The organism is Collinsella aerofaciens (assembly GCF_028209885.1).
GTDB classification, from domain to species: domain Bacteria; phylum Actinomycetota; class Coriobacteriia; order Coriobacteriales; family Coriobacteriaceae; genus Collinsella; species Collinsella aerofaciens_BA.
The window spans coordinates 57,672-106,499 of the sequence record NZ_JAQLEM010000004.1 but is presented as its reverse complement, the minus strand read 5'-3'; the positions used below and the strand labels follow the sequence as shown (position 1 = coordinate 106,499).

Here is a 48,828-nt window from a genome sequence, read left to right as displayed (position 1 = left end):
AGTTCGAGGACAACATCAAGAAGAACCCGAACGCCGATACCGATGCCGTCGAGAAGGAGACCGAGAAGGCTCAGGAGACCGCCAAGGAAGAGAAGTCCGACGCGAAGACCCCGGAAACTTCCGACAGCAAGAAGAGCGATTCCGGCTCATCCAACGGCTCCAAGAAGGATAATGGGAAGACCACAGGCAGCTCCGGTAATTCTGGAAACAAGAGTAATTCATCCTCCAAGAAAGACGAAGGAAAATCCGATAGCAAGCCGAGTGGCGGCAACAGCAGCAACTCCAGCTCAAACACCAATTCAGGCAGTTCATCGAAAAAGGATGACACCCCGGCGCATGTTCATAAGTATGATATCTACCATCCCGCAGTGACCCATACGGAGAAGGTGTACCATCCCGCAGTGACCCATACGGAGAAGGTGTACCATCCAGCAGTGACCCATACGGAAGAGCGCTCAATTTGCAACGGCTGCGGAGCAGATATCACGGGCAATGAACAAGCTCATGCGTATAATGCACTTATGGCAGGCAATAAAGCATGTGGCGCATATCATACGGTATACAATACCGTAACAGATTCTGCGGCATGGGAGGAAACGGTTACGATTACAGATTCTGCGGCATGGGAGGAAACGGTTACGATTACAGATTCTGCGGCATACTACACTTGTTCCTGCGGTGCCACGAAGTAGCGGAAGCCGCCGAATTCTAGGCCGTAGCGGTCAAGCATCAGGTTGAGTTCTGTTGATGCCGCCGGACGCACGCGCTCCGGTATCCTCCATGTCCCCCGAGCCACCTTAGCCAAGGTTCCAAGGGGCACCGCCCCTTGGCGCGCAGGGGCTCGGGGATGGCGCGAGGCATCCCCGGAATAGCTGGCGCGGGCACGCCGATGGCATGCCCGCGCTCTCTGTGTACGCTTCACCCCTCTTCGGCAACGTGCACGGTCCGGCCGCTCTCGCAGTCGATGCTCTCCACGTCGCCGAATCCGATTCGGACGGCAGCCCATCCGCCCCCGTCCCCCACCAAGGCGTCGGCCTCGTCGCATGCGTCCGAGACGAGTCGCCCGAGTTCGGGCGACCCCTCCAGAGCTGTGCCCATATCGAACGCCCCGCCCTCGCCACCCGACTCAAACTCGACGACGACAGTCAGCCCGACGGCTCCGCCCGGGGACTTGCCGAATCTGCCCACGGCGTCAAACTCGTCCATCTCCATGGAGCTACCTCCCCCTGACGGCGCTGAGCGACTTCGGTTCAAAGTGCTCGTCGCGTTCGATGGCGGCGAACCCCATCTGGCGGTTCAGCTCGGCCATCTCCTTGATGCTGAAGTAGCCGAGCTCGTCGTCATAGCCCTCGACGAGGCCGAACGCCTCGTCCGTGCCGTCGAACTCGAGCAGCCACCAGTCCCATCCGTTCACGCACGAGAAGTAGTGGACGTATACCGTGGGGTCTTCCGTGCCGTCTTGCTCATAGAGCCTCGGCAGCCCCTCCGCAATCTCCCCCGTCATCAGCTCCTGCATGTCTTCCTCCGTTTCCGGGCACGCTGCCCTGAACATCTCGCCCTTGCGGGCAAAGCCGAATGGCGACGCCGCGCGTCGTCGTCGGCTTTGCTCCCTGCAAAGCCGCACCGGAGCGAAGACGGGTCAAGGGAGTCCATGACGACCTCCACCAACCGGAGCGGAGCGGAGGTTTGTGCGGGGTCTCATGGGCCCCTTGACGCAGCGTAGCGGAGGTGCCACCCGCGTAACGGATACGAGGTCATGACCGGCGAATGCCACCGAAACGTTGGAAAACATGGGTCAAGACTGAAGAGAGGCGGCCATCCCTAACGGATGGCCGCCTTAGCGTGCCTTACTATTTCTCTTCTGGTATATGGCCGAGACGTCTGCCGGGCAAATCCCGACGATCCTAGTGATAATCGTTTGCGAAGGAACCGTAGAAGAGCGCCTTACAGTCGACATCGCTGTAGGCCATAACGGCATCCTGGACCTCGGGGCGCAGGAGGTTGAGCACCTTGTACACGCCCTCGCCCATATCACCGACGAAGAGTACCTGCTTGAACACGTCGGGATAATCGCGCAAGTAGGTTACATAGCCTCTGAGCTTTGCCAGCGTGTCACCGAGGAACTCGCCATGCGGGTCGACGATGGACGGTCTGATGACACCCTCAGCATCCTTCACGAAGAAGAGGAAGTCTGGATGCAGGGCCTTGCGTCCCACCGAAGACATGTACGGGATCGAAAACGCCTTGGCAGACATGCTGCCCGACGGATTGCGATAGAAGGCAACTGTGCGATTCTTTGCCAATTCGTTCCTAACGATATAGTCTTCCGCCGGGTTCAGGTCGAGCGGGCAGAGGCCGTCCTCTTTCTGCACGATATGGCACGGATACTTAGCGAAGTCGTCCGACGTGCTGGTAGACGTGGGCCACTCTATCTTTGTGAGACGCTTGCCCTCGGTTTCACGGGCCAGCTCGTCGTAGCGTTGCTTTGCCACGTCGTTAAGGTAGTCATAATCGCCAGATCCATCGACCTTATCGAAGTATCCCTTTCGGCATTGAGCCGCCCAGCCCTCGAGCGCATCAACGATGGCCTGCGTGCGAACCGCTGCGGCAAGGCGCAGGTCGCACTCGGGCCGCCCAAGCTCCTTGAAGTTGGCGCGACGATACTCATTCGCAAACTCCTTAGTGAAATGCATGTCGGCGTCGCGAGCGGCCTTTCTGAGACCCTCGGCGTCCGTGCGGGCCTCCTCCTGCTCCTGGTCCTCGGTCTCGTTGAGCTTGTCGAGCGTGATCTTGACGGTCTCGGCAACCTCTACGTCGTGTTTGGTTTCGCGGTACTCGTCCTCGTTAGCAACGATGTATCCCTTGAGCTTCTGGACGAACTGTTTTTTCACGTCGGCTGCGGCATTGACATCGAGGCCAGTCTCGACAAGCAGAGTCGCCGTCTTAACCAGGCTCTGGAATTCGTTTCTAGCCTTCTTCGGAATGCGCTGGACGGGGATGGAGTCGAAGGCTGTGCGGATGCCCTGCCACTCCTGGTGCGTGAAAGACTGCTCGCGCTTGGTGGGCGGCTTGGGCTTTGCCATGGGCACGGGTTTTACGGCCGAGACGGGCTGGGTCGGCTCGGTCTGCGTGGAACTTGGCTCAGGGGTCGCAGGTTGCTCCGGGGCAGGCGCTACAACGTAGTTGCCCGTTGCGGGCTGAGGCGTCAGCTCCGCTTCTGGCGCCGGTACGTCGACGGGCCTGACCGCCGAGGCAAGCGAGGGCTGCGTTCCCTGCATGTCCAACGGCTCCTGAATCGCGATGCCGGCAAGCGGCGCCTGGTAGCCGGGTTGTGCCTGCCGCGTCGCCTCGATGGCCTTCTCGTTCTCCTTGTACGCCTTGAGCTCCTGTTGGTAGTCGGCTTCGGACTTGGGCACAGCCGCCGTGATAGTCACGGGGTTGAGAACGATGTTCTGCTTGCCGATGGAGCTCTCGCCCATGTCGTCCTTGCGGCCCATGAGGTAGTCGACCACGTCCTGAGTGCTCTCGGGATTGAACTGGGGTAGGTAGCAGGCGACGGAGTTCAAAAGATCATCGGATTCGATGCGCCGCGCAAGTGGAGTGCGTACCATACGTCCCACGAGTTGTGCGATATAGGTCGAGTCCGAACGCCTGCGCTGCGAGAAGATGACCTCCGCTCGCGGGCAGTCCCATCCGTTGGAGACAGCCTCCTTGGCGAAGAGCACGCGAATGCGCGAGGTGTCCTGAACGAACTCGGGCTCGACATAGGGAATGAGGTATTTTCCCGCCGCGATGTCCTTATGCTCGCCGAAGACGTTGGCAAACGACATCGCCTCGGAAAGACCGGGGACCAGGCCCGTAATCTGGTCGCACATCTCAGCCAGGGCCGAGTTGCTCACGTTGTCCGCCGCTTGGATGAGCAGCAGCGGGTTGACGGGACTCTCGCCCTCACGGGCACAGTACTCGCCCCACTCGCGGCAGGCCAGGGCATAGCGCTCGCACGCCATAGTGAGGTACTGGTGCTCGACTGGGTCGTCCTTCTCTGGCACGCGCAACTCGATGATGTCCTTGAGCAGACCTGACTCCTGGACCTCGCGAGGGGTCACAGCGACCTTTGGCATACGCACGCGATCGGCGCGCTGGTCCATAGCTGCCTCGAACCTCTGCGGCGTGGCGGAGACACCAACGACAACGGGCATCGCTGCACGACCATCCAGGCCATCAATTAGGTTGGCGTAAATCGTCGCGGTGCCGCGCTCACTTGACGCATTGGCCCCCAGGCCGCGGTGGGCCTCGTCTATGAACAGATAGAGGTTACGCTCCGGGTCCCTGATGGTGCGGTCAAGGATATCCCAGAACACGCGGCCGGAGTTGGCCTCACCACCCTTGGTGAGCAGGCCGTTCTTGCTAAGTAGGTCCTTGCTGAGGAAATAGACGTGGCGCGGTTCGAGAATGTCGTGCGCGGCTCCGAAGTCGTTGGTAATCGTGACCAGATGGCGCCTGTCGAGGATGCTGTCTGCCAGCTTGTCCGCCACGTTGGAGAAACGCACGCTCGTCTGCTCGTTCAGACTCGGGGAATCCGAGAGCCAAAGAACAACGGCATTCTCGTCGGGCATGAGGCCCAGATCATCGTCTCCGAAGAAGAGTGCTTCGATCGTCGCCGCGCACATGACCGTCTTGCCCGAGCCCGTGGGAGATGCGAGGCACACCGAAGACAGTTCGCCGTCCTGCTCATAGCGTCGACACATCGACTGCAACTTGTTTGCCAGGGTCGCGACTGCCCCGGCTTGGAAATCCTTAAGTTCGACTCTCATGCTTACCTCACCGCATCCTCGGCGGCAATCTTGAACGATTGCAGGTAGTTCTCGTACAGACGGACAACGTCGAGCCCGGGGAGCTGAGTCTTGACGGAGGCATATCGAGCCGTGTCGTCCGTGATCACATAGGCGCACCTTATGCTGGCATTCTGCTTGACGGCGTCTATGAAAGAGCCAACCGAAGCAAAGTCGAAAAGGACGGCATAGGCGTCGGCCATGGCAAGGCCCGGCTGCTCGTGCTTGATGATGCTGCCACGCGAACCAGCGCGCAGCCAGAGCAGAGGCGCGATCTCCTCGAAGGCCACGCCCAGCTCGACGGCGTCTGGATCTTCGTAGGTGAGGTCAAAGAAGACGGCGTTTTCCTCGAAGCCGTCGGCCATGGGGAACTCGTCGGTGAACTTGTAGTCACCCTTGATGGGGTCGCCCTCGGGCGTCTTGCCCGTGATGGCCGCCGTGACGCGAGGTTTGGTAACGTACTGGCAGATGCCCAGCGCCTCCCATTCGGGGTCGCCCTGGCGAAGACCGCGCTTGGTGAGCTTTTTGGATTCGTCCTCTGAGACCTCGTTGTTCGTGATGCTGATGGAGCGCCTGCGCCCGCCGTCCTGATGGTTCAGGCGCATGACGGCGTGCGCCGTGGTGCCCGATCCTGAGAAGAAATCGACTACAAGGGCGTCGGGCTTGTCGGCAACAACGGAAGCGATTGAGAGCTCGGTCGCATAAAGGGACTTTGGAAATGTGAAGCGCCTATCGCCGATGAACTTTTTGATATATCGGCTCCCGTATTCACCGGCAGAGAACTGCGCGCCACTCCAAACGGTTGTTGGAATGGCAGAGCGCTCTCCCTGCTCTTCGAGAAGCAAGGACCCATCCTCAGCCTTGCCAATGAGTTTAATTTCTCCATTCTTGAGACGCTCCTCTTGGGAATCTCCTAGGTAAAGGAGGGAGTACCGATCACTCTTTTTGTTGTACTCACCTACTTTTGCGCACCCGCGATCAAGCTTGGCCTGTAGAGCATTCTGGGAGATCCTCCAAGTCGCCTCTCGGCCATCGGTCCTAATAGGCCAAACTGCCCTGAGACCCGTTTTTGTCGGTATCTTTGTCCAGTCTTGTTCAAGGGGGAGAGAAGCGCCGAGCTCCTTAATGGTCGCGGTCTCCTCATCGATATAGATGGGATAAAAGAGGTTCGGCCTTGCGGTGCGGGCGGCATTGGGACCGCCCCTCAGCAGCCACTCCCAACGTACCTTACGTTGGGAGCGGCTGCTCGACGCGTCATCAGCCACTTTTTCCTCAAGTTCTCCGAACTCGACGGAATAGAGTCTGCGGTCCACTTGGCACGGCGCGGCGGTACCAAAAAAGCAAAAGACAGCGTACTCGTCAGCCCTCTTGAACTGGTTGCCACGGGCAACCCCGTTCTTGTTTATGGTGATTGAAACCGTCTGGATACCGGTCGCGTTGGGAAAAACGCTCTCTAAAAGAAGCTCAAGCCTTGCGTACTCCTTCTCATCGATCGTCACGATGAGTACTGAATCGTTGGGATTGAGCAGCTGCTTGGCGAGCTTGAGGCGGCGCTCCATGAAGGCAAGCCACTTGGAGTGGCGATAGGCGTCGGAGCCGTCGACGTAATCATTGTTGTATTTCCAGTCGCGGGCGCCAGTGTTATAGGGTGGGTCAATATATATACAGTCCACTTTGCCTGCATAGGCAAAGGCTAAGGTTTCAAGAGCATGGTAGTTTTCGCCGTTAATGACAACCTGATAGGGCTTATCGCCACCGCGCTCAACACGCCCAGTCTCTTTGAGGCCGGCATAAATCGGCTGGTCATATTCAGCGACAGGCACGACATCGTCGACAGCAACGGGGCGGGGCTCGCATTCGTTTTCGTCATATGAGGGCGATTGATATGGCTTTAGATCAGCAACCCCCCCCGAACGGTATTTACCAACCATAACAGTTGGGAGTTAGAGTCCTCTTTTCTACCACGCTCGGGAAGTACCTGTACGACATCGCCCTTCATGATAGGTTTGCCATAAAGGCGAAGTCGTTCTGGACGGTTGTGTTCAAATACAAGCCCAAACTGGCGCTGCGCAGCAAAGGCGCGGATGTCGGCAGCGAGCTGACGATCGCCCAGTTTGACAGCGCGATCAACAAGGTTCTGAACGACTGCTTGCGCCGTCTGGGACATCACTTCTCCCCCTTGCACTTCTCGTCAATCCATTCGCGCAGGACTTTAGCCACTGTCTTATCCTGGCGCGCGGCATAGGACTTAAGAGCCCGCTTATCCTCGCGGGTTATCGAAAGCGTGAACTTATCCAGCTCCCTTTCGGCATGAACAGCCTGATCTTCCTCCATGGTCGCCCCTCCGAATTGACCTGTTCTACGTTCCTTAATTGGCCGAAACCATTTTACTTCAAAATACGTAATTACGTAATTACGTAATTACGTAGATAATTTGAGCCATGCAGCACTCAATCACTAGTCAATATTCGTTGAGGAATCGTTGGGGATAACGAATATATCGAGGTAGACACCCGTTTTTGCCGTCTGTGAGTACCTGCAAATCGATACCCAAAACGTCGTGAGTACATTTTGAGTACCAGTCCGAGCGGCCTCTTGCGGGCGGACGCAATCTGCCGGTCAGCATTAATTAGAAATAAATTGATGACGTTGCTTCGGTAATTGAAAGCACTTTAAAACATACCAGCAAACAATAATCCCAGCTAAACAGCTTGAGAGATTGCGTGGCTGGTTTGCATGTACCACATACACCACAATGCATAAGCACCCATGGCACGCAAATAAAAAACGAGGGAGGCCGTTTCCGACCTCCCTCGCAAAGGGTCTCTGATTATTCCCACTCGATGGTCGCGGGCGGCTTGGACGTGATGTCGTAGCACACGCGGTTGGCGCCGGGGACCTCGGCAACGATGCGGCCGGAGATGCGGGCCAGTACATCGTAGGGCAGCTTGGCCCAGTCGGCGGTCATAGCATCGCTGGACTCGACGGCACGCAGAATGATCGGGCGCTGATAAGTGCGCTCGTCGCCCATAACGCCAACGGACTTGATGTCAGGCAGGACCGCGAAATACTGCCAGCAGCTGTGCTCGGAGTTGCGCTCGCCGGTCTGCTCAAACAGACGCTGGTTGTAGGCGTCGAGCTCCTCGCGCACGATGGCGTCGGCGTTCTTGAGGATCTCGAGCTTCTCCTTATCGACCGCACCGATGATGCGGATGGCCAGACCCGGACCCGGGAAAGGCTGACGGAACACGATGTGACCCGGCAGGCCAAGCGCCAGACCAAGCGCGCGGACCTCGTCCTTAAAGAAGTGGTCGAGCGGCTCAATGAGGTCGAAGTGCACGCCCTCGGGGAACGGGATCAGGTTGTGATGGCTCTTGATGGTGGCCGTCTTACCGCCCGTCTTGCGAGCGCCGGACTCGATGATGTCGGGGTAGATGGTGCCCTGAGCCAGATACTTGACCGGCTTGCCATCGGTCTCGAGCTGCTGCGCCACGGCGAAGAACTCTTTCCAGAACTGCGTACCGATGATGCGGCGCTTCTCCTCGGGCTCGGTGACACCAGCTAGAAGCTCGGCATAACGGTCCTCGGCGTGGACGTGGATAAAGTCGACGTCAAACTGCTTGGTGAAGACCTCCTCCACCTGCTCGGGCTCGCCCTTGCGCAGCAGACCGTGGTTGATGAACACGCAGGTCATCTGCTTGCCCACGGCACGGGCGCCCAGGGCGGCCACGACGGAGGAGTCGACGCCGCCGGACAGGGCCAGAATCACGCGGTCGTCGCCGACCTTCTCGCGGAACTCGGTCGTCATGGTCTCGACCAGGTTGTCCATGCTCCAGTTGGGCTCCAGGCCGCAGATCTCAAACAGGAAGTTGCTCAGCAGCTGCTGACCATACTCGGAGTGCTTGACCTCAGGGTGGAACTGCGTGGTGAAGATCTTGCGCTCGGGGCACTCCATCGCAGCGACCGGGCACACGTCGGTACTGGCGGTAACGGTAAAGCCCTCGGGCACCTCGGAAACGGCGTCACGGTGGCTCATCCACACGGTCTGCTCCATGGGCGTGGAGTTAAAGAGCTTGGCGCCGGCCGTGCGCGTGATGGTGGCGCGGCCGTACTCGCCCACCTCGGAGTGGCCGACCTTGCCGCCGAGCGTCACGGCCGTAATCTGATGGCCGTAGCAAAAGCCCAGGACGGGAAGGCCCAGGTCAAAGATGGCAGGGTCGATGGACGGAGCGTCCTCGGCGTACACGGAGGCCGGGCCGCCAGAAAGGATGAGCGCAGAGGCGTTCATCTCGCGAATCTCGTCGGCCGAAATGTCGCAGGGGACAATCTCGGAATACACGTTGAGGTCGCGGACGCGACGGGCAATGAGCTGACCGTACTGCGCACCAAAGTCGAGTACGAGGACCTTTGCGGAAGCCTTTTGATCCATGGTTTCCCCCTCTTGTTGGCGGGGAGCCGGTGCCCACCCGCGTGAATGAACAAAAATAACTTTCACAGTGTACACGTTATATGGGGTTTCTCGTCCCTCGCAGCCATCAGCGCACGGCAAACGCACGACCTGGCCCCTATTTGACGGCGATTGAAGTGTTACCAAACGTTACGGATGATGTAATACGTTTGAACATTGGACGCCCTGTGCCACAATACTGCCGAACGATTCCGCCTCTGCGGCGGCAAATACGATAGGAATACCAGCATGAAACGCATCCTTCTCATCGCCACGGGCGGCACCATCGCATCGACCGAAGACGGCAACGGTCTCTCCCCCGCCCTGACCGGTGAGGAGCTCGCCCAGAGCGTCCCCGAGATCTCGGGCCTCTGCGAGCTCGACGTCGTGCAGCCCATGAACATCGACAGCACCAACATGCGCCCCAGCGACTGGATGTGTATCCGCGACGTCATCGTCAAGGGCTATGCCGACCACGACGGATTCGTGATTCTACACGGCACCGACACCATGAGCTACACCGCGGCGGCGCTTTCCTATCTGATTCAGGACAGCCCTAAGCCTATCGTGCTCACCGGCTCGCAAAAGCCCATGGGCAATCCCTTTACCGACGCCAAGCTCAACCTGTACCAGAGCCTGCTCTATGCGCTCGACGAGCATTCGCACGACGTTTCGATCGTGTTTGGCGGCGTAGCCATTGCCGGCACGCGCGCCCGCAAGCAGCGCACCATGAGCTTTAACGCGTTCATTAGCGTCAACTATCCGCCCATTGCCTACATCCGCAACGACCGCATCGTGCGCAACGGGCTCCACGGCACGCATCAGGGCGAAAACCCGGTGCGTTTCTACGACAGCATCAACCCACGCGTGTTTGTCCTTAAGCTTACGCCCGGCGTGAACCCGGGCATCCTCGACGCCCTTGCCGACAGCTACGACGCCGTGATTCTGGAGACCTTTGGCATTGGCGGTATTCCCGAGTTTGGCGAGTCCGGCGAGTCGTTCCAAGAGGCAATTTTCCGCTGGGTCGATTCGGGTCGCACCGTCGTTATGACCACGCAGGTCCCCGAAGAGGGCCTCGATCTGGGCGTTTATGAGGTCGGCCGCGCTTACGCCGATCATCCGGGCATTCTGCGCGGCGATGATATGACCACCGAGACGCTCGTGGCCAAGACCATGTGGGCACTCGGCCAGTCACGCGATGCCGCCGAAATCCAGCGCCTGTTCTACAGCCAAGTCAACCACGACCGTATCCCGATGGTGTAATTCGGTTGTCGACGGGTATCCCCTATTCGATACCCTCGAGAAGTTCTGACACCGTCATGCCGAGTGCGGGCGCGATCTTAAATAGAACCCTGAGCGTGAAATTTGCCGTCCCACCTTCGATTCGGTCGAGGTAGGGTCGGCTGATTCCTGTCGCCACACAAAAATCAACCTTGGAGATACCAAGGTCTCTGCGTGTCTCTTCGACCCGCCTACCAAGAATCTGTTTCGCACGTTCGTCCATGCAGCCGAGTTTGAAATGGAGCCGAACATAAACGTAAACTATAGTTTACGTTTTGCCGAATACACAGGAGTTTTCTATGTCGGGTTCTTCGGTCCGCATGTACCGAGCCACGCTTCGCACAAACAGCGCGCCGCCCAAGCTCGTCGTCGTTGAAGCTGAATGCCTTTCGCCCGATGAGCGCACAGCATTTGCATTGCTATCAAGTCGCGTCGCCGCCGTTCTGGTCCCTTGCCCGGCGCGAGGTGAACTTGCCATCCGATGCCAAACGCACGGCTGCTCGCTCAATCAGGCTGCCGTAATCGCAACCAGCCAATGCGGCCTGCCGCTCCTTTTAGAAGCCGGCATAGCACTCGCCCTTCGCGGCGCCGGATACGAAAACGAGGCCGCCGCCGATGCAGTCTTTCAACCACGATCGAGCGGCGGCCTCGCAGCAGCCATCGAATATGCTTGCAGGCTCGTTGCCTAAAAGGACAAGCTAGAAACCAAAGCCAAAGCCCGTTCCGGTAATCGCCGAGTACATAAAGTAAACGTTGATCACGTTGAGGAACACACCCGTAATGCAACCGTTGCGCAGGTAGCGCTCGCACACGATGCGCGCCATGGCGGCGGAGTCGTCATTGTTCTTGGCTTGGCGTCCCGCCGTAAAGTACGTCGCCACGCTCAGCAGCAGATTGAGTACCGGCAGTGCCAGCAACTCGTAGCTCTTGCCCCAGCGCGTCACCTCGCCGGCGGCGTTAAACTTCGTTGCCACCTCGGGACCAATGTTGGGGATAACGCACGCTGCGACCACCAGCGGAATCACCGCAAGTACGAGCAGCGCAATACCCATGTAGCCAGCTTTTTTGCCGTATTTAAACATATGCGTCGCCCTTACACGTTAAAGCGGAAGTGCACGACGTCGCCATCGGCCATGACATAGTCCTTGCCCTCAATGCGCAGCTTGCCGGCAGCCTTAGCGCCCTGCTCGCCGCCGAGCTCGATGTAGTCGTCGTAGCCAATGACCTCGGCCTTAATAAAGCCGCGCTCAAAGTCGGTGTGGATGACACCGGCGGCCTGCGGGGCGGTCGCGCCCTGACGAACCGTCCAGGCCTTGACCTCCATCTCGCCGGCCGTAAAGAACGACTGCAGACCGAGCAGCTTATAGGCCGCCTGCGCGAGCACGTCCAGACCGGGCTGCTCCAGGCCCAAGCTCTCCAGGTAGTCGGCGGCGTCCTCGGGATCGAGCTCGGAAAGCTCGGCCTCAATCTTGGCGCAGATGGGCAACGGCTTGACGCCATCGATGGGCGCCAGGTCCTCGTTGAGCATATCCTCGTCCACGTTGGCCACGTACAGAATGGGCTTCATAGTGAGCAGGAACAGGCCCTTGGCGGCGGCACGCTCCTCGTCGGTCATCTCCATGGACGCGGCTCGCTTGCCCTCGTTGAGCCAAGCGAGCAGGCGCTTGGCCACCTCGAACTTGGGCATGAGCTCTTTGTCGCGCTTGGCCTCCTTCTCGAGCTTGGGCAGCTGCTTCTCGAGCGTGCCCATGTCGGCCAGGATGAGCTCGGTCATGATGGTGTCGGCATCGCCGGCGGGATCGACAAACTCGCCCGTGCGGCCCACCTCACGCATGACGTTGGGGTCCTTAAAGTAGCGCACGACCTCGCAGATGGCGTCGGTCTCGCGGATGTTTGCCAAGAACTGGTTGCCCAGGCCCTCGCCTTCGTTGGCACCCTTCACCAGGCCAGCGATGTCGACGAACTCGACCGTCGCCGGCACAATGCGGCCGGGGTTAACGATGTCGGCGAGCTTTTGCAGGCGGCTATCGGGCACATCGACGATACCCACGTTGGGGTCGATCGTGGCAAACGGGTAGTTGGCGGCAAGGCCGGTCTTTTTGGTAAGCGCGGTGAACAGCGTCGACTTGCCCACGTTGGGCAGGCCCACGATACCGATGGAAAGGGACACGACAGCTCCTTTTGGTACAGTACTTCAAACAGTATAAGTATAGCGCCGCCGCAGCATCCGGGCGAATCCGGACACCACGGCGGCGCAAATGAAGCAGAGATAGAGCTCGCTGACTAGTCCGCGAGCTTCTCCACCTGATCGAGCATCTTGTCAAGCTTGGCCTTTGCCTCGGCCTTGGCCTTCTGGGCCTCTTCGTGGGCCTTGGCCTTCTGAGCGGCCTTTTCCTCGGCCTCGGGGTCGACAACGACCAGATTGGACGCATCGTGCTCGACCAGCTTGAGCGCATGCTCGGGGCACACCTTGACGCAGGCTCCGCAACCTAGGCAATACGTGGACTCCAATGCAAAGCGACCGCTTCCCACCAAATCGCAGGCAAACGTGGGGCACACGTTGACGCACTCGCCGCACGACGTGCACTTGTCAAAATCGCATTCCGGTGTGCTCACCTGCATATTCTGGGCAAGCTCGGGGTGGTTCTGCAGCGTCGAGAGCACCAGCTGCCGCCCGTGCGTGAGCGAACGGCGACGCTTGGTCGTCGTGGTGCCGCACATGGTGTTGAGCGTGCGCTCGAGCTGCGTGATCTGGTGACGGTGAGCCTTCAACTTCTGCGTCACCGAGGCCAGCGCCGCCGTCGCCGGATTGAGCTTGGTCACCGTTAGGCCCGTGGTGCGGGCAATCTTTTCCATGTACTCCTTGCGCTCGTACTCGCGGCGCTTATGGCACTTGAGGCTCTTGGGGTCGACCTCTAGGCCCATACCCGTGCCAGACCACTCTTCGGCCTTCGCAATCGCCTCGCCAAGAATGTCCTCACCGCCGGTGTTGCGGCATTTATCGCACACGCCCAACGGCAGGTACACACTCACGTTGGGATAGTCGGCCAGTACCGAGAACCAGGTCTCCGCCGTAATATCGCCCACGCAGGCAACGACGACTTCGTTTTCGCGCGGCATGCGCTTAAGGGCACGCGTGCAGGTAACGTAGGCGGTCTCGTGGCTCGTAGCCGCCGAGACAATGTCGTCGTAGACGTTTTTGGGTGCAAGGCGCGGAGAGATGATCGCCTCCGTCGGGCAAGTAGCGGCGCACAGGCCGCACTTGCGACAGGAGTCGAGGATCTCGATGGAGTCTTCCTCGACCTCGATAGCGTTGACCGGGCACACGTCCATGCACGCGGTGCAGCCGCTCTTTTCGTTTTTGCAGGTCAAGCACGGAATGGTGTTGCCGCGCGGGCGCTCCTTGTAGTCGGCAGGATTCCACTGCGGCGCCGATGGATCGAGTGCATCGGTCACGCCGCCAAGCGGGTTTTTAAGAAAGTCGAAACCCTTGCTGATCTCGATAATGTCATCAAACAGATCGTGTTCCTGCGCCATGCGCGGCCCCTCCCTGAGCAGTGCAAACAAGCAAGAGATAATGATACGCTATCGGCCCACGCCTCGGGCAAATTACACGCGGAGCATCTTTGCGGCAAATAGCCCATGGCCTATCGCCGCCTCGATTGCACAAGGTCAATCAAGTGCCAAGCTATGCCTCGCACATGAGCTGCACGAGTTTTTGTTTGGTCACCTTGGCCTGCTCGTTGGCCATATTGCGCTCGTTTCTAAAGACCGCATTTGCAACACCCTGCAGATCGGCATCGGAAATCTCGCTGCACGGACCGTCCATCGAAGCCGCCGTGGGGCATACGCACAACGGCAGCTCAGCATAAAACGCAACGGCCTTGGCGATATCGAGCATCTTGCCGCCGCCAATGCCCACCACCATGTCGCAATACTCGGCCCGGGCTTCCTTGGCCATTTCGACAACGGCATCTTCCGTACACGGACCGTTGTAAATCTTAAAGAACGGCTCGCTTAGATCTTCATCCAGAAATCCATCGACGATCTGCCTGCACAGCTGATCCTCGGTGCCCTGGTCAAACAAGACATAGGCAGCGCAGCCCAACCATGACAAATACCTGCCCTGGCGCGAAAGCTCCCCCGGTCCCTGAACATACCGACCGGGGCCGCCATAAACCATAGGAAGCGCCATACGAGAATCCACCCTTCATCAAACAACGATGGGTGCAAAGTACCCTGACCCCTTTGCACCATAGCAAAAAGGGGCAAAGCCATCTGTTGGCTTTGCCCCTTCCTTAGCTTGATTTACTCATCCATGAGATAGTAGTGGCCCAGTGCGTCGGCACCCAGGATGGCGTTTGCGACCATCTCGGGCGTCACCTCAAACGGCATATTGCACATGGTGTCCTCGGGCGCGCACGCGGCCTCGGCAACAATCATGGCCTGCTCGCGCGTAAGCTCGGCAACGCCAAGTTCCTTCATCGTGACCGGCAGGCCCAGCTCAATGCAGAAGCCCAAGACTTCCTCGAGCTTCTCGGTCGGGGCATCCTCGAGTACCAGCTGGACGATAGTGCCGAAGGCGACCTTCTCGCCGTGATACATGCTGTGGCACTCGGGCAGCATCGTCAGGCCATTGTGGATGGCATGAGCGGCAGCAAGGCCCGAGCTCTCAAAGCCAATGCCCGAAAGCAGCGTATTGGCCTCGATGATGTGCTCGACGGCAGGCGTGAGCGCACCCTTCTCCAGCGCAACCTTGGCCTTGACGCCATCGGCCATAAGCGTCTCGTAGCAGAGCTTGGCGAGCGCCAGACCAGCCATGCTGCCCTTGCCGCCAGCGCAGGTGCCGCCGTCGGCATCGTGCGTCGCCTGGGCCTCGAAGTAGGTTGCGAGCGCATCGCCCATACCGGAAACCGTCAGGCGCACCGGGCTCGCCGCGATAACCGTCGTATCCATCAGGACGATATTGGGGTTTGCCTTAAGGAAGAGGTACTTATCGAACTGGCCGTCATCGGTGTAAAGCACCGAAAGTGCCGAGCACGGTGCATCGGTCGAGGCAATGGTGGGGCAAATGATAACCGGGGACTCCAGGTAATAGGCGACGGCCTTCGCGGTGTCGAGGATCTTGCCGCCACCGACGCCGACGATGATGTCGCAACCGTTGTCGCGAGCGAGCGCAACCAGGCGATCGACCTCGCCCTTGGAGCACTCGCCGTTAAAGTCCTCAAACAGCAGCTCGGCCTTGGCCTCGGCAAAGCCGCCCTCGATCTTGGCACCGACGCGCTTCTTGCCCGAAGGCGTCACGATGACGAGGGCCTTAGCGCCGAGCGGCTCAACGTAAGAGCCGAGCTTGGCGAGCTCGTCCGGACCCTGGATGTACTTGCTGGGGCTATTGAAAATTGCAGCCATAACTATCCCATTCTCTAAAAGAAAAAAGAAAGGGGCTCCGTACAGATACGTGCGGAGCCCCTCGTTACGATAACAAGAGTCGATTAGAAATCGATGTCGGTGTCGTAGTAGCAGGCCTTGAGGATCTTCTCGAAGTCGGCAGCCTTGGTCTCACGCGGGTTCTCGGGCGTGCAGGCGTCCTGCTCGGCGTTCGCGGCGATCTCGGGCAGCTTGGCGAGGAACTCCTCCTCGGAAACCATCTGCGGGTTCTCGGCGTCGACCTTCACGCCACCATTCGCGTAATCCTTGATGGACTGCGGAATGTTGAGCTGGTCGTTGAGGTCGCGAATCTTCTGGACGAGTGCAGCGATGAGCTCCTCGTTGGTCTCGCCGGGAAGGTGCAGGATCTCCTTGGCCACGTAAGCGTAACGCTCGGCAGCACGGGGATCCTTGGAGTTCCACTGGATGACCTTGCCCAGGTACATGGCGTTAGCAGCACCGTGGATGATGTGGCCGTTCTCGAAGGCAGCACCGGTCTTGTGAGCCATGGAGTGAACGATGCCGAGCAGGCCCGAGGAGAAGGCGATACCGGCGATGCACTGAGCCTCGTGCATGTGCTGACGGGCCTCATGGTCGCCAGCATAGGACTTGGGCAGCCACTCGACGATCTCGCGGATGCCGTGCAGAGCGTTGGCATCGGTGAACATAGAGGCGCAGGTGGAAACGTAGGCCTCCATGCAGTGGGTCAGAGCGTCCATGCCGGTGTGAGCGCACAGCTTGGCGGGCATGGTGTAGGTGAGCTCGGGGTCGACGATGGCGACATCAGGGGTGATGTTGAAGTCGGCCAGCGGGTACTTGATGCCCTTGGCGTAGTCGGTGATGACGGAGAAGGCAGTGACCTCGGTAGCGGTACCGGAGGTAGAGGAAATGGCGCAGAAGTGAGCCTTCTGACGCAGCTCGGGGAAGCTGAACGGCTGGATAATGTTGTCGAAGGACTCCTCGGGATACTCGTAGAAGACCCACATGGCCTTAGCAGCATCGATGGGCGAACCGCCGCCGATAGCAACGATCCAGTCGGGCTCGAAGTCGCGCATAGCGGCTGCGCCCTTCATGACGGTCTCGATGGAGGGATCGGACTCGACGCCCTCGAACAGCTTGACCTCCATGCCGGCCTCTTTGAGGTCGGCCTCAACGTCCTGCAGGAACCCGCCGCGGCGCATAGAGCTGCCGCCAGAAACGATGATGGCCTTCTTACCCTTGAGGTTCTTCACCTCGTGGCGAGCGCCCTCACCAAAGTACAGATCGCGAGGATTGGTAAAACGTCCCATACTGTGCCTCCTAAACAAGCCCCTCTTAGACTTGCGTATATAACGGAGCACCCGATTGGCTCCGTTAGGACCATTTTGCGCGTTGCCGGCGATGACAATGCGCGATGTCTAAACGTCTCAACGCTCAGACAAACACTATTTTACCGTTCTGGTTGGTCAGTTATTCACCTAAAGCCGCCAATGATGAAACGTTTTTTCTATCCCTGAAGACCCTTGTGCGGCATTCATACTCCCAAGCTGGGCAAACGTTTTATCAAGGTTGACCACATATCCCGGGCGGGACGGTGCCCCTCCAAAATATGCACCGTTCGCCGCCAAAAATCGACCGTTTGCGGCACCGTGATACCACTCGGTCGTCCAAGGTGCCGACATTTGTGCGACATCCGTCTTCGTGGTGCAAAGGTGCAAGTCCAAGTGCGGCACCCCCGGTGTGCCACATGCGGGTAAACTAGAACCTTATATAGAAACATTTGAACCCTAACCGCAGCAAAGGAGGCCCCATGGCATTCGATCCCATTCAAGAGGATTGCCATCGCCTCGTTCTTGAGGCCTTGCGCCGCGACAATATCCCGCTCGCCGACGGTGCTGCCGTAGAGCGTCTGATGGAACAATTCACCCGCAACCCCGCACCGCTCATCGTGCACGACCGCGACCGCGCCGGGCACCTCATTGCCAAGGTGGTCGAGGCTGTCGACTACCGCATTCCCTTTATCCCTGACGATACCCAGGCAGAGCAGGAAGAAGCCGCAGCCGAGAACATGCTCCGCGAGGCAGCCGCGCTCGATCCGGCCAACTGGGATGCCCAGCGCATGCTGACGGCGCTCACCGCCAGCTCCAACGAGGAATACGTACAGTACTTGGCATCCAAGCGCGATGAAGTCGAGCATGACCTGGCGCTTAAAATCGCCTCGGCGCAGGACCCCTACGAGCGTGAGGCCGCAGGCGACCTCATGCGCCGCCCCTACCTGCGCTGGCTTGCCGCCCTTGCGTCACGCGCCCTCATTAGCGGCCGCTATCGCATGTCGCTCGAAGCCGCAAATCGCAGCTTGGACTTTGCGCCCAACGACCCCGCTGGTGTCCGCCACACCGCAATGCTCGCCATGGCAAAGCTCGAATACCCCGCCGAGGAGCTCAAACGGTTTCGCTCTGCACACTCCGTCCCCTATCTCGCCAACACGCCGCTGCGCCGTCGTCCCAAGGACGCGGAGCGCGACTTGGACCCATGGACGCTCATCGCGCTGATGAGCGCTGCCTGGCGCGAGCTGGACTACGAGGGCGCCGAGCACTATTTGCGCATCCTCGCACGCTCGTGCCCGCACGCGGCCGAGGCACTCTACTTCCAAACCGAGTTTCCCGATGGCGTCTATGCCCGCGTCAACGTGGGTGTGGGCTCCACCGACGAGCTCGTCCTTGCGCTGTCCGAGGCGACGCCGGTACTGCAGGAGGGCCTGGGCGCCCCCGACAACGCCAGCTTTGCCGCCTGGGTCGCCACCAACGATATCGTGCGTTCCCAGATCGACGAGCGCATCCTGCGCGCGGCCGAGCAGGGGCTTCCATTTAAGGGAGGGGACCTCTAATGGATCCGAGCGTCTACATCCCCGCCTACCTGGAGCGCACCTATCTGGCGTCGCACCCCGAGCTCACCGATGCAGCACGCGAGCTTGTCCATAACGACATTAGCGCGAATCCTCAAAAGTATGCGCAGTCCGAGCATGCCCAAGCGCTGCTGTCCTATGCCGGTGTTCATCGCCACCTGCTCGACGAGCTCCATCGCATCGAGGACATGGGCAGCGACGAGGAGTTCGAGCAGACGCGCAATCGTCTGTTCGACGATATGCGCGATGAGCTGCTCAAGATCGCCCGCATCGATGCGCATGTCCTCGACGCACAGCTGCTCGCCATCATCCTGGCCGACACGCCCGTTGACGCCTGCCTGGGTGACCTGATGAAGCTCGAGGCGACCACGGCCGATTACCTGCAGCAAAGCGTGCCCGGGTTCGACATGGAAGCCCCGCACTACTGGGCTAATAATGTTTTGGCCGACGGTGTCACTGCAGCAGACCTTACCGTGAGCGAGCCGGCTCTTATCGGGTGGCTTCATACACTCGAGGCCATCTCGCAGCTATGTATGGCGAGCGCTCGCTACCGTGCTGCCGCCAACTACGCCCGCCGCGTCCTTAAAGCAGAAGGCTATCCCACCCGAGCCGCAGGCACCGTGTTGCTCGCCCTCGCTCGCCTGGAAGACCAGGACGGCTTTTTTGCCCTGGCCCACCAACTCGAGGAAGAGATCGGGGCTGACGCGCTCGAGAACTCTCCTTGGTATCTGCTCGCCCGCACGATTCTGCTGTTCAAAACGAACAAGATGCGCCCGGCGACACGCGCGCTGCGCGAGTTTGCCAACCGCTGCGAGGGCGGCGCGTTCTTTTTGCTGAACCCCATGTATCAGACGCCGTACCTTCCCTGCCGGCCCGAACCGCACGACCCCTGGGACCTTTCGCATCAGGCAGTTTGGGAAGCCGACGGCATCATCTCGGATACTCCCGACTTTGCCCCCTGGGCCAACGCTTGCGAAGACGTATCGCAACTTGCCCAGGAATTTGCGCGCCGTTATGGCTTTTAACGACACAATCGCCACGACCATGTCATTCACGTTAGGAACGACTTCATGAACTTCCGCTCATCTCTCGCCTGCACCTCGAGCGATATCGCCCGCTGGGGGCTGCGCTCCGTCCTTAAGCGCCAGGGCGGCGTACTCCCCGGCCGCATCGCCATGAAGATCAACCCCGAGCTGCTACGCGACCTCGCGGGTCTTGTCGACCGCAGCGTGGTAATCACCGGCACCAACGGCAAGACCACCACCTCCAACCTCATCGCCGACGCCGTTGCCGCCAGCGGCGCCACCGTGGTATGCAACCGTGCCGGAAACAACATGGAGCCGGGCGTGGTGGGCGCGTTGCTCGAGGCCCGCAGCGGCCTTAGGCACACTGACAGCGGCAAGCGCGTGGGCGTTTTTGAATGCGATGAGCTCTACACCGTGCGCGTCCTGCCCAAGCTCAAGCCGACGTACTTCGTGCTGCTCAACCTGTTCCGCGACCAGCTGGATCGCTATGGCGAGATCGATCACACCCAGGAGGTCATCGCCCACGCGTTGGAACTATCGCCGGCAACGACGCTCATCTACAACGCAGACGACCCGCTGTGTGCCGCGATCGCCGCACGCGTTCCCAATGCAAGCATCGCCTTTGGCATCGACGGCGCCACCAACACCGAGTCCGACCGTATTAGCGACTCGCGCTTTTGCTCGCAGTGCAACGCCCCGTTGGAGTACGACTATGTGCAGTATGGTCAACTCGGCGCCTACCATTGCCCCTCGTGCGGTTGGGCACGCCCCGCACTGGTCCGCCGTGTGACGGGCGTGGAGCTCGGCTGCGACGGCTACGGCTTCGACCTGGTCTTTGGATCTGCGTCCGACGCGGCTGCCGTACACATCGCCACACGCTACAACGGCCTGTACATGGTCTACAACGTTGCCGCTGCATTCTTTGCCGCACATGAGTTAGGCGTGGATACGGCGCACCTGCAGCCCACGCTCGACGCCTACGTCCCCGCCGGCGGACGCATGGGCCGCTGGGATATCGCCGGCCGCACCATCGAGGCCAACCTGGCTAAGAATCCCGTAGGCTTCGATCGACAAATCCAGTCCATCAAGACGGCAGGCGGCAGACTCTGCGCTTTCTTCCTCAACGACAACGACGCCGACGGCCACGATGTATCGTGGATCTACGACGTCGACTTTGAGCGCATCGCCGACACGCCGGGTCTTGTCGCCTTTGCCGGAGGCACGCGCGCGCACGACATGCAGGTGCGCCTCAAGTACGCCGGCATCGATGCCGCGATTATCTCGGACGTCGCGCAGGCAATTGGCGCCGTGGCAGACGAGGCCGCCAATGACACCTTCTACGCCGTCGCCAATTACACGGCCTTCCCGCCGCTGGTCAAGGAGCTCGACGGGCTGAAAGGCGCCACCGCCGACGCTGTTGCTGCCCGCGCCGTAGCCCGTGCCGACGGCAGCGCTCTTCCTGTCAGCATCGCGCCAGTCGAGCTTTCGCGCCCGCTGCGCATCGTCTACCTGTATCCCGATGCCCTTAACCTCTACGGCGACGGCGGCAATGTTATCGCGCTCGAGCGCCGCTGCGCTTGGCGCGGCATTCCCGTGCGCGTGGACGAGGTCCGTATGGGCGAAACGCTTGATTTGACCGATGCCGATATCGTCATGATGGGCGGTGGCTCCGACCGCGACCAGCTGGCGGTCGCACATGAACTGCTCGCTCAAAAAGACAAGGTCGCATCCTATGTTGAGGATGGCGGTTCGTTGCTCGCCATCTGCGGCAGCTATCAGCTGCTCGGCCGTTCGTACTATATGGGTGAGAATCGCATTGAGGGTCTGGGGGTCATTGCCGCCGAAACCGTACGCGGCTCCGACCGCCTGATCGGCAACGTAGCCGTCAAAACCGATCTGGCACCCGAGCCCTTTGTGGGATTTGAGAACCACGGCGGCCGCACCCTGCTCGATGCAGAGGCCACGCCACTCGGAACGTCCGTCGTCACGGGCACCGGCAACAACGGCGACGATGGCCTTGAGGGTCTGATCTACAAGGGCGTCATCGGCACGTACCTGCATGGCCCGGCGCTGCCCAAGAACCCCGAGCTCGCCGACTGGCTGATCGCCCATGCCCTCGAGCACCGTGGCGATGCACAGGCCGTCGCCCTGCTGCCGCTCAAGCCCCTCGACGACACCTACGAGCACGCCGCCCACGACGCCGCCATGAAGCTCCTCCCCTAGCACCTCACCACCACAAAGGGGACAGGCACCTTTGTGGTGGTTTTTCAGTTTGCCAACGATATGTGAACGGCTAAAAAAGTCTGCTATACTCTTTCCCGCTGTCCCCATCGTCTAGCGGCCAAGGACGCCACCCTTTCAAGGTGGATATCGCGGGTTCGAATCCCGCTGGGGGCACCATTTGAATTGAAGAGCCCGTTACCCTCGCGGTAGCGGGCTTTTTGCTACCGATATGCCGGGATTCGAACCCGACAGGGTGCGGAGCTGAGGAAACGCGCAAGCGTTTTCCAGCGCAGCACGCAAGGAGCGGAGCGACGCAGCGGAAGCGGGCGGCGCCAGCCGCACGCGGACATCCCGCTGGGGGCACCATTTGAAACTAGAAGCCCGTTACCCCCGCGGTGACGGGCTTTTTGCTACCGATATGCCGGGATTCGAACCCGACAGGGTGCGGACCCCGGCATCATCGCAAAGCCAGCGGGCAAAAAATAGCAAATATGAGTACTGTTACCATTTTAGTAACAGCGATTTCATGCCATCAGAAGGCGATTTAGACGCCAGGGGTCCTACGGCGGAAGAATTGCAAGCGTTTATCAGCTAAGTACTTGGACATATGTTGTGTAACACTGCATATTTTGCAAATAAATAATGTTACAGGACTTGTGACAGTACTCATATTTGACGTTTTTTGCCCATAGCCCTTTATACCTAGGCACATCGGCGGCAAAACGGGCTTCAAAGCGTCCTTCGCAAACAAAAAGCCGGGGCCCGCGCGATGCGGACCCCGGCTCAATACCGTGACGATATGTCAGTTACGTTCTACACATAGAACAGAATGTCGTCGTAGGTCGGAACCGGCCAGTAGTCGGCGGCCACGATCTCCTCCATGGCATCCACGGCGGCGCGCAGCGTATCCATAGCGGGAACGACCTCGTGTGCATACACATTGGCCTGCTCCTGGCCATCGAGGGCCTCGGCCTTCTGATGCACGGCGTCGAGCGCCTTAATGGAGTCGTTGATGGCAGTGATACCGTTGCAGAGCTTGTTGAGCGTATTCTGCTCGCACTGCATGGCGGCCTCGGCGCCGGCGGCGCGAATAGTCTCAAGGCCCTTAGCGACCTTGGTGGCATAGGCGGTAATGGCCGGGCGATAGGTACGACGCGCCTCGCGAACCATCGTGGTAGCCTCGATGTTCATGAGCTTGTTGTACTTCTCGAGCTTGCAGTCGTAGCGGCACTGAGCCTCGGCCTTGGTCAGGACACCCGTCTCCTCGAAGAGCGCGATAGCCTTATCGGAAACAAAGGCGGGCAGGGCATCGGCCGTGGTCTTGTTGTTGGCAAGGCCGCGCTTCTCGGCCTCAATGGGCCACTCGTCGGAGTAGCCGTCGCCGGAGAACAGGATGCGCTGGTGATCGGTCAACACCTTCTTGCAGTACTCGAGCGCGGCATCCTGGAACTCATCCTCGGGCGTACCCTCAAGCGCGTCGGCGAAGGACTTGAGCGACTTGGCCACGGCGGCATCGAGCACCAGGTTGGAGTCGGAGACGTTCTGCTCGGAGCCGCAGGCACGGAACTCGAACTTGTTGCCGGTAAAGGCGAACGGGGAGGTGCGGTTGCGGTCGGTGTTGTCCTGCATCAGCTTGGGCAGGGTATCGGCGCCCAGGTCGAGCACGCCGCGCGTGGCATGGACGGAAGCCTTGCCATCGATGATCTTCTCGACGACCTCGGTAAGCTGGTCGCCCAGGAAGATGGACATAATCGCCGGAGGAGCCTCGTTGGCACCCAGACGATGGTCGTTGCCGGCCGAGGCAACGGAGGCACGCAGGAGCTCCTGATAGTTATCGACGGCCTCGATCACCGCGGTGAGGAAGACGATGAACTGCAGGTTGTCGAGCGGGGTGTCGCCCGGATCGAGCAGATTCTCGGACTCGGTGCCAAGCGACCAGTTGTTGTGCTTGCCCGAACCGTTGATGCCCTCGAAGGGCTTCTCGTGCAGCAGGCAGACCAAGTCGTGGCGGGAGGCGATGAGCTTCATCTTCTCCATCATGACCAGATTCTGGTCGATGGCCTCGTTGACCTCGCCATAGACCGGTGCGAGCTCATGCTGGCAGGGAGCAACCTCGTTGTGCTTGGTCTTGGCGGGAATGCCGAGCGCCCACAGCTCATCGTCCAGGTCCTTCATGTAGGCCGAGACGGTGGGGCGGATAGCGCCAAAGTAGTGCTCCTCGAGCTCCTGGCCCTTGCAGGGAGCGGCGCCAAAGAGGGTGCGGCCGGTAATGACCAGGTCCTTGCGCTTGCGGTAGGCGTCCTTCTTGATCAGGAAGTACTCCTGCTCGTCGCCCACGGAAGGAACGACCTTCTTGGGGGTCTTACCGAACAGCGCCAAAACGCGCTTAGACTCACGCGAGAGCGCGGTCATGGAACGCAGCAGCGGGGTCTTCTTGTCCAGGGCCTCGCCCGTGTAGGAGCAGAAAGCCGTGGGGATGCACAGGACATCGTCCTTGATAAAGGCGGGGCTAGTGGGGTCCCAAGCGGTGTAGCCACGGGCCTCGAAGGTGGCGCGCAGGCCGCCGTTGGGGAAGCTCGAAGCGTCCGGCTCGCCCTGGATGAGGTTCTTGCCCGTAAACTTGGTAATGGCGGTGCCGTCGTGGTTGGGCTCCAAGAAGCTGTCGTGCTTCTCGGAAGTAATGCCCGAAAGCGGCTGGAACCAGTGCGCGTAGTGCGTCGCGCCCTTGGAGATGGCCCAGACCTTCATGGCATGGGCAACGGCGTTGGCCACATCCAGGTCGAGCGGCTCACCGCCCTCGAGGGTTGCAGCAAGGCGCTTCCAAATGTCCTTGGGGAGGTAGTCCTTCATGACTTCCTCAGAGAACACCATGGTCCCGAAGCGGTCAGTAAGATCGGCCATACGGAACTCCCTTCGTATCGGCACCGCGTGAGAAGCGGTGTTGATTACTAACGAACGAGTCATAGCTTAGACTCGCCGTGTTTCCGCGACATTACCGTTATGTTGCTGTCGCGAAACCAATCAATGAGGTTACCCTATCGAGGCGGCGTTGCCACCCTCAACAGCCAATCAACTGTATAAATAGCAGACCTCTCCCCATGGTTTAAGGGTAGTCAATTTGGGATGGAGCTCTATTAACTGGTATTTTGCATCAGATACCAGTCTTTATAGTCCGTGCCCAGATTAGCCGCTCTGTTATAGATAAAGCCGATAGCAAGGCATCTTTGATTGGTATCCTCAAATAGCGAGTGAAACTCCACCGTGACACAGTGGTGCTGTAGAATCCTTACAACACATCACACTATTACGTATCTAGAGGAGCACGATATGCGCGTCAACGAGGTTTTTAAGCAGGCAGCATCCCAGGGCACCGCACCCGTTTCGTTTGAGATGTTCCCGCCCAAGGGCGAGCTTACCCTCGACACGGCTCGCGAAGTGGCAGGCAATCTGTGCAAGCTTTCGCCGAGCTTTGTCTCGGTCACCTGCTCGGCTGGCGGCTCGGGCAACGGCGCCACCACCGCCCCCATCGCGCATATGATTACGAGCGAATTCGATACACCCTCGGTGGCACACCTTACCTGCGTGGGCCGCTCGCACGCCGATATCGCCGCCAAGATCGACGAGTATCGCACCGCCGGCGTGGAAAACATCCTGGCCCTGCGTGGCGATCTCCCTGCCGGCGCGACCGAGGACGACAAGCCCGCCTCGGACTACGCCTACGCCCGCGACCTCATCCCCGAGCTCGTCGACGCCGGCTTTTGCGTGGGCGCCGCAGCCTACCCCGAGGGCCACATTGCCTGTGAGGATCTCAACCTCTCGGTCGAACACCTCAAGCAAAAACAGGACGCTGGCGCGAGCTTCTTTGTGACGCAGCTCTTCTTTGATAACGAGTGCTTCTACCGTTTTCGCGAGCTTGCCGACAAGGCCGGCATCACCGTGCCCATTACCGCGGGCATCATGCCGTTTATGGGCAAGTCACAGATCAGCCGCATGGTCTTTATGTGCGGCGCGTCGCTGCCCTCCCCCGTCATCAAGATTCTCGCCAAGTACGAGAATGACCCCGAGAGCCTGCAGGCAGCTGGTGTAGATTATGCAGCCCGCCAGCTTTGCGACCTCAAGGAGCACGGCGCCGACGGCCTGCACCTGTACACTATGAACCGTCCTGTGATCGCCGCGACCATTATGGAGCGCCTGGGGTAATGGAAAAACCGCACATCGATACAACCGCTGTCGAAGTGCCGGCCGACCTTGCGTCGCCGGCGCTTTACCGTATCGATGCCGCGCACCGTCCCCGTGTCGACCGTGCCGAGATGCTGCGGTATCTGGGTTACGGCGGCCAGCAGATTGAGCCCGAACTATCACGACGTATTGAGCTTGTCGTTGAACGTCTGGAACTGGACATTGAGCCCCGTGGCGTGCGACGCGTGTTTGCCGTCGATGCCACGGGCGTTGACGAGCAGGGCGAGCCCAGCATCCGTCTGGTTGGCACCAACGTTGAGCTGCGAGGTCGCGATATCTATCGACATCTCAAAGATGCCCGCTTTGCCGCGCTCATGGCATGCACCCTCGGCATGGACGCCGAGCGTCGCCTGCGCACCACGGGAGCCCAACATCCCCTGGAGGGCGCCGTGCTCGACGCCGCGTGCTCCGCTTACGTGGAAGCCGCCGTTGAGCAAATGGACCAGCAGGTCAAGACGGACGCCGCCGTTCATGGGCTCGCCGGCAACTGGCGCTTTAGTCCCGGCTATGGCGACTGCCCGCTCTCGGCCCAGCGCTCGATCGTCAATGCGCTCAACGCCACGCGGCTCATCGGCCTGACCGTCACCCCCACCAGCCTACTCATGCCCACCAAAAGCGTGACCGCGGTGATCGGTCTGTTTGACGGCGAGGTCCACGACGCCCAGAGCCGCCCCACCTGCAATATCTGCCGCATGCGCGAACACTGCCGCTTCCGCGCCGCCCACACCACCTGCTATTCCAGCCATTAGGAGCCCCCGATGTTTACTCCGCTTATCACTCATGATTCTGACGGCACTGCATTGGCGGCACCCGTTGATGCCGCACGTCGCAACGGTGCCACGTACAAGACGCGCACGATCGACGATCTGCGCATTAAGGACGATCGCCTGCGCGCCGCCATCGAGGGCACGGGGCACCTGCTGTTCGACGGCGGCATGGGCACCATGTTGCAGGCCGCTGGCATGAAGGCGGGCGCCCTGCCCGAGCTGCTCAACTTTGAGGAACCCCAGGTTATCACCGATATCCAACGTCAATATGTCGAGGCCGGCTGCGACGTGATTACCGCCAACACCTTTGGCGCCAACGCCCACAAGCTCGACGGTGCCGCCACCGTGGCAGACGTCTTTGCCGCGGCCGTCGCCTGTGCCCGCGAGACCGGCGCCCGCTACGTCGCCGGTGACATCGGCCCCATCGGCGCGCTGCTTCGCCCCCTGGGCACCCTCAGCTTCGACGAGGCCTATGACCTCTTTACCGAGGAAGTGCGCGCAGGCGTCGCCGCGGGTGTGGACCTCTTTATTATCGAGACTATGACCGACCTGGCCGAGATCAAGGCGGCCGTCCTCGCCTGCCGCGAGAACTCCGACCTGCCCGTCTTTGCCACCATGACCTTCGAGGAAGACGGTCGCACATTCCTGGGTACGAGTCCCGAGGTTGCCGCCATCACGCTCGACGCCATCGGCGCCGACGTTTTGGGCATCAACTGCAGCCAAGGACCGGCCGAGCTCCGAGGACTCGCCGCGCGTATGCTCACCGTTACCGACAAGCCTGTTATGGTGCAGGCCAACGCAGGACTGCCCCACGTGGACGACGACGGCAATACCGTCTTTGATATCCAGGCCCCCGAATACGCCGAAGCCGTCGCCGGCATGATCGCCGACGGCGTGAGCGTCGTGGGCGGCTGCTGCGGCACCACGCCGGCGCACATGGCGGCCTTGCGCACGCTTATCGATAACCACACGCCCAGCCCGCGCCGCCGCAAGCCCAGCATGTCGGTCACGAGCGCTCAAACGGTCGTGGACCTTCCCTGCGACGGCCACAAGATCGCCGTCATCGGCGAGCGCATCAACCCCACCGGCAAAAAGCGCCTGCAGCAGGCCCTGCGCGACGGCGACCTGGACTACGTCGTGAGCCAGGGCATCAGCCAGCAGGAACAGGGCGCCGACATCCTGGACGTCAACGTGGGCCTGCCCGAGATCGACGAGGTCAAGATCATCCAACAGACGACCGAACAGCTCCAGGGCTCCACGCTGCTGCCGCTGCAGATCGACTCCACCGACCCCGCAGCCGTCGAGGCCGCCGTGCGCCGCTACGCCGGCAAGCCCATCATCAACTCGGTCAACGGCAAGCAGCAGATCATGGATGAGATCTTTCCGCTGGTCGCCCACTACGGCACCAACGTTGTCGGCCTTACGCTCGACGAAGGCGGCATCCCCGATACCGCCGAGGCTCGCTTCGCCATCGCCGAGCGCATCGTGGCCGAGGCTACCCGCTACGGCATCGGACCGGACCGCATCCTCATCGACTGCCTGGTCATGACCGCCTCGACCAATCAACGCCAGGCCGAGCAGATCCTACGCGCCATGTCCCTGTGCAAGGAGCGTCTGGGCGTCAAATGCGCGCTCGGCGTGTCAAACATCAGCTTTGGCCTGCCTGCCCGCCCGCTGCTGGGCTCGGTCTTTTTGGCTGCCGCCTTCGGCGCGGGCCTGGACGCCCCCATCATGAACCCGGGTTCCAAGCGCTTTATGGATACTGTCTACAGCTATCGCGTCCTGAGCGTTGAGGACGAGGGCTCGACCGGATACATCGAGCGCTACGCCGGCTGGACCGATCCGTATAAGATCGCCGCAAACCCGGCAGCGGCTCAGGCCGCATCGAGTGATGCCGTGCCCGCTGCTGGCACCGCCGGCACCGACGGCAACGACGGCCCGATTCGTCGCATGGTCGTCTCGGGCCGTAAGGGCGAGATCGCGACCGAGACTGAGCGCCTGCTGGCCGACCACGACGCTATGGATCTTATCAACAACCACTTTATCCCCGCCCTCGACGAGGTGGGCGTCCTCTTTGACCAGGGCAAGTTCTTCCTGCCGCAGCTCATGGCCTCGGCCGAGGCCGCGCGCGTGGGCTTCGACACCATCAAGCGCCTGATGCCCGCCGGCGAGATCGCCGACAAGGGCAAGATCTGCGTGGCCACCGTCAAGGGCGACATCCACGATATTGGCAAGAACATCGTCAAAATGCTGCTCGATAACTACGGCTACACCGTCTTTGACCTGGGCCGCGACGTCGACCCGCAAGAGGTGCTCAAGACCGTGCAGGAGCGTGACATTAAGCTCGTCGGCCTCTCGGCGCTTATGACTACCACGGTCGTCGCCATGGAAGAAACCATCAAGCTGCTTCATGCCGAAGTACCGGGCGTCAAGGTCATCGTAGGCGGCGCCGTGCTCACCCCCGAATACGCCAAGCAGATCGGCGCGGACTACTACGCCAAGGACGCCGCCGAAAGCGCTCGTATCGCCGAAGAGGTCTTTGGGCAGTAACACAACGGAAACAACCGAGCACCAAAACGTGCCGCATGCGCCACTTGGCACGTGCGGCACGTTAAAATAGATAAGACTATGCTCGTTTTGGCAGATAGGAGCGCAAGGATGGCGATCACGCCCGCAGAAATCGCGGAAACCCGCGGCATGGTTGAGGAGCAGAACCTCGACATCAGGACCATCACCATGGGTGTTTCGCTCATGGGTTGCGGCGACGAGAACCTCGACCGCATGTGCACGAAGATCTACGACCACGTGACGCACACGGCTGAGCACCTGGTCGAGACCGCCGAGAACCTCGAGCGCGAGTACGGTATCCCCATCGTCAACAAGCGCGTTTCCGTCACCCCGGTGGCGCAGATCGCCGCGTGCTGCAAGGATGAGGACCTCACCCCTATCGCGCATGCCCTCGACCGCGCGGCAGAGACGCTCGGTATCGATTACCTGGGCGGCTTCTCCGCACTCGTCCAGAAGGGCATCGGCGACGCCGACCGCCGCGTCATCCAGTCCATCCCCCAGGCGCTCGCCACCACGAGCCGCGTCTGCTCCAGCGTCAACGTCGCCAGCCTGCGCGCCGGCATCAACATGGATGCCGTGCTCATGGCGGCTCAGACCATCATCGATGCCGCCAAGCTTACGGCAGATGAGGATTCCGTTGGCGCCTCCAAGTTTGTCTGCTTTGCCAACATGGTCGAGGACTCCCCGTTTATGGCGGGCGCCGTCCACGGCGGTGGCGAGGCCGACGCCGTCATCAACGTAGGCGTCTCGGGCCCCGGCGTTATGGCCGCAGCCCTGGAGACGCTGCCCGATTCCGCATCGATGATGGAAGTCGCCGAGAAGATCAAGCAGACCGCCTTTAAGATCACCCGTGCCGGCGAGCTCATGAGCCGCGAGGCCGCCCATCGCCTGGGTGTCGAGAAGGGCATTGTCGACCTGTCGCTGGCTCCCACGCCCGCCATCGGCGACTCCGTCGCACGCATCCTCGAGATCATCGGTGTTGGCACCTGCGGTGGCCCGGGCACGACCTGCGCGCTCGCCATGCTCAACGATGCCGTCAAGAAGGGCGGCGTCATGGCCAGCTCCAGCGTGGGCGGTCTCTCCGGCGCCTTTATCCCCGTGTCCGAGGATGCCGGCATGATCGCCGCCGTCGAGGCCGGTGCGCTTTCGCTCGAGAAGCTCGAGGCTATGACCTGCGTGTGCTCCGTTGGCCTGGACATGATCGCCATCCCCGGCGACACCCCGGTCGAGACCATCGCCGGCATCATCGCCGACGAGATGGCCATCGGCGTCATCAACAACAAGACCACGGCCGTCCGCGTGATTCCTGCCATCGGCAAGGGCGTGGGCGACTGCGTCGAGTACGGTGGCTTGTTCGGCCGTGCGCCCATCATGCCGGTGAACCCCAACGCCGGCACCGTGCTTGCCCACCGCGGTGGACGCTTCCCGGCGCCGTTGAACTCGCTCAAGAACTAGCTGAGGGGACTGGCGAGGAGCCCCGGGGAGGGCAAATATATAAGGTCGCCTGCTCGGACAGTCCTGACTCGCACGGAGAGCACATTAAGTGCTCTCCGGCTCGTGCGGAACTCGCGATCGACCTTATATATTTGCCCTCCCCGGGGCTCCCGCACAACGGGACCTCAGTTGGGTTCTATCCCGGTTGCAGTCGCTTCGCTCCTGCACCACTTGGCTGGTGCGGCGGTTTGGCGTTGGAACGGTTCTTTTTCTGATATATGCTTGTTGCGGCTCTTCTTTTGGGAGGAGTCGCTTTTTTGTTGCTAGGAGGTTGGCCCGTGGTTGATGGGGAGAATCGTTCTGAGCTGCTTGCTGCGGATTGGAATGGCGAATGGATGCGTCTGCAAGCTGATCGGCGGCGGGCTGATGATTCTTTTGAGTGGGATAAGCGGGCTCGGCATTTTCGGCCGCTTGAGACTGCCCCTTATGCTCGGGATTTTATGAAGCTGTTGGCGCTTGAGCCAGACGAGTCGGTGCTTGATATGGGGTGTGGGGCTGGGTCGATTGCTATTCCGCTTGCTCAGGCTGGGCATTCCGTGATTGCTGCCGACTTCTCTCCTGCCATGTTGGGCACGCTTGATGCCGGCATTGAGTATTACGGGCTCGAAGATCTTATTACGCCGCTTGAGCTTGCTTGGGATGATGATTGGGATTTGGTTGGACCGGTCGCGAAAGCGGTGGATGTTGCCTTTGCCAGTCGCTCTGTCACCACGACCAACCTAAAAGGCGCGCTTGCCAAGCTCGACCGCACGGCTCGCCGGCGTTGTGCTGTCACGATGGTCGCCAACTCCAGCCCGCGCTACGACCTGCACGTGATGAACGCCATCGGCGCCTCGGTTACCTGCAGTAATGGCTTTGTGTACGCCTTCAACATCCTCATTCAGATGGGTGCGTTGCCGCAGGTTACGTACTTTGAATCGCCTCGTCGCGACACCTTCGATAGCCTTGAGGCAGGTGTGGCAGACTTCTCCCGTATGCTTGAGCATGGCAACGAGGATAAGGTCGACCGTCTGCGCGACTACATCGCCCAGCACATGATCGAGAATCCCCATGCCGGTGAGCCGGGCTCCAAGGGCGTGCCGCAGGGGCGCTATATGCTCGATCATGTCCGCAAGGTTCGTTGGGCGTTTATTGCATGGGAGCCGGTCTCTGCGCCCAGCTCATAGCCTGTTCGCAGCCCGCACCGCCCACTCACTCGGCATCCGCATTCTTTTTGAACTGGGCAAACGCGCTCCACACCGCACCGTTCCTGCGCTATCGTGGGACAGCTCACGTAAATTAAGGCCCCGTCGTGGGGCGCCCCATACATAGAAAGCGAGAACCCATGGCACTGACAGGAGCACAGGTCAAGCAGCTTCGCAGCATGGCCCATCACCTCAACCCCGCCATCATCATCGGTAAGTCCGATGTCAACGAGGGCACCGTCGAGCAGACGGTCGCCTACCTGGAGAAGCACGAGCTCGTTAAGTGCTCCGTGCTCGATGGCTCCAGCCTTTCCGCCCGCGAGGCCGCCGAGGAGCTCGCCGAGCGTTGCCACGCCGAGGTCGTCCAGGTCATCGGCCGCAAGTTCTCACTGTATCGCGAGTCCTCGCGCAAGGACATCGAGAAGATCAAGCTCGTCTAAGAGCCAATGATCCGGTGATCCAACACATAGCAAGCTTACGGGTGCCCAAGTACTTCGGGCGCCCGTTTTTTATCGCTCGACCAGCACGCGATTGAGCCGCCCCTCCACCAAGCGCTCGTATAGACGCCGCGTCTCGGGCTCGGGCACGCCATTGACCTGCTCCCTCAGGTGGTGCATATGCCCGCTGTACAGCTCGACGATATCGCGCCGCCGCCCCGCCGCACTGTAGACGCGCATGGCGCAGCGCACCATATCCTCACGCGCCGTTTCCTGTCGAAGCCCCGACTCCGCCAGCCAAATCGCCGACTGCAGATCGTTTTCTTCTAGAGCGGCATTTGCTCCCTTAATCATGCAATCGATGTACTTTGACTGCATAATGCGCCGCATGCGCAAAAAGTAGGTGGGATTACAGCCATTGGGAACATACAGCGGTCCGGCATAAAGCTGCTCAATCTTAAGGCACAGCTCAACTAAATGGGGCCCGCGCGCACCCGTGCGATTTCCCAAAACCTCGCGGCTTATCTGGTCGAACAGCCGTACATCGGTCTTGACGTAGTCGCTGTTGAGTCCGATGCATTCATTTTGGATGAGCACACACGACTTGCCATCCGGCGTCGGCCCCAAAGCCGACCGCAAGCGCGATATCGTCGAGTACAGGTTGTTGCGGGCGCTATTGAACTCGGCATGGGGCCACAGCTCCATGGCCAGCGTCTCACGATCGACGAGCGCATCCATGCCCAGTGCAAGCCGCTCGGCAAGCGTCGCCGCCTTCTTGCGGCGCCACATTTTATCCGTGATGGGAAACCCGTCGCGCTCGGCGCGAAACGCACCAAACATGCGAATCTCGATATGGTCGATGGTATCGACGGCTTCAACCTCGCCGGCCTGGAACAGGCGCTCGCCCTCCCCTTCCAAATCGTCGCGCAGCGAGTACCGCGACAGCTCGCGCACGGGAAGCTTCTTGCGTATCCTGCCCGCCGGCTCGCCCAGACAATGCATGGCAAGGCGCGCAAAGAGCCGATACGATGGCTCTAGAATCCCCGCACGATTCATGGACATCCAGGCCGCAAGATCGCTATCTCGCCCCGCACAGGCCAAATGCAGCGCCACCATCCAGGCTTCTGCTCCACCAACCTGCGTCTGGCTTATATCGAGTAGCTCCGCTTCCTCGCGCACCGAAACCATCGATGTATTTCGCAGATACGCTGCGCGCTCCAGCAGCAATGCGTTATCGCGCATGTACGCAATCGACTCCTCGGCAAGTTTGAGCACTTGGACCGCACGGAACTTTGCATTAACCGGCCGTCCCTCTGCCAGCGACTGCCAGCCTTCTAACAACAGGCCAAACAGCTGAATCTGGTTGTCGCGCATGCGCACGGCAAAACGATCGAGCTCGTTGAACGCCGCATCGTCGGTTACCGGCAAGCCGGAAAGGAGCCGCCGTGCCGCCAACACCATGCGCACCCAGATAGCCATCGCCTTAAGCCCACGTACGTCGAGCGCCTCCCGCACCACCGTCATCTCGTCGTCGCGCTCGTCGGTTCCCGCAAACGACCCGTCAAAGAGCTCCACCAGCATACTATCGGCCCGTATAACAATCCCCGCGATGTCGAGCTCGCAGTCGTAGGCCTTGCTCGTTTTGAGCTGCTGTAGAACGTCGCCGTCATCTCCTCGTTCGGTCAGGCATCGCTTGACCTCGATATGCGCAGACAACATATCGAGTGCGGTATGGGATGTCTCGATTTCTGGCACGGCCAGGTTCGTAGGGAGCCCAAGCCCGTTGTCCCCATAGCAAACAGCCGTCAGTGTCTGGGCCACCCTCCATGAAACAGGGTCTATTTCGCAGGCCGCCCGTTCGCCCCCGCGCTCGATAACCGATGCCATATAGCGAGCGAGCTTTGTATTGGACACGCTGACCGCTGCCAGATATACGCCGAGCGCCTCGGCAGGCGTTGGCTCTGGAGCCGGATCGTCGGCATCGATCGTGCCCAGCGCTGCTCGGCAGATATCGGCCCCGTGCCCCGTCAGAGCCAGATCGACCCCATACTGCCCAGCGAGTTCAAGGACCGCTTCACGGTCCAAAAAGGCGTCCGCCAGGCCCATCGCCGCATCGCATCGGCCCGCCTTAAGCAAAATCCGGGCCGCCCTCGGAACAAGTTCGGGGCGAACCTCGGCCACCAACTTACGCAAACGCAAGCGTCCGTTATCCTCCGTGCCCAGACACGTAAAACTCCGCTCGGCGGGATCCAAGCCAAAGATCGGGTAGTCGCGTACAAAGTAGGACTGGTCGACCATCGACAGCCTCACCCCGCAAGCCTCGAGTTCTGCGATATTGCCCTCGCCCATCAAAACCATGAGACATGCCACGCAAAACAGCGCATTATTGTCGAGCGAAGCCAGATCGGCAAGTGCCGCGCCATATACGTTGACAATCTCGTTTTCGAGCAGACCGGCTACGTCGCCTTGGCCATACAGACCTGTCTGCAATGCCGAAACGAGCTCGGGCACGCCCTGCGTGAGCTGATAAAAGTCGAGCGATGTGCTGATCGAAAACGCCGATGCCCACGCCGAATACTCATAGGCATGCACCTTGAGCATCTGCGCATTGATCTTAACCGAATCGCCCAGCCCATGAATCAGCTGACGATTTGAAGGACGGCAGGAAATAAAGACCCCTACCCCCATAGCGCGCAGGCCGCGAATCCTTTCGATGAGGTCTTCGGTATCGTGCTGATCGAGGTTTGGCACATTATCAATCGCGATAAGAGAGTGCGGTTTGTCTTTGAGTTCTTCGGTAACCACCTCGAGCTGCATAAACACCTCGCGCCCAATGGCACGATCGGCCTCGATAATCCGCACGGGACCTCGCGTCGGGTCGCATTTAACCTCATGGGTGTACTGCAGCAGCACCGAGGTCTTCCCAAACCCGTCGGGCGCATAAAGAACCACGATGCCGGCCTTTCGGCCCTTGGCGATAAGCTCATTCATCAAGCGTTCGCGTCGCACCATATAGCCTCCGCCCAACGGCATCAGCTCGAGCTCGTCTATACCGCTCAAATCGTTTACCATGCCCGCTCCTCCACTCGACCGTATGGACACTGTAGCCGCAAGACCATACAAGCCGCGCTATGAATAGAGCGCCCTTGTGTTTTAGGTTGTCTTTTGGTACGCAAGCGGCAAGTTTTTGTACAGCGAGGGCCGATTGTTATTAATCCCCCGACTAATCGGTCTTAAAGCAGGTAAATGAGCTTGTCAGCTTGTCCCATCTAAGCGGCAGTGTAACGCAGATGAACAAGGTTCAGCCATGTCATTCAACTCGCCTAGCACCCGCTACCGTCTACGACCTTCTAGTGGCATTTTTGCATAGAATCTGGTATAGAATGAATCAAGCTGTTGGGCATCTGGCGTTCGTCAAGCTTGCGGCAAGATTTTGGTCAAGTGGGCGGACAGGGATAGCAAAAAGGCCCCCGCAAAGCGGAGGCCTTAGGCAAGGCTATGTCGAGCTGCAGGATTCGCGCTACTCGCAGAGCGAAAGGGCGGCCTCGTCGGCAACGACAACGCAGTTGGTGTGCAGCTGCAGGATCGAAGCCGGGCACTCGGGCGTAACCGGGCCATAGCACATGTCATGCACGGCCTGAGCCTTGGCCTCGCCGTTGGCGACGACCAGGATCATGCGGGCATACATGATGGTCTGGGTACCCATGGTGTAGGCCTGACGGGGAACATCGTCGATGCTGTCGAACAGGCGGCTGTTGGCCTGAATGGTGCTCTCGGTAAGGTCGACACAGTGCGTGCCCTTGGAGAAGTGGTCATCGGGCTCGTTGAAGCCGATGTGGCCGTTGTTGCCAATGCCGAGCAGCTGCAGATCCGGGTAACCGGCGTCAGCGACGATCTTGTCGTACTCAGAGCACGCAGCGGCGGCGTCGGGGTTGGAACCGTCGGGCACATGCGTGTTGTTCAGGTCGATGTTGATGTGATCGAAGAAGTTCTCACGCATGAAGTAGTGATAGCTCTGGGGATCGTCGTGCGAAAGGCCGCGATACTCGTCCAGGTTATAGGTGCTGACCTCGGCAAAGTCGACGTCGCCCTTCTCGTACCAAGCAGCGAGCTGCTTGTAGGCACCGATCGGGGTGGAGCCGGTGGCAAGACCCAGCACACAGTCGGGCTTGAGGATAACCTGGGCCGAGATGATATTAGCGGCCTTGCGGCTCATATCCTCGTAGTCTTTAGCTTTAATGATCTTCATTACGCGTCCTTTCTCGTACAAGAGAGGCAAGGCTCCCTTACAAGCACTTGCCCGCGGCCCGCGTCGGCCGCAACCAACGTGTGCGGCCACCAGGGCGAGGTCGCGTAATGTATGTGTCTCGTGTCTAGCCGCGTCGAGGCCCCTGCCCGTCCACGGTGACCCGAAGCTGTTTAGCCTCGGACGTTTCCCATCTTGCCACGGAGGGCGTCCTCTTTCAAGGGCGCCCTCCGTAAACGTGTTTGAATTGTAGGCTAATGGCCACGTGCACTTGCTAGCGCTCGCGAGCAACGATGAGCTGGTCCATCTCTTCGACATGCACACCAACGGAGCCCTTGATACTCGAGAACTCAACGGAGTTGCATACCAAGATGGGAACCGTCACATCGTAGCCCTCGGCAGCAATTGCCTCGCGATCGAACTCAATGAGTACATCGCCCTTATGGACGATGTCACCCACTTGCGCATGTACGGTAAAGTGCTTGCCCTCGAGCTGAACAGTGTCCAAACCAACGTGGATGAGCACGTCCAAGCCATCGACCGTGTTAAGCGCAACGGCGTGTCCCGTGGGAAAAATAGCCTCGACCTTGGCATCAGCCGGCGCGATCACGCGCGTTCCGGTGGGCTGAATCGCCACGCCCTGGCCCAAAAGGCCGGTGGCAAACGTCTGGTCGTTTACCTCGGAAAGCGGAATGACGTCGCCCGAGATGGGAGCATCCAGCGTAAGGACTCGACCACGCATACCAAAAGACCTTAGGACTTTAGTGAACATGCTCCCCCTCGGACATACCGATCAATCAAAATAACCTTAACAGTTTACCACTTGGCAACGGTTTTTGACCATTAGGGAAGTTCGCGCTTGACAACCTCGACGATGTCGTCGACAACGCGCTGGGTCAGCTCGTGCGTCTCGGCCTCGGCCATCACACGGACCAGCGGCTCGGTACCGCTCGGGCGCACCAGAATGCGGCCGCGGCCGTCAAGCTCCTTCTCGGCAGCAGCGACGGCATCCCAGATGGGCTGGCAATCGTCCAGGCCGGCCTTGTTGTCGGAATGCACGTTGACGAGCACCTGCGGGTACTTCTTCATGATGCCGGAAAGATCGGTGAGGGTACGACCGGTGCGCTTGAGCACGGCCAGCAGCTGCAGAGCCGTCACCAGGCCGTCGCCGGTGGTGTTGTGCTCCAGGAAGATGATGTGGCCGGACTGTTCGCCGCCGATGACGGCGCCGTCCGCGAGCATGCGCTCCAGAACGTAGCGGTCGCCCACGGCGGTCTGGACCATCTCGAAGCCCTGCTCCTTCATAGCGATGGAGAAGCCCAGGTTGCACATGACGGTCGAAACGATCTCGGAGTTAGCGAGCTTGCCGCGAGCGGCGAGGTCAGAACCGCAGATAGCCAGGATGTAGTCACCGTCGATCTCATTGCCCTCGCTGTCCACGAACAGTACGCGGTCGGCGTCGCCGTCGTGGGCCAGACCGATGTCAGCATGGGTGCGCAGCACGAGCTCGCGCAGGGGCTCGAGGTGCGTAGAGCCGCACTCAACGTTAATGTCAGTGCCGCAGTAATCGGTGTTGATAGCGTGCACCGTGGCACCCAGGCGCTGCAGCGCGGCGGGCGTAGTCTGGCAGGAAGCACCGTGACCGCAGTCGACGGCAACGACCAGGCCGTCGAGCCTCAGGCCATCAAGCGTATCGATGGCGTGGTCGACGTATGCCTTGCGGGCGTCCTTCATCTTGATGATGTGGCCCACGCCGGCGCCAGTCGGCAGCGTGTCGGCAGCCATGGCTTCCTCGGACATGACCCAGGCGCTGATCTCTTCCTCGACAGCATCAGGAAGCTTCATACCCTTGCGGCTAAAGAACTTGATGCCGTTGAACTCCGGCGGATTATGCGAAGCAGAGATGACGATGCCGCCGTCGAGCTCGTTCTGAACGGTGAGCAGTGCCACGGCAGGCGTGGGGATAACGCCGCAGCAATGCGGGCGGCCGCCCTCGGCCATAATGCCGGCGGTCAGAGCGCTCTCGAGCATGGTGCCCGAAAGGCGCGTGTCACGGCCGATGCAGATGTCCGGACCAAGAAACTTGGTCGCCGCGCGGCCCAGGCGAAACGCGAGGTCGCACGAAAGATCGGCGTTGGCGACGCCACGGACGCCGTCGGTACCGAAGATGTTCTGGGGCATAGGATCGCTCCTTCCCTAGCAGGCGATATGCAACCGCCCGCCCTAGTCGAAAAAGAAAAGCGGGACCCGCCGAGGAATCGGCAGGCCCCGCTTGTACATTGTATCTCGAAAGGAGATAAAACCTTAGCGCTTGGAGAACTGGGGAGCGCGGCGGGCCTTCTTGAGGCCGTACTTCTTGCGCTCGACCACGCGAGCATCGCGCGTAAGGAAACCGGCCTTCTTGAGGTCAGCACGGTAGTCGCCAGCGTTCAGAAGAGCGCGAGCGATGCCCAGGCGCAGAGCGCCGGACTGACCGGAGATGCCGCCGCCATCGCACAGAGCGATAACGTCGAACTGACCGGCGGTGTCGGTCACCTTGAAGGGAGCAAGGGCGTTCTCAACGAGCTGATGACGGCCGAAATACTGCTCGGCGTCACGCTTGTTGATGGTCACCTTGCCGGTGCCGGGGACGAGACGGACGCGGGCGACGGCGTTCTTACGACGGCCGGTACCCTGGTAGACAACGGTGTTCTCAGCCATCTTTAAGCCTCCAGCTCAATCTTCGTGGGGTTCTGGGCAGCGTGCGGATGCTCGGCACCAGCGTAGACCTTAAGCTTGGTCATCTGGGCACGGCCGAGGGTGGTCTTGGGCAGCATGCCGCGAACGGCGCGCTCGATGACCTTCTCCGGGTGCTTCTCCATAGCCTGGCGGAAGCTCTCAGCCTTGAGGCCGCCGTTGTAGCCGCTGTGGCGATAATAGGTCTTCGTGTCGGCCTTGTTACCGGTAAGCTGGACCTTATCGGCGTTGATGACGACAACGAAGTCGCCGCAGTCGCTGTTGGGCGTGAACTGGGGCTTGTTCTTACCGCGCAGGATCATTGCGATCTGGGTGGCAAGACGGCCCAGGACAGCACCATCGGCGTCGACGAGAACCCAGTTGCGCTGGACCTCGCCCTGCTTGGCGTAGTGAGTCGATTTCGAAATCACTTAGACTCCTCCATGTACAGTACGTGTTGTTACAGAGATTCACGGGGCTCTGCAAGTAACCCGTCCATATTACCCCGCTCGCCGTCCGAGTCAACAGGTATTTTGGCTCCGACCAGAGTTTCTGCACATGTCGTCCATGGGTCATGACTTCGCGACGCTAGCGCTCGACAAACGCCTCGATATCTCCCAGCAAGCGCTTTGCCTCCTGGCGACCCTGAATATACAGGTCGAGGAGCTTTGCCGGATCGTGTTCGACATGGCCGACCTCGACCGGCTTTTGCGGAGCAACGACCAGCGCGCGGCCCTCGCGCTCATACTTCCACAGGTGCATGCGCTGGATGTTATAGCGGTCGTGGCGCGTCTCGATAGCCTCGAGCAGGTAGGGGTAGTCGGCATAGCGGGCGCGTGCGGCGGGCATAAACTCGTAGGGCTTTTTCTCGTAGGAGCGGTCCTGCGTAACGATGACGACCGCACGATCGAAGCCCGCCTCCTCCAGCACATGCTCGATAGGAACCGAATCGGCCACGCCGCCGTCAACGTATTTGTGCCCGTCAATCTCGACCGGCGGCGTCACCAGCGGCAACGAGGTCGATGCGCGCACGGCATCGAGATCGAGCACGGCGCTTTTGACCGGCAGGTACGTGGCGGTTCCAAAGAGCATGTCCGTCGCGACGGCGTACATCTCGATGGGGCTCGCATCGAACGTCTCGTTGTCAAAGGGATCCAGGCGGTCCTGGACATCATTGAAGATAAAATCGTAACCCACAATGGAGCCCGTGGACGCAAACGATGCGGCGCCCATGAAGCGGCTGTCGTTGCAGAAAGCCAGGTTGATGCGGTTGGCACGGCCGATCTGGTGCGACTTGTAGTTCACGCCGTTGAGGGCGCCGGCCGATACACCGTAGACAGCCGGAATCTCGACGCCAGCCTCCATGAGGACGTCGAGCACGCCCGCGGTAAACTGCCCGCGAAAACTTCCGCCCTCCAAAACGAGCGCGACCTTGCCGGCGTTCTTTGCCTTATCTTCTGCAGTCATATTGACCTCCTGCGATTGCGTTTTGGCTTTCTTCTACCCAGTTTTGGGATGGCGAGCGCATGGGTTTTTCGAGGCGGCAGGTGAAGCGGAAAGTGTGTCCCGTTCTCAGAGCAAATTCCGGGTCTCATTTTCCGCTGAGCCCGTCATCAGGAAAATGAATCCCATTTCGAGCTTAGATTCCGGGATGCGCTTTCCGCTTGATGTGTCATCCGGAAACTACGTCCCACTCTACGGCTCGATTCCGGGTCGCAGTTTCCGCTTGAGGCGCCATCCGGAAACTACGTCCCAGTCTGAGCGCGGATTCTGGGATGGACTTTCCGCCTGGGCCGCCATTGGGAAAGCACGTCCCACTCTGCGTCACTGAGGCGTTTTCTTTACGGCCGCGCCCTGCATAGAGTTCGATTCTCCGCGGTTGGGGGAATCCGTTGATGGGTTGAAACCGGGGCAAGACGCCCGATCGGCATCGCATCTATATCTGGCTGAAGCATTGCGCGGAGAATCCGCGTATTTGCTTCGCAAATCCGCACCGGCTTCGGCCGCCTGCCGGCGCCCTCGCCCGCTCGCTACAAACGCTTCGCGTTTGCTTAACGCCCGCGCCCTGCATATAGTTCGATTCTCCGCGGTACGGACAAGAAATAAAAAGGCAGGTAGATATAAGTATCTACCTGCCTGTTACTTATGGTGGAGGCGCGGAGAATCGAACTCCGGTCCACGAAAGCCCCCTGATTGGCATCTCCAAGCTCAGTCGCTGGTTTAGTCTCGGACGCTTTGCGCGCAGCGACACGCTCGCGGCGTCCTAACCGGTTCAGTCTTAGCCTGCGCCATACCGATTACGTGCGCAGGAGCATTCCCCTAACATGACGTCGCGCCGGTGTCGGGGAAATCACCGGGTTGACGCGCCGCTATAAACTAAGCAGCGAGAGCCATAGGCTCAAAAGAAGAGTTGTTGTCAATTCAATTTGACGGTACCCCTGTTTAACGAGGCGAGGAGACCTCGGCTTGCTTCCTCTCTCAGAGCTATCGTGTCGAAACCAGTCGCCCCCGAATGTCGGGAAAGTCTGGATGGCATTGGGCACGAGCGCCCAACACCCGTCGACTTTTCAAGGAACATGCGGGGCGAGCCCCGCTTGTGGAGTGTTATCTTACCACGTTCTGAAAGCGGACAGCTGTTCTATGCACGAGCTGTGAAGACCCCAATGTGCGCCGCACTTCACACTTTTGCTACCGATCGCGTCACGTATATTTTCGCCAAGCAAAATTGACCCGTCGAAAGGACCGTTATGGATACCAAGCAGCAGCTCGTCAATGCCCTCGCAGGCCTGGGCTCAACCATTACCGAGGCTATGGATGTCATCGAAGGCTTTGTCCCCTGCGGACATCCCGCCCTCACGGTATCGAACGCACTCGTCGCGCTGGACGCTGACGATGATGCAGCTCTCGCCCAGCAGCTTGAGACCGTCGAGGGCTTTATCGACCACGTAAGTGAGAACCGCGGCGTGACCGCCTACCACGGCATCGAGGTCGAGCTCGCGGGTCCCAAAGCCAATCTACTCGCAGCAATCCGCGAGGTAGGCGCCCTTATGCAGACCGCAGGCGTCAAGAACACCCAGGTCAACGAGTGGGTCTACCGCAGTCTGGCAGCACTCGACAGCTCCGACGAAAAGGCAGCCGAGCAGCTCGCAGAAAGTCCCACCATTAAGGCCGAGCTTTTGTAAATAGCAGACGCGGGTCCCTTGGCGCATCGTCGTCCAAGAGGCCCGCAAACAGTTCGCGTCAACCGATAGCCGCGCCACCGCGTTCGGCCAAAGCAAGAATCGGCATCATTTGGCGCGGGGTCTTCGCTGCAAGATCGGCATGTTCGAGCAGTTTGCGATCGTTAGTCACCAAGTAATCGACCTGTGCGCGCTTGCACGCGGCAAGCACCAAGTTGTCCTCGTAATCGCGATGGAGCGCTAAGTATTTGTCGGCCAGCCAAAGGTCCGACGCATCTGCACCCACGGCCGTGGCGTTTTCGGTCATATTCCGAACAAACGCCAACGCCGCATCGTCAATTGCACGGGCAGATGCCTCGTCGAGCGCTCCCCCGCCGGCAAGAACGCTACGCTTCAGCTCGTGTTGGACAACGTACAGCACGTCCTTAGCGATATGCACCGGAAAGAACAGCAACGCCCCCGTCTCCGTCGCCTGCCCAATAAACGCACGCGCGGCAAGCGACTCGGCATGGTCGACGCAAAACGAATCAACCCATACGTTGGCGTCCACCATTATTTTGGGGGGAGCTCCGCTCACAGGATCATCCCCTTTTGGCGATAGCGCTCGTCCATGGCTTCGGAATAGATTGCGTCCCAATCGCGATCGTCGGATACGGGCGACGCAGCGATGCCCAAATCTGCATAAAGCCGGTCTGCCGCTGCCCATGATGCGGCGAACGGAGTATCGGGCGCGACGGTCTGCTGCCGGTCGTCGACGACCGCAAGCACTTCCTCGCACTGCCCGCCATCCTGCGCGACCTTGGCCACCACCTTTTTGATGAGCTCGGGCAGTGACCCGCCCGAAAGCCGCAGCGCCTCCTCGGCACGGTTCTTAACCTGGCGATCCACGCGAACGTTCACCTGCGCCATGCCACTAACAGTACCCACGTTGATCCCGCTCCCTTCAATTGCTAGCACCGCTAGCAATACTATATAGAGTAGCTAGCAAATGGTCAAATGCAAAAGGCCTGCGCCCGGACGGCACCGATGCCGTCCGGGCGCAGGCCAGATAGCGTGGGCGAACACGCCTGTTAACGCAGATATGCCTTCGCGTTGCTCAGGCTGTAGGCGATCGTCGAGCCGTTGTGCAGCAGCGACGACGTCTGCGGAGTGATCATGCCGGTAATACCCAATGCCAACAGCGCCGAGTTGGTGAGCATCACCTTGGAATACGAACTCGACAGACGGTCGATAAGCCCCTGACTCATGCGGCGCAGGCGCACGATTGCGGCCAGATCTGTATCGGTCAGGATGATATCGGCGACCTCCTTGGCGATGTCGCTTCCACCGCCCATGGCCAGACCCACATCGGCCAGACCCAGCGCCGGTGAGTCGTTGACGCCGTCGCCCACCATGGCAACGTGGCGCCCCTCGCCCTTAATGCGCTCCACATACGCGTACTTGTCCTCGGGCAGCAGCTCGGCCTTAAACTCGTCGACACCTGCCTCGCGAGCAATGCGCTCGGCCGTGCGCTCCGAATCGCCCGTGAGCATGACCACGTGTTTGACGCCCAGCGCATGCAGGTCGGCGATGGCCTCACGGACCCCGGGCTTGAGCGGGTCCTCGATGCCTAGCACGCCGACGACCTTTCCATCGACCGCCAGATACAGCGGCGACAGACCCTGCATTTGGGACTCGATTTGCTCCTTAATGTCGGACTCGAGCTGCGCGCCCTCGTCCTCAAATACAAAGTGCGCGGAACCGATGATGGCGCGACGCCCTTCAATGGACGAGGCAATGCCGTGTGCCACGATGTACTCGACCGCAGCGTGACGCTCGCGGTGCTCGAGCCCACGCTCGCGAGCAGCGTTGACGACGGCGCGTGCCACCGGATGCGGGAAATGCTCCTCCAAGCAAGCGGAAAGGCGCAGAATCTCGTCCTCGCTCCAGCCATCGGTGGTGAGCACGCAGGCAAGACGCGGCTGTGCCTCGGTGAGCGTGCCGGTCTTATCAAACACGATGGTGTCGGCCTTGGCAAACGACTCAAAGTACTTCGCGCCCTTGACCATGACGCCCATCTTGGCAGCATCGCTCATGGCAGTCATGACGGCAACCGAACCCGTGAGCTTGAGTGCGCACGAGTAGTCGACCATCAGCGCCGCTGAGGTCTTGATGAGGCTGCGGGTGGTAAGCGCGACAAGGCCCGCAAGCAGGAAATTCCACGGGACAATCTTGTTGGCAAGGTCCTCCATATGCGACTGGCCCTCGGACTTGAGCGAATCGGCCGTCTGCACGAGTGAGACGATTGAGCGGAGCTTGGTTTGAGCCGTGTTGGCGCGCACGCGCACCAAGATGCTGCCATCTTCCACGACGGTACCGGCGAACACGTCGTCGCCCACGCTGCGCTCGACGGCCAGCGGCTCGCCGGTCAGGGTCGCCTGGTTGACCATAGCGCTCCCCTGCTCGACAACGCCGTCGATGCAAATAGACATGCCGGTGCGCACGGCGACCAGATCGCCGGGCTCAAGCTCGGTCGCGGCAACGCTTACCTCAGTGTCGCCGACGACCTTTTGCGCCTTGTCGGGCACATCGAGCAGCGAGTTGATGAGCTCGTTTTCGCTCATGGCGCGGGTGTAGTCCTCAAGCAGCTCGCCCACGTTGAGCAGGAACATCGTCTGACCCGCGGTGTCGACGTCGCGCTTGACGAACGAGATGCCGATGGCCGAAGCGTCGAGCACAGGAACGGTCAGGCGCGGCTGCGCGAGCTCACAGAGGGCGGCGCGCAAAAATGTCATGTAACCGACCACGACAAACACCGCACGCAGAGGCGTCGGCAAGAACCAGCGACGTGCGTAATGGGCACCGACGAGTGTCGCCAGATCCATGACGAGCTTGTGCTTGCGTGGCTCAAGCTGCATCACGTAGCCCGACTTGGCATCGGCGATAGCTTGAGCATCGAGTGCGCCCAAGGCGTCGAGCACGCTCGCGCGGCGCGGCTCGTCGTACTCCAGCGCCATCTGGCCAATGCGGCCATACACGCGCACCTTGTGCACGCCGTCGATACCGCCGCTGAGCTTAAGAAGTGCATCGAGATCGCTCTCTGGCACAGGACCCGCCAATTGAAGACGGGTCCTGCCGGGGATCTCGCTAATAATCGAGAATCTCATAGTTTGTGCCTGGGAGCGTTACTCGGCTGCCTCGTCAGCAGCGGCCTCGCTCTGGGTGATGTAGGCCGCCTCGGCAACCATGTCGTCGACATTAGCCTTGGCCTGCTCGACCATGTCCTGGTAGCCGTTCTTGATGCGCATGCCGCACGCGATACCCTGCACGCAGGCATTCTTTACCGGAGCGCTGGTAAGCAGCTTGATGCCGGCCGTGCCAAGCAGAAAACCGCCACCGACAAGCAGGGTGTTAAAAGTCGACTTCTTCATGTTGCTTCTCCCTTTTGCCGCACAAGCGCGGCATGGTGCCTTAGCACCCGAGTTCATTAGTTTGCTCGAGCACGCTTTTGAGACTAGTTTAGTCGAACTATTATGGTCAACCAAAGTTAACCTTTGGAAATCTTGGTCCCCTTTCCTACAGCTGCCAGGCAGCCGCTTCCTTTTGCAGTGCGACCATGCGGGCAAATTCTCCGCCTGCCGCCTTAAGCTGCGCCGGAGTGCCCTGCTCGGCAACCACACCATCCTTGAGCACAACGATTTTGTCGGCATTTTCCACCGTACGCATACGGTGGGCAATAACGATAACCGTCTTACCTGCAAGCAAACGGGAGAGCGCCTGCTGTACCACGGTCTCATTCTCCACATCCAAGCTTGCCGTCGCCTCGTCCAACAGCACGATGGGCGCGTCTTTGAGCAGCGCGCGGGCGATGGAGATGCGCTGGCGCTCGCCACCGGAGAGTTTGGAGCCGTTCTCGCCGATCATGGTGTCGTAGCCCTGCGGCATGCGGTTCACGAACTCGTCGCAGTTGGCGGCACGCGCGGCCGCAAGCACTTCCTCATCGGTGGCATCACGACGCCCGAGGCGGATGTTTCCCATCACCGTGTCGTCAAAGAGCAGCACGTCTTGGAACACAATGGCGTAGTCGCGCAGCAGCACCTCGGGATCAACGCTCGCTACATCCACGCCACCCACGGTGACCGTGCCTTCGGTGGCATCCCAAAAGCGCGCGGCCAGGCGGCTCACCGTAGACTTGCCAGAGCCCGAAGGACCGACCAGCGCCGTGACCTCGCCTTCCTTGGCGGTAAAGCTCACATCGGTAAGAACTTTCTCGCCGGCACGGCCGTCCTCGCCCGCACCATAGCCAAATGCCACGTGATCGAACACCACATCGTGGCCCGCGGGCTCAAATTTCTCGCTGCCCCGCGCCACAGGCTCTTCCATGATGGAACGCATGCGCTTGGCAGACGACTCAGCGGCATACAGCTCGGACATTAACATTAACGCCTGGTCAAAGGGCGCATAGATACGGCTCACCATAAGCAGGAAGGCAAACATCACCAAAAAGTCAACCTGCCCGGAGGCGACCATCGCGGCACCCGTGACCAGCGTGGTGGCAATGCCCAGACGCAGGATGGCAAAGGCGGAGTTGACCAAAAGCCCGTTAGCGAGCTCGCCCTTGGTGGTCTCACGCTCCTCGGCATCGATCACGACGTTGAGCCCCTCAAGATAATGGGCCTCCTGGTTGGTGGCGCGGATCTCGCGAACGCAGTCGAGCGTCTCTTGAATTGCCTCGGTGACCTTGACCTTCTCGGCGCGCACGCGATCGAACACCGGGGTCATGGGGCCGCGTGTTAGATACAGCACGGCAAAGGCCACGGGAACGCTCCAAAACGCCGCAATCGCCAGCTGCCAGCAAAAGAACAGCGACGCCACGAACACAATGGCACTTGCGATGATGGCACCCCAAAGCTCTCCCAGCACGTGGCTGTAGGCGTGCTCCATGGCCTGGACGTCACCCATGATGGTCTCGGTTAAATCGGCCAGATCACGACGACCGAAAAATGACAGCGGCAGTTTGCGCAAGCGCTCGGCAATCTCCATACGCTGCTTGCCGCACTCCTCGTAAAAGATGCAGTAGGTGTAGTAATACTGCTGCCAGTTAGAGGCAAAGAGCATCACGAAAAAGACCAGGAGGCCGCCCACGATCGGCAGGGCATCCGGCAGGTCGGCGCCGGTGGCGAGATGTTCGACAAAACCGGCCATGACCAGGAATAAAAAGCCCATGCCGGCCATGGTAATGAGATTGGTGAGCGTGGTCCAGAAAATACCGCGTTTTACGCCGGCGATGCCTTTATCGGATAGGAAATACTTCTTTTGGAATGAGGCGAACATTTAGGCCTCGCCTCCCTTCGTGACGGCGGTATCCGCGCTCGCAGTAGTAATCTTCCAGCTCGCGGCTTGCTCGTACTCGGCCCACATCTTGGCATACAGACCCTCTTGGGACAGCAACTCGGCATGGGTACCCGACTCCTGCACGCTGCCTTGGTTTAGCACCACGATTTGGTCTGCGCCCACTACAGTCGAGAGTCGGTGCGCAATCATAATGACCGTGCGACCCGCCGCCAGCTTGCTAAAGGCGCGCTGGATGAGTGCCTCGTTCTCGGGGTCGGCAAACGCCGTGGCCTCATCGAGCACCACGATAGGCGCGTCTTTAAGGATCGCTCGGGCGAGTGCCACGCGCTGGACCTCGCCGCCCGAAAGATATGCTCCGCCAGCACCGAGCATGGTATTGATGCCCTGTGGAAGCTTGGCCACAATGTCGTCGCACTGAGCTGCGGAGAGGGCCGCACGCACTTCGTCGTCAGTGGCCGTAGGCTTGGAGGCGCGCACGTTATCGGCAAGTGTTTGCCGGAACAGCTGGTTGGTCTGGAACACGAAGGCGACCTGGTCCATAAGCTC

The 48,828-nt window shown here is 60.2% G+C and carries 41 protein-coding genes, 1 tRNA gene and 1 other RNA gene (1 of these 43 cut by a window edge); 14 read left to right on the top strand and 29 right to left on the bottom strand.

The features are described from left to right. A partial coding sequence (locus tag PMX21_RS01885) for a hypothetical protein (RefSeq protein ID WP_271757656.1) occupies positions 1-692 on the top strand: 692 nt, incomplete at its 5' end. Positions 693-918: 226 nt separating this feature from the next. Here the strand turns inward: PMX21_RS01885 and PMX21_RS01880 are convergent. The 7 genes from PMX21_RS01880 to guaA all read right to left on the bottom strand — a co-directional run bounded on the left by PMX21_RS01880 (position 919) and on the right by guaA (position 9,261). After that, positions 919-1,212 carry a hypothetical protein gene (locus PMX21_RS01880; RefSeq protein WP_271757653.1) on the bottom strand — a complete coding sequence of 98 codons (294 nt, stop codon included), beginning with the start codon at positions 1,210-1,212 and terminating at the stop codon, positions 919-921. 4 nt (positions 1,213-1,216) lie between these two features. Next, on the bottom strand, positions 1,217-1,516 hold the full coding sequence (locus PMX21_RS01875) for a DUF2958 domain-containing protein (protein WP_195919667.1): 300 nt from the start codon (positions 1,514-1,516) through the stop codon (positions 1,217-1,219). A 388-nt stretch (positions 1,517-1,904) separates the two neighbouring features. Beyond that, a complete protein-coding gene (locus tag PMX21_RS01870) occupies positions 1,905-4,814 on the bottom strand; it encodes a DEAD/DEAH box helicase family protein (RefSeq protein ID WP_271757648.1) in 2,910 nt (969 codons plus the stop codon). Between the two features lie 2 nt (positions 4,815-4,816). Beyond that, positions 4,817-6,655 carry a site-specific DNA-methyltransferase gene (locus PMX21_RS01865; protein ID WP_271757645.1) on the bottom strand — a complete coding sequence of 613 codons (1,839 nt, stop codon included), beginning with the start codon at positions 6,653-6,655 and terminating at the stop codon, positions 4,817-4,819. 68 nt (positions 6,656-6,723) lie between these two features. Further along, positions 6,724-6,999: a hypothetical protein gene (locus PMX21_RS01860; protein ID WP_271757642.1), complete on the bottom strand. Its 276-nt coding sequence runs from the start codon at positions 6,997-6,999 to the stop codon at positions 6,724-6,726. Next, complete coding sequence (locus tag PMX21_RS01855; RefSeq protein WP_158553195.1) at positions 6,999-7,166, bottom strand: hypothetical protein; 168 nt, start codon at positions 7,164-7,166, stop codon at positions 6,999-7,001. The genes PMX21_RS01860 and PMX21_RS01855 overlap by 1 nt, the downstream gene beginning before the upstream one ends. A gap of 496 nt (positions 7,167-7,662) precedes the next feature. Beyond that, positions 7,663-9,261 carry a glutamine-hydrolyzing GMP synthase gene (gene guaA / locus PMX21_RS01850; RefSeq protein ID WP_271757640.1) on the bottom strand — a complete coding sequence of 533 codons (1,599 nt, stop codon included), beginning with the start codon at positions 9,259-9,261 and terminating at the stop codon, positions 7,663-7,665. A 267-nt stretch (positions 9,262-9,528) separates the two neighbouring features. On the opposite strand from guaA, the gene PMX21_RS01845 reads away from it, so the two are divergent. Further along, the gene (locus PMX21_RS01845; protein WP_271757637.1) at positions 9,529-10,542 is read left to right on the top strand and encodes an asparaginase; all 1,014 of its coding nucleotides are present in this window, start codon (positions 9,529-9,531) and stop codon (positions 10,540-10,542) included. A 22-nt stretch (positions 10,543-10,564) separates the two neighbouring features. Here the strand turns inward: PMX21_RS01845 and PMX21_RS10070 are convergent, their stop codons facing one another. Next, the gene (locus PMX21_RS10070) at positions 10,565-10,783 is read right to left on the bottom strand and encodes a helix-turn-helix domain-containing protein (protein WP_161160564.1); all 219 of its coding nucleotides are present in this window, start codon (positions 10,781-10,783) and stop codon (positions 10,565-10,567) included. 76 nt (positions 10,784-10,859) lie between these two features. Here PMX21_RS10070 and PMX21_RS01840 point away from each other — a divergent pair, with 76 nt between their 5' ends. Further along, the gene (locus PMX21_RS01840) at positions 10,860-11,249 is read left to right on the top strand and encodes a hypothetical protein (protein WP_271757635.1); all 390 of its coding nucleotides are present in this window, start codon (positions 10,860-10,862) and stop codon (positions 11,247-11,249) included. Between the two features lie 9 nt (positions 11,250-11,258). On the opposite strand, the gene PMX21_RS01835 is transcribed toward PMX21_RS01840, so the two are convergent. The 6 genes from PMX21_RS01835 to PMX21_RS01810 all read right to left on the bottom strand — a co-directional run bounded on the left by PMX21_RS01835 (position 11,259) and on the right by PMX21_RS01810 (position 17,276). Then, positions 11,259-11,642, bottom strand: coding sequence for a DUF1648 domain-containing protein (locus tag PMX21_RS01835; RefSeq protein ID WP_089572786.1), 384 nt, complete (start codon positions 11,640-11,642; stop codon positions 11,259-11,261). Positions 11,643-11,653: 11 nt separating this feature from the next. Next, the gene (gene ychF / locus PMX21_RS01830) at positions 11,654-12,730 is read right to left on the bottom strand and encodes a redox-regulated ATPase YchF (RefSeq protein WP_055309950.1); all 1,077 of its coding nucleotides are present in this window, start codon (positions 12,728-12,730) and stop codon (positions 11,654-11,656) included. Between the two features lie 113 nt (positions 12,731-12,843). Beyond that, positions 12,844-14,097, bottom strand: a complete 1,254-nt coding sequence (locus PMX21_RS01825; protein WP_271757633.1) for a 4Fe-4S binding protein — start codon at positions 14,095-14,097, stop codon at positions 12,844-12,846. 151 nt (positions 14,098-14,248) lie between these two features. After that, positions 14,249-14,755 carry an iron-containing alcohol dehydrogenase gene (locus tag PMX21_RS01820; protein ID WP_271757630.1) on the bottom strand — a complete coding sequence of 169 codons (507 nt, stop codon included), beginning with the start codon at positions 14,753-14,755 and terminating at the stop codon, positions 14,249-14,251. A 113-nt stretch (positions 14,756-14,868) separates the two neighbouring features. Beyond that, positions 14,869-15,969: a glycerol dehydrogenase gene (locus PMX21_RS01815; protein WP_138111652.1), complete on the bottom strand. Its 1,101-nt coding sequence runs from the start codon at positions 15,967-15,969 to the stop codon at positions 14,869-14,871. An 83-nt stretch (positions 15,970-16,052) separates the two neighbouring features. Beyond that, complete coding sequence (locus PMX21_RS01810; protein ID WP_215675225.1) at positions 16,053-17,276, bottom strand: iron-containing alcohol dehydrogenase; 1,224 nt, start codon at positions 17,274-17,276, stop codon at positions 16,053-16,055. Positions 17,277-17,776: 500 nt separating this feature from the next. Here PMX21_RS01810 and PMX21_RS01805 point away from each other — a divergent pair, with 500 nt between their 5' ends. The 4 genes from PMX21_RS01805 (at position 17,777) to PMX21_RS01790 (ending at position 22,296) form a co-directional block, all read left to right on the top strand. Beyond that, the gene (locus tag PMX21_RS01805; protein ID WP_271757625.1) at positions 17,777-18,853 is read left to right on the top strand and encodes a tetratricopeptide repeat protein; all 1,077 of its coding nucleotides are present in this window, start codon (positions 17,777-17,779) and stop codon (positions 18,851-18,853) included. Continuing rightward, positions 18,853-19,896 carry a hypothetical protein gene (locus PMX21_RS01800; RefSeq protein ID WP_271757622.1) on the top strand — a complete coding sequence of 348 codons (1,044 nt, stop codon included), beginning with the start codon at positions 18,853-18,855 and terminating at the stop codon, positions 19,894-19,896. The genes PMX21_RS01805 and PMX21_RS01800 overlap by 1 nt, the downstream gene beginning before the upstream one ends. A gap of 45 nt (positions 19,897-19,941) precedes the next feature. Continuing rightward, positions 19,942-22,119 carry a MurT ligase domain-containing protein gene (locus tag PMX21_RS01795; RefSeq protein ID WP_271757619.1) on the top strand — a complete coding sequence of 726 codons (2,178 nt, stop codon included), beginning with the start codon at positions 19,942-19,944 and terminating at the stop codon, positions 22,117-22,119. Positions 22,120-22,219: 100 nt separating this feature from the next. Next, positions 22,220-22,296 (top strand) — tRNA-Glu (locus tag PMX21_RS01790). A gap of 636 nt (positions 22,297-22,932) precedes the next feature. On the opposite strand, the gene PMX21_RS01785 is transcribed toward PMX21_RS01790, so the two are convergent. Next, a complete protein-coding gene (locus PMX21_RS01785) occupies positions 22,933-25,020 on the bottom strand; it encodes a glutamine synthetase III family protein (protein WP_271757616.1) in 2,088 nt (695 codons plus the stop codon). A gap of 426 nt (positions 25,021-25,446) precedes the next feature. Here PMX21_RS01785 and PMX21_RS01780 point away from each other — a divergent pair, with 426 nt between their 5' ends. The 6 genes from PMX21_RS01780 (at position 25,447) to PMX21_RS01755 (ending at position 32,811) form a co-directional block, all read left to right on the top strand. Then, positions 25,447-26,319 carry a methylenetetrahydrofolate reductase gene (locus PMX21_RS01780; RefSeq protein ID WP_271757613.1) on the top strand — a complete coding sequence of 291 codons (873 nt, stop codon included), beginning with the start codon at positions 25,447-25,449 and terminating at the stop codon, positions 26,317-26,319. Then, on the top strand, positions 26,319-27,107 hold the full coding sequence (locus PMX21_RS01775; RefSeq protein ID WP_271757611.1) for a hypothetical protein: 789 nt from the start codon (positions 26,319-26,321) through the stop codon (positions 27,105-27,107). Before PMX21_RS01780 ends, PMX21_RS01775 begins: the two co-directional genes overlap by 1 nt. 9 nt (positions 27,108-27,116) lie before the next feature. Next, positions 27,117-29,675, top strand: coding sequence for a homocysteine S-methyltransferase family protein (locus PMX21_RS01770; RefSeq protein WP_271757609.1), 2,559 nt, complete (start codon positions 27,117-27,119; stop codon positions 29,673-29,675). Positions 29,676-29,783: 108 nt separating this feature from the next. Continuing rightward, complete coding sequence (locus PMX21_RS01765) at positions 29,784-31,148, top strand: PFL family protein (protein WP_118205271.1); 1,365 nt, start codon at positions 29,784-29,786, stop codon at positions 31,146-31,148. Between the two features lie 479 nt (positions 31,149-31,627). Then, a complete protein-coding gene (locus PMX21_RS01760) occupies positions 31,628-32,353 on the top strand; it encodes a methyltransferase domain-containing protein (protein WP_271757607.1) in 726 nt (241 codons plus the stop codon). Positions 32,354-32,511: 158 nt separating this feature from the next. Continuing rightward, positions 32,512-32,811 (top strand): YhbY family RNA-binding protein, encoded by a 300-nt coding sequence (locus PMX21_RS01755; protein ID WP_006234690.1) that lies wholly within the window; start codon positions 32,512-32,514, stop codon positions 32,809-32,811. A gap of 69 nt (positions 32,812-32,880) precedes the next feature. Here the strand turns inward: PMX21_RS01755 and PMX21_RS01750 are convergent, their stop codons facing one another. From PMX21_RS01750 to ssrA, 8 genes are all read right to left on the bottom strand, one after another. After that, positions 32,881-35,880, bottom strand: coding sequence for an AfsR/SARP family transcriptional regulator (locus PMX21_RS01750; protein WP_271757606.1), 3,000 nt, complete (start codon positions 35,878-35,880; stop codon positions 32,881-32,883). A 448-nt stretch (positions 35,881-36,328) separates the two neighbouring features. Next, positions 36,329-37,057: a glucosamine-6-phosphate deaminase gene (nagB, locus tag PMX21_RS01745; RefSeq protein ID WP_055287061.1), complete on the bottom strand. Its 729-nt coding sequence runs from the start codon at positions 37,055-37,057 to the stop codon at positions 36,329-36,331. Positions 37,058-37,328: 271 nt separating this feature from the next. Then, positions 37,329-37,826: a PTS sugar transporter subunit IIA gene (locus PMX21_RS01740; RefSeq protein WP_022094632.1), complete on the bottom strand. Its 498-nt coding sequence runs from the start codon at positions 37,824-37,826 to the stop codon at positions 37,329-37,331. 71 nt (positions 37,827-37,897) lie between these two features. Beyond that, a complete protein-coding gene (gene glmM / locus PMX21_RS01735; protein ID WP_271730316.1) occupies positions 37,898-39,235 on the bottom strand; it encodes a phosphoglucosamine mutase in 1,338 nt (445 codons plus the stop codon). Between the two features lie 123 nt (positions 39,236-39,358). Beyond that, positions 39,359-39,754, bottom strand: a complete 396-nt coding sequence (gene rpsI / locus PMX21_RS01730) for a 30S ribosomal protein S9 (protein WP_022094634.1) — start codon at positions 39,752-39,754, stop codon at positions 39,359-39,361. Positions 39,755-39,756: 2 nt separating this feature from the next. Then, a complete protein-coding gene (rplM, locus tag PMX21_RS01725) occupies positions 39,757-40,200 on the bottom strand; it encodes a 50S ribosomal protein L13 (RefSeq protein ID WP_022094635.1) in 444 nt (147 codons plus the stop codon). Positions 40,201-40,357: 157 nt separating this feature from the next. Then, positions 40,358-41,236 carry a patatin-like phospholipase family protein gene (locus PMX21_RS01720; protein ID WP_271757604.1) on the bottom strand — a complete coding sequence of 293 codons (879 nt, stop codon included), beginning with the start codon at positions 41,234-41,236 and terminating at the stop codon, positions 40,358-40,360. Between the two features lie 679 nt (positions 41,237-41,915). After that, positions 41,916-42,279: a transfer-messenger RNA gene (gene ssrA / locus PMX21_RS01715) on the bottom strand. Positions 42,280-42,516: 237 nt separating this feature from the next. Between ssrA and PMX21_RS01710 the strand changes: the two genes are divergently transcribed. Next, complete coding sequence (locus PMX21_RS01710) at positions 42,517-42,951, top strand: hypothetical protein (protein ID WP_271757602.1); 435 nt, start codon at positions 42,517-42,519, stop codon at positions 42,949-42,951. Between the two features lie 58 nt (positions 42,952-43,009). On the opposite strand, the gene PMX21_RS01705 is transcribed toward PMX21_RS01710, so the two are convergent. From PMX21_RS01705 to PMX21_RS01680, 6 genes are all read right to left on the bottom strand, one after another. After that, positions 43,010-43,525 carry a type II toxin-antitoxin system VapC family toxin gene (locus PMX21_RS01705; protein WP_271757601.1) on the bottom strand — a complete coding sequence of 172 codons (516 nt, stop codon included), beginning with the start codon at positions 43,523-43,525 and terminating at the stop codon, positions 43,010-43,012. After that, positions 43,522-43,875 (bottom strand): hypothetical protein, encoded by a 354-nt coding sequence (locus PMX21_RS01700; RefSeq protein ID WP_271757599.1) that lies wholly within the window; start codon positions 43,873-43,875, stop codon positions 43,522-43,524. Before PMX21_RS01700 ends, PMX21_RS01705 begins: the two co-directional genes overlap by 4 nt. A 143-nt stretch (positions 43,876-44,018) precedes the next feature. After that, entirely contained in the window at positions 44,019-46,034 is a 2,016-nt protein-coding gene (locus PMX21_RS01695) for a heavy metal translocating P-type ATPase (protein ID WP_271757597.1), read from the bottom strand. 78 nt (positions 46,035-46,112) lie between these two features. Then, positions 46,113-46,358 carry a DUF6110 family protein gene (locus PMX21_RS01690; protein WP_055250999.1) on the bottom strand — a complete coding sequence of 82 codons (246 nt, stop codon included), beginning with the start codon at positions 46,356-46,358 and terminating at the stop codon, positions 46,113-46,115. Between the two features lie 145 nt (positions 46,359-46,503). Further along, positions 46,504-48,261 (bottom strand): ABC transporter ATP-binding protein, encoded by a 1,758-nt coding sequence (locus tag PMX21_RS01685; protein ID WP_271757595.1) that lies wholly within the window; start codon positions 48,259-48,261, stop codon positions 46,504-46,506. Further along, positions 48,262-48,828: the end of an ABC transporter ATP-binding protein gene (locus PMX21_RS01680; RefSeq protein ID WP_271757593.1), read on the bottom strand. The gene runs 1,260 nt beyond the window's last position; only the last 567 of its 1,827 coding nucleotides appear in the window; the start codon falls outside the window, past its right edge; it ends in the stop codon at positions 48,262-48,264. It abuts the gene before it with no gap.

What these genes read in the sequence shown, in the direction of transcription:
- PMX21_RS01870 (WP_271757648.1), bottom strand. Translation starts at nt 4,814, where the DNA reads ATGAGAGTCGAACTTAAGGATTTCCAAGCCGGGGCAGTCGCGACCCTG.
- PMX21_RS01840 (WP_271757635.1), top strand. Translation starts at nt 10,860, where the DNA reads ATGTCGGGTTCTTCGGTCCGCATGTACCGAGCCACGCTTCGCACAAAC.
- PMX21_RS01750 (WP_271757606.1), bottom strand. Translation starts at nt 35,880, where the DNA reads ATGGTAAACGATTTGAGCGGTATAGACGAGCTCGAGCTGATGCCGTTG.
- PMX21_RS01740 (WP_022094632.1), bottom strand. Translation starts at nt 37,826, where the DNA reads ATGTTCACTAAAGTCCTAAGGTCTTTTGGTATGCGTGGTCGAGTCCTT.
- PMX21_RS10070 (WP_161160564.1), bottom strand. Translation starts at nt 10,783, where the DNA reads ATGGACGAACGTGCGAAACAGATTCTTGGTAGGCGGGTCGAAGAGACA.
- PMX21_RS01755 (WP_006234690.1), top strand. Translation starts at nt 32,512, where the DNA reads ATGGCACTGACAGGAGCACAGGTCAAGCAGCTTCGCAGCATGGCCCAT.
- PMX21_RS01780 (WP_271757613.1), top strand. Translation starts at nt 25,447, where the DNA reads ATGCGCGTCAACGAGGTTTTTAAGCAGGCAGCATCCCAGGGCACCGCA.
- PMX21_RS01710 (WP_271757602.1), top strand. Translation starts at nt 42,517, where the DNA reads ATGGATACCAAGCAGCAGCTCGTCAATGCCCTCGCAGGCCTGGGCTCA.
- PMX21_RS01770 (WP_271757609.1), top strand. Translation starts at nt 27,117, where the DNA reads ATGTTTACTCCGCTTATCACTCATGATTCTGACGGCACTGCATTGGCG.
- guaA (WP_271757640.1), bottom strand. Translation starts at nt 9,261, where the DNA reads ATGGATCAAAAGGCTTCCGCAAAGGTCCTCGTACTCGACTTTGGTGCG.
- glmM (WP_271730316.1), bottom strand. Translation starts at nt 39,235, where the DNA reads ATGCCCCAGAACATCTTCGGTACCGACGGCGTCCGTGGCGTCGCCAAC.
- nagB (WP_055287061.1), bottom strand. Translation starts at nt 37,057, where the DNA reads ATGAAGATCATTAAAGCTAAAGACTACGAGGATATGAGCCGCAAGGCC.
- PMX21_RS01760 (WP_271757607.1), top strand. Translation starts at nt 31,628, where the DNA reads ATGAAGCTGTTGGCGCTTGAGCCAGACGAGTCGGTGCTTGATATGGGG.
- PMX21_RS01800 (WP_271757622.1), top strand. Translation starts at nt 18,853, where the DNA reads ATGGATCCGAGCGTCTACATCCCCGCCTACCTGGAGCGCACCTATCTG.
- PMX21_RS01765 (WP_118205271.1), top strand. Translation starts at nt 29,784, where the DNA reads ATGGCGATCACGCCCGCAGAAATCGCGGAAACCCGCGGCATGGTTGAG.
- rpsI (WP_022094634.1), bottom strand. Translation starts at nt 39,754, where the DNA reads ATGGCTGAGAACACCGTTGTCTACCAGGGTACCGGCCGTCGTAAGAAC.
- PMX21_RS01875 (WP_195919667.1), bottom strand. Translation starts at nt 1,516, where the DNA reads ATGCAGGAGCTGATGACGGGGGAGATTGCGGAGGGGCTGCCGAGGCTC.
- PMX21_RS01860 (WP_271757642.1), bottom strand. Translation starts at nt 6,999, where the DNA reads ATGTCCCAGACGGCGCAAGCAGTCGTTCAGAACCTTGTTGATCGCGCT.
- PMX21_RS01685 (WP_271757595.1), bottom strand. Translation starts at nt 48,261, where the DNA reads ATGTTCGCCTCATTCCAAAAGAAGTATTTCCTATCCGATAAAGGCATC.
- PMX21_RS01795 (WP_271757619.1), top strand. Translation starts at nt 19,942, where the DNA reads ATGAACTTCCGCTCATCTCTCGCCTGCACCTCGAGCGATATCGCCCGC.
- PMX21_RS01785 (WP_271757616.1), bottom strand. Translation starts at nt 25,020, where the DNA reads ATGGCCGATCTTACTGACCGCTTCGGGACCATGGTGTTCTCTGAGGAA.
- PMX21_RS01720 (WP_271757604.1), bottom strand. Translation starts at nt 41,236, where the DNA reads ATGACTGCAGAAGATAAGGCAAAGAACGCCGGCAAGGTCGCGCTCGTT.
- PMX21_RS01820 (WP_271757630.1), bottom strand. Translation starts at nt 14,755, where the DNA reads ATGGCGCTTCCTATGGTTTATGGCGGCCCCGGTCGGTATGTTCAGGGA.
- PMX21_RS01810 (WP_215675225.1), bottom strand. Translation starts at nt 17,276, where the DNA reads ATGGGACGTTTTACCAATCCTCGCGATCTGTACTTTGGTGAGGGCGCT.
- PMX21_RS01775 (WP_271757611.1), top strand. Translation starts at nt 26,319, where the DNA reads ATGGAAAAACCGCACATCGATACAACCGCTGTCGAAGTGCCGGCCGAC.
- PMX21_RS01845 (WP_271757637.1), top strand. Translation starts at nt 9,529, where the DNA reads ATGAAACGCATCCTTCTCATCGCCACGGGCGGCACCATCGCATCGACC.
- PMX21_RS01690 (WP_055250999.1), bottom strand. Translation starts at nt 46,358, where the DNA reads ATGAAGAAGTCGACTTTTAACACCCTGCTTGTCGGTGGCGGTTTTCTG.
- PMX21_RS01880 (WP_271757653.1), bottom strand. Translation starts at nt 1,212, where the DNA reads ATGGAGATGGACGAGTTTGACGCCGTGGGCAGATTCGGCAAGTCCCCG.
- PMX21_RS01805 (WP_271757625.1), top strand. Translation starts at nt 17,777, where the DNA reads ATGGCATTCGATCCCATTCAAGAGGATTGCCATCGCCTCGTTCTTGAG.
- PMX21_RS01855 (WP_158553195.1), bottom strand. Translation starts at nt 7,166, where the DNA reads ATGGAGGAAGATCAGGCTGTTCATGCCGAAAGGGAGCTGGATAAGTTC.
- PMX21_RS01815 (WP_138111652.1), bottom strand. Translation starts at nt 15,969, where the DNA reads ATGGCTGCAATTTTCAATAGCCCCAGCAAGTACATCCAGGGTCCGGAC.
- PMX21_RS01835 (WP_089572786.1), bottom strand. Translation starts at nt 11,642, where the DNA reads ATGTTTAAATACGGCAAAAAAGCTGGCTACATGGGTATTGCGCTGCTC.
- PMX21_RS01825 (WP_271757633.1), bottom strand. Translation starts at nt 14,097, where the DNA reads ATGGCGCAGGAACACGATCTGTTTGATGACATTATCGAGATCAGCAAG.